We start from the raw sequence: 55,841 nt of genomic DNA on the forward strand, positions 1-55,841 counted from the left end.
CCCCTGATCATGACTGCCACGGGCGAGAAACGTGAGATAAAGCGGTATCTCCCTTTCTACGCCGAGGAGCGGGGCAAGGAGACCCTCAAGCGATGGTACCTCTGGCCCCTCTACCGGCACGACGAGATCACGTCGGATACCTATTGCCGCGAGCGGGACCGGGTTTTCTTCTTTCTTTACTCGGACATCCGCGAACGGTGGCCCATCGACGGTGCAGAGCGGCGACGGACGTCTCTTTGGCCCCTTTTCGTCTTCAACAGCGACGCGCGCGGGGTAAAACAGATCAGTTTTCCGGCCCCCGTGGAGCCCGTGTTTCCCCAGGAAGGTATTGAGCAAAGCTGGGCGCCGCTGTGGCGGATCTATATCCAGAGATGGAATGAGTCCGGCGATTCAACGGTTTCCTTTCTCTGGAACCTATACTGGCATGAGCGGAGGGGTGATGATCTTGCATACGAGCTTTATCCCCTCGTGTCATACCGCTCAGAGGGGAAGCAGGCCGACGTTTCCGTTCTGAAAGGACTTATCCGGCTGCTGAAAAAAGAAGGGGTGAACACCCTGAACTTTCTCTGGCTACCCTTCGGCGTGAGTTGGGAGGGGACGGGGGAGGTAGCGGCGGAACAGGAGAGCGACATGGTGAGCAGGGCGAGGTTTGAACCGTGAAGAGTGTGTTTGAGCGGGTAGGGAAACGGGTGCTTGCGTTTCACGGGACCGTGGGAGAGATGGTCATGCTCCTCGGCCAGACGCTTTGGTTCTTCCGGGAGGCGCCACGCAACATCCAGAGCATCTTCAGCCAGATGGCAATCATCGGCTACGAGACGCTTCCCATGGCCTCGGTCATGGCATTCTTCGTGGGGATGGTACTCGCCCTTCAGACAGGCGCCGAACTCCAGAAGTACGGCACCCAGAACATCATTGGCGGGATTGTGGGACTTTCCATGGTCCGGGAACTGGGGCCGGTCATGACGAGCTTTCTGGTGGCCGGGCGCGCCGGGTCCGCCATGGCGGCGGAGATCGGGGTAATGAAGGTTTATGAGGAAATCGACGCCCTCAAGACCCTCGACATCAACCCGGTCCGCTACCTTGCCATGCCTCGGCTTATCGCCTGCCTCATCTGTGTTCCGGCGCTGGTCATCTATGCGGATTTTATAGGGATACTCGGTGGGGCGCTCCTCAGTCACTTTCACCCGAAGATATTTATCTCCTATTCTACCTATTACGACAGCATGAAAACGGCGCTCAAGCTGAAGGAAATCGGCGCAGGGCTTCTCAAGGCTACAACGTTCGGTGGAATCATCGGCCTGGTCTCGTGCTACACTGGTTTCAAGACCACCGGTGGGGCCCGGGGGATCGCTGAGACCACCACCCGGGCCGTGGTGCTTTCGTTTATGCTGATTTTGGTGGCTGATTATTTTCTGACGAGGATACTGCTCTGAACTGAGGTGGCTCAACCAGAGCCATTGCGTGGTTCGCAGGAATCATACGCAAGGCGGCTGTTCCGGCCGGAGCGGAAGGGGCACGGGGTACTATGGCGATTACAACTGAAAAAAAGGTGGGGTTCTTCTTCATGGCGGGGCTTGTGCTCCTCGGGATTATGCTCGAGTTGGGCGAAAAGTGGAATCCCTTCGAGAAGGCCATTCCCTACAAGACCTATCTTTCCAGCACCACGGGACTCAAGTTGGGCGATCCGGTCCGGTTGGCAGGGGTCGAGGTCGGCAAAATCACGAAGATTGCCATTGCAGACAGCAGGGTTGAGGTGGATTTTGAGGTTAAACCCGGCACTTCCATCAAGGCTGATTCGGTGGCGACCATCCGGCTCACCAACCTCCTCGGCGGGCAGTTCCTCGGCCTCTCCTTCGGTTCTCCAAATGCCTCGGTTCTGCCGCCGGGAAGCGAAATCAAGAGTCGCGAGATCGCCAACATCGATATCATCGTCGACAACGTGAGTGACCTTACTAAAGACACGAAGGTCCTGATAAACGACCTGACCGACAACCAGCGGGAGGTGTTCCAGAAAATCGCCTCCATGCTTGATGAAAACCGGGGGAATCTGCGGGGAGCCATCGAGAACATGAACAGCATCACCACCAAGATGGACCGGGGGCAGGGGTCCCTGGCGATGCTTCTCAACGACGAGTCTCTCTACCACAATACCAATGAGCTGGCGACGAGCATGAAGAATGTCACCGCAAAGATCGAGAAGGGAGAGGGAAGCCTCGGCAAGCTCGTCAACGACGATGCCTTTTACCGGGATGCCAAGGGAGCTGTGGCGAGCCTCAACGACGGAGCCAAAGACATCAAGGAGATCGCCGCAAAGATCAACCGGGGTGAGGGGAGTGTCGGCAAGCTCGTGAACGACGAGAGCCTCTACAATGAACTCAAGGACGCCTCCAGAAACGTCAGCGAGGTGGCCAGGAAGATCAATGCGGGAGAGGGGACCCTTGGCAAGCTCGTGAATGACGACACCCTGTACCGTGACACCACGGCAGCCATGAAGAAGCTGGACAGGGCGACCGAGGGGCTGTCCGACTCCGGTCCCATTTCGGTTCTCGGGAGCATGGTGGGGACGCTGTTCTAGCGGGACCGTCCGGCAGGGTACAACGAGAGACTTTTGTCAGGGAGCGCGGGGTCGTGAAGGAGCGGCTTCCGCGCTTTGTTCGTCAGGAGGGATGAATGGAGGATATTCTCAGGATCGCTGTCGGAACCGTCACGATGCGCCCCTATGTCTTTGCGTTCTTTGCCGCCTACCTGGTGGCGGCCGTGCCCCATTTGGGGTGGCGCAAGACAGCCCTGTTCACGGTAGCGGGATATCTTGTCGCGTTTCTTTCGGAATTCAGCTCCATCAACACCGGCATCCCCTATGGATGGTACTACTATATCGACGTGACCCGCGACCGGGAGCTCTGGATTGCCGGGGTGCCGTTCTTCGATTCCCTCTCCTACGTCTTTCTCACCTACTGCAGTTATGCCACTGCCCTCTTCGTCGTTTCTCCCGTTAAGGCGTGGCGGTGGGATGTGGTGACTTTGGAAACCCGCACCATCCGCACCTCCTTCGCCGTCCTCTTCCTCGGGTCCCTCTTCCAGGTCTTTCTCGACATCATCATTGATCCGGTGGCCCTTCAGGGGAACCGCTGGTTCCTGGGGCAGATCTACGGCTATCGGGAGGTCGGGGTCCACTTTGGGGTGCCCCTCTCCAATTACCTGGGGTGGTGGCTCGTGAGCTTCATCCTCGTTTTCGTGCTGCAGCGGATCGATGCCCGGCTGGGCCGCGGCGGTAATAGGTCTGCAGGAGTTGCAAATCCTCCGTTTCGTTCCCTCTACGGGCCGATCCTCTATGTCTCGGTCCTTGTTTTTAACCTCAGTGTGACCCTTTGGATCGGCGAGCGCCTCATGGCTCTGACCGGCGTCCTCATCGTCATCCCCGCCCTGACGATATCTGCCGTTACCGTTATCCGCCGGACAAACCGCTACCGCAAGGAGGAGATGGCCGAGCACCTGCGGGACTTCCCTTGGTCGGCAGCGGCGACACGTAAGGGGTAGGTGGCGGACCGGCCCGCGCTTTTATCTGCGGGAGAGAAACTCGACAGTTGCCAGAACTCCTTGGGCAAGCCGTTTGCCGGCGAGGCGGGAGTTCCTGGCGAGCCTCACAAGCTGGGGGATGATCCACGGCTTGCGGACGATGGTCGCAAAAACCTTCAGGGGGCGAATGGTCATTTCCTGGTCGGTGAATTCGTCCAGGGAGAAGGCTAGCTCCTCGGCCGCATCGTCGCTTATTGCCCGGAGCGCCACGAGCGCTATCCCGTGCCGGTGTGCTACTTCAGCTACCGCCGCCGTTTCCATGTCGAGGACCGGCAAGGTCATCCCGGCCGGGAGTGAGTGGGCCAGGTTGCTCTTTCGGAGAATTTGGGATGAGGTGATGATCTCGCCGCCGGAGGCTCCGCCGACCGTGTCGTTAAGCTCCGCGGTTATCTTCCTGGCCAGTTCCTGATCGATTCCCAGGCGAGGGCTGAATCCTTCCGTGCCGGCGAACCAGCTCTTCGCTCCCACCACCAGGCCTCCAATGCTCAAGCCGGGCAACACGGCTCCGCCAAAGCCGAAGGAGAGGATCACCGTCGGCGTGGCTTCCGCCACGAGCGCATCGGCTGCCGCTGCCGCCCGGGCAATCCCCATCCCCGATTCCACGAGACAGACGTCTGTGTTGCCGATCCGCAATCGCCACAGGGGAAACGTTCCGCTTCGCTCCCGCGCCGCAGGCCCTGCCAGGCGAAGGAGTGGCCGTATCTCGTCGGGCATGGCTGCCATGAGTCCGATGGTCTGCATGGGCGGCACTGTACCAAAGGTAGCCCGTGTGTGGCAAAGCATTTCATCCCTTGACACGCCACAGCCTTTGCGGTAGCGTTATACGTCCCACCTGCCGAAGGGACACGCTTCTAGCAACAAACAATTCTCTAGCCCCCAATTAGGACAATCTCGTCGGTTACGTCAGTTCCAGCGCTCAGTGCCAGGCATCTATTTGATGCGTGGTGCTTACGCATGCCGTCGTGTCGTCGAGCGGGGGTCGAATCCGGGACCTTCGTATGAAAATAACCGCCATCATCCCTGCAAGATATGCCTCGACCCGCTTTCCCGGCAAGGCCCTTGCCGACATCATGGGCAAGCCCATGGTGCAGCACGTCTATGAGCGGACCGCGAGGGCCGGCCTGGTTTCCGAGGTTATAGTGGCCACCGACGACGAGCGGGTTGCCGAGGCTGTCCGTGGCTTCGGCGGTCGTGTGGAGATGACGTCCGCAGCCCACGAGACCGGCACTGACCGCCTTGCCGAGGTGGCAGCCCGGATCGATGCCGACATTGTGGTTAACGTTCAGGGAGACGAACCCCTCATCGAGCCGGCCATGATCGACGAGGCGATCGCCCCCCTCGCCGCCGACGCTTCTATCCGGATGGGGACGCTCAAGAGCCGGATCAAGTCCCTGCATGATTTTCTGAGCCCCAACGTGGTGAAGGTTGTTACCGATAGAGAGGGGTATGCCCTGTATTTCTCCCGCTCGCCGCTCCCCAACTTTCGCGACAAGTGGAACGACCTGAAGGACGAGGCGTTTGTCACGGGAAGGCTTCTGTGCCACAAGCACGTGGGGCTCTATGTCTACCGCCGGGACTTCCTTCTTGGGTTCGCTCGGATGACGCCGACCCCCCTTGAACTTGCGGAGAAGCTGGAGCAGTTGCGGGTCCTGGAAAACGGTTTCCGGATCAGGGTCGTGGAGACCTCCTTTGAGTCGATCGGTGTCGATACGCCGAACGATCTGGACAAAGTCATCGAAAAATTATCAAGCCACTAAGGCGCAGATTGCGGGCAAGAGGGTTTGGGGAATCACGTTTGTCCCACCCGGAGTTCCGCGCCGTCGCCTCTATTTTCAGGAGTTTCCATGAAAACCAAATTTATCTTCGTGACCGGCGGGGTCGTCTCCTCCATAGGCAAGGGGCTCGCTGCGGCGTCGCTCGGAGCGCTTCTGGAGGCCCGAGGCCTGAGGGTCTCCATGCAGAAGCTTGACCCTTATATCAACGTCGATCCGGGCACCATGTCCCCCTTTCAGCACGGTGAGGTTTTCGTCACCGATGACGGTGCAGAGACCGACCTGGATCTTGGCCACTACGAGCGCTACACGTCGGCGCGGCTCTCCAAGAGGAGCAACTTTACAACCGGTCAGGTCTATTTCTCGGTCATCGAGAAGGAGCGTCGCGGCGACTACTTGGGAGGAACAGTTCAGGTAATTCCCCACATCACCGACGAGATCAAGCACAAAATCCTGGAGAACGCCAAGGGTGCCGACGTGGCCATCGTCGAGGTGGGGGGCACCGTGGGCGATATCGAATCGCTGCCGTTCCTGGAGGCGATCCGCCAGTTCAAGGCCGATCGCGGGGCTGCCAACGTCCTCTACCTCCACGTGACGCTGGTTCCCTACATTAAGACCGCCGGCGAGCTGAAGACCAAACCGACCCAGCACTCTGTGAAGGAGCTGCGGGAGATCGGTATCCAGCCCGACATTCTCATTTGCCGCTGTGAGAAGGATCTGCCCCACGACATGAAGGCAAAGATCGCCCTCTTCTGTAACGTGGAGGAAAAGGGGGTCATCACCTCTGCCGACGCCGAGCACATCTACGCGGTGCCTCTCGCGCTCCACAAGCAGGGGCTCGACGAGCAAGTGGTGGACAAGCTCAACATCTGGACCAAGGCCCCGGACCTGGCCCCCTGGGAGAGCGTGGTGGAGAAGCTCCGCAACCCGCTCAAGGGGGAGGTTCACATTGCCATCGTCGGCAAGTACGTGAACCTTACCGAATCGTACAAGTCGCTGGCCGAAGCCCTCACCCACGGCGGGATCGCCAATGACTGCCGGGTTTTCCTCCGCTACCTGGATTCCGAGAAGCTTGAGAGCGAGGGACTCGGCGGGCTTTTGGACGACGTTGACGCGATCCTCGTGCCGGGTGGCTTTGGCGAACGGGGGACCGAAGGGAAGATCAAGGCCATCGAGTACGCCCGGACCCGAAAGGTGCCCTTCTTCGGCATCTGCCTCGGCATGCAGATGGCGGTTGTCGAGTATGCCCGCAACGTCTGCGGTCTTGATGATGCCTGTTCCAGCGAATTCCGGCCCGACTGCGCCAACCCGGTAATCCACCTCATGGAGGAGCAAAAGGGAGTGGAGCGCAAGGGGGGGACCATGAGGCTCGGGGCCTATCCCTGCTCCCTCTCCAAGGGAACCTTTGCCCATCGGGCCTACAGTTCCCTCGACGTCTCCGAGCGTCACCGTCACCGCTACGAGTTCAACAACGCCTTCCGGGAGCTTCTCATCTCCAAGGGGCTCGTCATCTCCGGTGTTTACAAGGAGGGGGACTTGGTGGAAATTGTCGAGGTTGCAGACCATCCCTGGTTCCTCGGCTGCCAGTTTCATCCCGAATTCAAATCGAAGCCCCTCAACCCCCATCCCCTTTTCAGGACGTTCATTGCTGCGGCCCTGGAGAACCGGGGCAAGAGGCAGTAGAACGGTAAGATTTACTCCGTCGTCCAGTGTCTGAGGTTCCTATGATCAGAGAAATTACCATCGGCAACGTGAAGATTGGGGGGACCCGTCCCCTGGTGCTCATCGCCGGCCCCTGCGTCATCGAAAACGAAACGGCGACACTGCGCTGCGCCGAGCGCCTCATGACCATCGTGAACGGGTTGTCGATCCCGCTGATCTTCAAGGCGTCCTACGACAAGGCGAACCGCACCTCGGTCACCTCCTTCCGGGGGCCGGGGCTGAAGGAGGGGTTGCGCATCCTCGCCAAGGTGAAAGAGTCCCTCGGTCTTCCGGTCATCTCCGATATCCACTCCATCGAGCAGGTGCAGCCTGCGGCTGAGGTCCTCGACATCCTTCAGATCCCGGCGTTTCTCTGCCGCCAGACCGATCTCCTGGTGGAGGCTGCCCGGACGGGGTGCGTGGTGAACGTCAAGAAGGGGCAGTTCCTGGCCCCGTGGGACATGGAGAACGTGGTCGGCAAGATCGTCGCCAGCGGCAACGAGCGGATCATCCTCACGGAGCGCGGCGCCTCCTTCGGCTACAACAACCTGGTGTCCGACATGCGGAGCCTGCCCATCATGCGGAGGTTCGGTTTTCCGGTGGTCTTCGACGCCACCCACAGCGTCCAGCTCCCCGGGGGGCATGGGGGCTCGTCCGGCGGGCAGCGGGAGTTCGTTGAGTACCTCTCCCGGGCAGCCGTGGCAACGGGTATCGACGGAATCTTTCTGGAGGTCCACGAGGAGCCGGACAAGGCCCTTTGCGACGGTCCCAACTCGGTGCCGCTCGACGACCTTCCCGGTCTGCTGAAAAAACTCAAGGCCATTGACGCCATCGTAAAATAGAAACCCAGGAACGGAGTTCAGGGGTCAGTAATACGGATTTACAGGTACCTATGTTCCCGGTCACGGATTTATTATGATTCTGGAAGAAGCACGCAAAGTCATCCGCATTGAAGCAGACGCCCTCATGGCCCTGGCAGATTCCATCAACGGCGAATTTGAAGGGGCGGTCCGCCTCATCCTCTCCACCAAGGGGAGGGTTGTGGTGACCGGCATGGGGAAATCGGGGCTCATCGGCCAGAAAATTGCGTCCACCATGGCCTCCACCGGGACTCCCGCCTTCTTCCTTCATCCCGCCGAGGGGATCCACGGCGACTTGGGGATGATCATGAAGGGTGATGTGGTGATCGCCATCTCCAACAGCGGCGAAACCGAAGAGGTGGTGCGGATCCTTCCGATCATCAAGCGGCTCGGCGCATCCCTCGTCTCCATGTCAGGGAATTCGAAATCAACCTTGGCGAAGGCTGGAGACGTCTTTCTCGATATTTCGGTCAAGGAGGAGGCCTGTCCCTTGGGGCTGGCACCCACCGCCTCTACCACCGCCACCCTCGCCATGGGTGACGCCCTTGCCGTGGCGTTGCTGCTGGAACGAGGATTCCGGCCCGAGGATTTCGCCCTGTTCCATCCTGGCGGCTCCCTCGGCAAAAAACTCCTTCTCACGGTGGGTGACCTCATGCATGTCGGCGATGCCATTCCAACGGTCACGACTGAAACCCCCATGCGCGACGCCCTGTTCGTCATCACCTCCAAGGGGCTTGGTATCACGGGGGTCGTTGATGGTGACGGTGCGCTTCTGGGGGTGATAACCGACGGGGACCTCCGCCGGGCACTGGGGCAGGGGGTGGACATTCTCGAGCTACCCGCTGGCGAACTCATGGGACGCAATCCGAAGCGGATAAAGAGGGGAGAGTTGGCCGCCAAGGCCCTCCAGCGGATGGAGGAATATTCCATTACGTCCCTCTTTGTTTTTGAGGGTGATGACGACAAGCAGCCGGTGGGGGTTATCCACCTGCACGATCTCCTTAAAGCGGGGCTGGCCTGATGGACGAGCGTCTCCGGAATATACGGCTCCTTATCCTGGACGTGGATGGTGTCATGACCGACGGTCGCATCATCTTCGATTCAAATGGCGTTGAGAGCAAATTCTTCAACGTGAAGGACGGCCACGGCATCAAAATGGTCCAGCGGGCAGGCATCGAGGTGGGCATTATCTCGGGCCGCGGGTCGTTGGTTGTGTCGAACCGGGCTGCCGAGCTGGGGATTTCCCTCGTCTACCAGAAGGCCCTGGATAAGCTTACTCCCTACCAGGAGATTCTGGAGAGGACCGAACTCACCGATGCCCAGGTCGCCTTCATGGGTGACGACGTGATCGATATCCCGGTGCTGCGTCGGGTCGGTTTCGCGGTGGCTCCGGCCGATGCCGTGGACGACGTCTTCCCCCATGTTCACTTCACTACCCGAAACCGTGGCGGTTGGGGTGCTGTCCGCGAGGTCTGCGATCTGCTGCTCAGGGGGCAGGGGAAGTGGGACGAGATAACCGCCCGTTACTTTCGCTGACCGATATCCTCTGCCGGCCTGCCAGTATTCACTCCTGCCGATTTCTCCTTTGAGTACCTGCCTCACGGTTTTCTTTCAAGTAATTCTCCCTTTCGCCGAAAAGAACCATAACCCTTTCTGTGTGCCGTTAGCCTGTGTACTGTTACGGCCCAAGGGAGGAATTGCCTTGCCGCCCCACTGTGCTCTTCTGCAGAGCTTGGTTTCCGGCATTATCAACTACAGATACGGGATGGGGACCCCCTTGCGAGGGCAGTCCCTTTGTCCGGCAACACTGGCAGCTGCGGCCAGGGAGGTGTCTTACGCATGACAAGGGAAATGGATGCTACCATAATTGTTGTGGATGATGATCCTTATGTCCTCGAGAGCCTGTCGTCGTTACTGGAAGCCTTTGGGTTGACGGTCTGCGCGTACTCCCGTGGGGGCAATGCCGTGGAACGGTGTGCCCAGGGCGGGATCGACATAGTACTTACCGACATCAATATGCCCGGCATGGGGGGGATTGAGGTGTTGGAGGCGATTCGCGGCCAGGACCAGGACGTGCCGGTTATCCTCATGACCGGCTATGCCGAGCTCTCCGTTGCCGTCGAAGCCATCAAGAAGGGGGCTTTTGACTTCATCATCAAGCCTCACGAGCCCCTTCAACTTCTCCATACCCTGGAAAAGGGGATCGATTACAAGAGGCTTGTGCAGATCGAGAAGAACTATAAAGTGGAACTGGAGAATACCGTTGCCCAGAGGACCCGTGAGCTGGCGGAGACGCTTCACATGCTCAAGAGTATGAGCAAGGAAGTCGTGGAACGGCTCACGGCGGCCGCTGAACTCAGGGACGAGGAGACCGGGACCCATAACTCCCGCATCGGCATGTATGCGGAGAGGCTATCACGGGTTATGGGGCTTGCGGATGATTTCGTCGAGACCATCACTGTGGCCAGCGCCATGCATGACATCGGCAAAATCGGCATACCTGACTCTATCCTCTTCAAGTCTGGCCCCCTCAGCAGGGACGAGTTCGAAACGATCAAAAGGCACACGGTCATCGGTGCCCGCATTCTCCGGGGTTCGTCCTATGCCATGCTTCAGATGGCTGCGTCGATTGCCCTCACCCACCACGAACGGTGGGATGGCACCGGCTATCCCCATGGGCTCGCGGGTCGGGAGATCCCTATCGAAGGGAGAATCGTCATGCTCGTCGACCAATACGACGCCTTGCGCAGTCGAAGGGCCTATAAACCTTCCCTGGACCACGAAACTGCCTGTAGTATCATTATCAAGGGCGATGGCAGGACGATGCCCGGTCATTTCGACCCGGAGGTCCTGGGGGCATTCCGGCAGACGGCGCATCACTTTGATGAGATATTCCGAAGTCAGTGGCTGGATTGCCTGGCAGTGTCCTGCCCGAAGCCGGATGTGTCCAGCTCCTGTGCGGCGGGACGGTGACATTACAATCTCCATGCCAAATTGCCCTGTTGGCCCTAAAAGCTTCTTTACAGTGCTTTGGCGAGATGGTATACTGCACCGGCATATATGATAAAGGCTAATAAAATCAGGCATATTCTGGCCTCGGTCATCATTCTTGCAACGCTCTATCTCGCCGTTTCCCTGGCCCTGAAGCTCGGTTCGGGTGGCAAGAAAGGGGAAGGGCTGCCAGCCCTTCCACGCAATGTCGAACTCTCCCTCAGTAAAATCCATTACACGGAAACCAAGGATGGCGTCAAGCAGTGGGACCTTTTCGCCGAAAAGGGTGAGTACGACAAGGCGCGTGACGTTACAAGGCTGACCGGCGTGCGTCTTGTGCTGCATGAAAGAGGCAGAAGCGGAGATATTACTCTCGTTTCGGACCAGGCCGATTACTACAATGCGTCAAAGGACGTGAGACTCTCCGGCAACGTAGTGGCAATAAGTGACTCGGGCATGGAGTTCACAACGGGACGGGCATCCTACGAGGCTGGTCGCTCCCTTGTGGTGACCGATGACAGGGTCAGGTTCACTGATAGCGGAATGAGCGTCACAGGGGTGGGAATGGAATTGTCAGTCAAAACCCGGCAGGTACGGATTCTTAGGGACGTGACTGCGATCGTCACGCCGGGGAAAAAGGGATAACATGAGACTAATGCTCACCGCAATGCTCTTCCTGCTGGCATCCTTGGGGACAGCGCACGCCGCGCCGCTTCCGAAGGGGGGACAAGAGGGGCAGCCGATTACTATTAAATCGAACGAGCTTTTCACTGACAGTAAGAGCAAGACGGCCACCTTTACCGGCAAAGTCATCGCCCGGCAGGGGGATCTGACGATCTACGCAGACAAGCTCGTTGTCTACTACAAGGAGGACGGAGGAGATCTCGACAGGGTTGAGGCCTCAGGTAACGTCCGGATCGTTCAGGGAGACCGCCTTGCAACGGCCCGCGAGGGGGTCTATCAGAGCGCCGAGCAGAAGATAATACTTACCGGTGATCCCAAGGTGATTCAGGGAGAGAACACAGTTTCCGGGAAGGTTATTACCTACTTCGTGAACGAAGAGAAGAGCGTCGTCACCGGTGGCCCAGACGCACGGGTTGAGGCGGTAATTACGCCAAAGGAAAAGGGGAAGGATGGCGGCAAGCAGCGCTGATACGATCCTGCGGGCCCAAGGGCTTCGTAAGGGTTTCGGCAAACGTGTCGTCGTGAATGGTGTCGACCTGCGGGTTTCCACCGGTGAGGTGGTGGGACTGCTGGGTCCCAACGGCGCTGGGAAGACCACCACGTTCTACATGGTCGTAGGGCTCTGTCGTCCGGACGGTGGCCAGGTATTTCTCGGTGATGACGAGATTACCGTGCTCCCCATGTACCAGCGTGCGCGGATGGGAATCAGCTATCTCCCCCAGGAACCGTCTGTATTCCGAAAGCTTACTGTTGAAGAAAACATTATGGCAGTCCTGGAGACCATGGACCTCTCTCCGGCGGAACGGCGCGAGCGTGTCAATGAACTTATCCGTGACTTCAAGATCGGCCATATCGCCAAGAGCAAGGGGTACGCCCTCTCCGGTGGCGAGCGCCGCCGGGTCGAGATTGCGCGGGCACTGGCAACGGAGCCCCTTTTTATTCTTCTTGACGAACCCTTTGCCGGCATTGATCCCATTGCGGTTATCGATATTCAGGGGATCATCACCGAGCTGAAGTCAAGGGGAATAGGCATTCTGATCTCCGACCACAACGTGAGGGAAACGCTCGGTGTGTGCGACAACGCCTATATCATGAATGCCGGTAAGGTGATCGAGTACGGCGATCCGGTCAAAATTGCTGCGAGCAAGCAGGCCCGGGAGATCTACCTGGGAGAGAAATTCAGACTTTAACGCTTTTGGTGTGACGCTTCCGTCACTATGGGCGGACATGTCTGGCGAATCGTGCTGCATGAAACCGCGTTTAGGATGTTCTAGTTATGGCCATTGAAATGCGTCAACAGATGAAGCTGACCCAGCAACTGGTGATGACTCCCCAGTTGCAGCAGGCCATCAAGCTTCTTCAGCTCTCGCGGCTTGAACTCCAGGATCTTGTCCGTCAGGAGATGGAGGAGAACCCGGTTCTTGAGGAAACCCTCGAGGTGGAGGAGCCCAAAGAGCAGGACCAGTTGGAACAGGCAGAGAAGGAGGAGACGCCCCCCGGCGAGGACAAGGAGTTCCAGGAGGTTAAGGCGGGGGAGGAGACCTTGCGGGACACCGACTGGGACAGCTATCTGGAGGGTTATAATTTCAGCGCCGGTGAGCAGTATTACGACGACGACGAGCGCCCCTCCTACGAAAATGTCCTCACTCGCAAGGGCACCCTGAGTGATCACCTCATGTGGCAGTTGAGCCTCACCCGGCTCAGCGACGTGGAAACGGCTGTTGGTGCCGAGCTCATCGGCAACATCGACGACGAAGGGTATCTCCGTGCCACCGTTGAGGAGCTCGCACGGTCACTGGGCGTGGATGAATCCGTTGTCGAGGCCTGTCTCAAGAAGATTCAGGAATTCGATCCGATGGGGGTTGGCGCCCGGGACCTTCGGGAGTGTCTTCTCATCCAGGTGGAGCAGCTTGGCATGGGGGGGAGCGTCGTGGAAGGAATTCTGCGCAATCACCTCCACGATCTCGAGACCCGCAAGTACAAGCAGATTGCCAAAGCCCTCGGGGTCGACATCAACGATATCCTCATGGGGGCACGGATCATTGCGGGTCTTGACCCCAAACCGGGACGGATTTATGGCTCCGAAGACGTTCACTACATCTCCGCCGACATCTTTGTCTACAAGATTGGGGAGGACTATGTGGTGGTGCTTAACGACGAGGGACTCCCCAATCTCCGGATCAGCCCCTATTACGCAGGGGAGGCCAAGGCGAGCGGTCACGTGGATGCCAAGGCTGAGGAATACATCAACGACAAGGTCCGTTCGGCCATGTGGCTGATCAAGAGTATCCACCAGAGGCAGCGGACCATCTACAAGGTGGCAAAGAGTATCGCCAAGTTCCAGCGAGACTTCCTCGACAAGGGAATCGAATACCTCCGTCCCCTTGTCCTGCGTGACGTGGCCGAGGATATCGGTATGCACGAATCGACCATCAGCCGCGTCACGACAAACAAGTACATGCAGACCCCCCAGGGACTCTTCGAAATGAAGTATTTCTTCAACAGTGGCATTTCCACCGGCGAGGGTGATTTCATTGCTTCCGAGAGCGTAAAAAACAGGATCAAGGAAATCGTTGAGGCCGAAGATCCCCGCAAACCATACAGTGACCAGCGTATCGCCGATCTCCTGTCGGCTCACAGCATCCACATCGCCCGTCGCACGGTCACCAAGTACCGTGAGATGCTGAGAATCGGCTCGTCTTCGGAGCGCAAGCGTCATTTTTGAGCCATCCCGGCTCATATTTTTTTTCTTTCGACGTTTCGGGTTGAATGATTGCATTTTCGTGATTTAACTGAAGTAGGAGCAGGTGACCCGAGACGCATTTACCGTAAGGAGGAAGTCATGCAAATTACGACAACGTTCAGACACATGGAGCAAAGCGAGGCCCTCAAGAGCTACGCCGCCGAGAAACTGGAAAGGGTTAAGAAATATATTGACGAACCCATCACTGCCCAGGTTTATCTCACCGTGGAGAAGATTCGCCACATGGCAGAGGTGACCCTTACCGCCAAGGGGATCACCATGAAGGCCGCTGAAGAGACCAATGATATGTATGCGGCCATCGATGCCGTGGTGGACAAGATCGAGCGTCAGCTCCGCCGGTACAAGGAGCGTCTCAAAGACCACAAGCCGGCTGCTGACAGCCGTGCCCTCGAAGTGCAGAAGACCATCCTTACCGCCGAGAGCATCGACCAGCAGCAAGAGCCGGTAATCGTCCGGAGCACGACCATCACCGTCAAGCCGATGTCCGTTGAGGAGGCAGTCATGCAGATGGATCTCCTTCACAAGGACTTCCTTGTCTTCACCGACTCCTCAACCGAAGTCATCAACGTGGTCTACCGTCGCAAGGACGGCAACTACGGCCTCATCGAGCCGTCGCGCAAATAAGAGGGTGCGCCGCGCCGCCCCCTTGCGTGCACGGCGCACTTCCCTTTAACCGGGGCAGAGGAGGGGAATCACCCGTTGAACACTGTCAGTCTCTCAATAGAAGATCTCCTCAATGACTCGGAGTACGGTCTTGATCTTTCTCTTCTTGCGGGAGGACGAGGGGTCAGTCATCGGGTATCCAGTTCCCGTATCCAGAAGCCGGGCCTTGCCCTCACCGGGTACACTGACCACCTCCATCCGGATCGGGTACAGGTCCTCGGGAATACCGAAATATCTTACTTGCGCCAGCTCCACGAGGAACTGGCGACGATTTTCGTCGACAAGTTCTGTGAGTACCCGATTTCCTGCATCATCGTCACCAAGGGGCTCGATCCACCCCAATTCCTCAAGGATGCGGCCGAACGCGAAGCAATTCCCCTGCTGGTGACACCGCTGCAGTCGTCAACATTTATCTCGCTAATCACGAAGTTCCTTGAGGAGCGGCTTCTCCCCACGACCCACATCCATGGTGTCCTCGTGGATGTCCTTGGCGTGGGGTTGCTTCTGCTGGGGAAGAGCGGCATCGGTAAGAGCGAGTGCGCCCTTGATCTTGTCATACGCGGTCATCGGCTTGTGGCCGACGACGTGGTGTCTGTGAAGAAGAAGATGCCGGCAGCCCTTGTGGGGCAGGCGGCCGAGGCGATCCAGTATCACATCGAGATCCGGGGGCTCGGGGTTCTTAACATCAAGAACCTTTTCGGCGTATCCTCCATCCGGGAAAAGAAAATTATCGATATGGTGATCGAGCTGGTGGAGTGGGACCCTCAGCACGAATACGACCGGCTTGGCCTCGACGACGAGGTCTACACGATCCTCGATATCGAGCTCCCCTACATCAAGATTCCCGTCCGACCCGGGCGCAACCTAACCTCCATCATCGAGGTGGCGGCCCGCAATCATCTCCTCAAGGGAATGGGGTACCACTCGGCACGGGAGTTTCAGGAGAAGCTCATGGCACGGATGGAAGTTCGCCCCCTCGGGGATGAGGTGGAGTAGCCGATGCGTATTCTGGTTATCTCCGGCCTCTCCGGCTCGGGCAAGTCGACGGCCGTTCGCGTTCTGGAGGACGAAGGGTTCTTTTGCATTGACAATCTTCCGGTCCAGCTCTTCCCGACCATTATCGATCTGGTCCAGAAGGCCCAGGAGTCGGTGCCGGGGGTGGCCCTCGTCATGGACATCCGGGGGAGGGACTTTCTCAAGGGTTTCGAGAAGGTCTTTCAGGAGATCGACGGTGCGGGTCATGCCGTTGAGATCATCTTCTTCGATGCAACTGACGAAGTCCTGATCCGGCGCTTTTCGGAAACCCGCCGGCGCCATCCGGCCCTGGAGAGTGGTTCCGTCCCCGAGGGGATCCGCCATGAGCGAGATCAACTGGCGGGGCTCAGGCATCTTGCCACCCTCGTTATCGATACATCGGAGCTGAACGTCCACCAGCTCAGGGAGATGGTGCTGACACGGGTAAAGGGAGAGGCCGGTGCCCGGAAGATGACGGTCCACCTCCAGTCGTTCGGTTACCGGTTTGGAATCCCACTGGAGTCCGATCTGGTCATGGATGTCCGCTTCCTCCCCAACCCCCACTTCGTGCCGGAGCTTAAGCCTTTTACGGGACTCGACCCCCGCGTCCGGAATTTTGTTCTCGAAAAGCCCGAAACGGGCCAGTTTCTTGCCAGGTTCGAGAACCTTCTCGAATACCTCCTCCCTGCCTACCAACGGGAGGGGAAATCGTACCTTACGATTTCTATCGGCTGCACCGGTGGCAGGCACCGGTCGGTTGCCCTTGTGGATGAGCTTCAGGGGTTTTTCGCCCGAATGGGCATAGTGGTGAAGGTGAGCCACAGGGATATGGAAAAGGGATGAACAGATGATAGGATTGGTGCTCGTTACCCATGCCGGCCTTGCCGAGGAACTCCTCAGGGGGGCCGAGATGATCGTGGGTCACATTGAATCTGCCGAAGCTGTCGGCATCCGTCCGGGTGACCCGGCCGATGCGGTCATGGATAGCATTGCCGGCGCCGTGAAGCGCGTTTCCGAAGGTGGGGCGCTCATTATGACCGACATGTTTGGCGGGACCCCCTCAAACATGAGCCTTTCCTTTCTGGAGGCAAACCGGATCGAGGTGTTGACCGGCGTCAATCTGCCGATGGTTATCAAGTTTGCCTGCGAGCGGGATCGGGCTTCTGTTGCCGAACTGGCCACGTCCCTCAAGGAGTGCGGCCGCGAGAGTATCGCCGTGGCCGGCGATTATCTGAAATAATCAGGATTTACAGGGATTATCTGCAATGCTCGATCAGGATTTTACCATCGTCAACAAGCTTGGCCTCCACGCCCGGGCCTCGGCACTCTTCGTCAAGACTGCAAGCCGCTTTCGCGCCGATATAAAGATCGAGCGAGAGGGGATCGAAGTGAACGGCAAGAGCATCATGGGGATCATGATGCTGGCTGCTGCCAAGGGAACGGTTATCAAGGTCAAAATTGAGGGGGAGGACGAGGCCGAAGCGATGGCCGCGCTCGGAGAGCTCATAACCAATGGATTCGGCGAGGAATGACACAAAGATTTTCCGCGGGATTGAAGCCTCCTCCGGAATAGCCATAGGCACGGCGCGCATGACCGACCGCAGCCGCGTGGCGGTCACCGAGGTTTCCATCGGCGACGACGAGGTGGCGCAGGAATGCGCTCGCTTCCAAGCGGCCCTCCAGGACGCCCGCAATGAACTTCTTTCTATCAAAGAGCACCTTGCAGCGCGCCGCGGACCTGAACACCTCTATGTGGTCGATACCCACCTTCTGATCCTCGAAGACAGCATGCTGACCCGCGGTACCCTCGACCTGATTGCCGGCGAGCGGATCAATGCCGAAGCGGCCCTCAACCGCAACCTCCTTAAATTCAAAGAATTCTTTGCTGCCATCGAAGACGATTACCTGCGCGAGCGGGTCGGTGACGTGGAAACCGTCGTCGAGCGCATCATGCGCGCCATGGTGGGCAAGCGTCAGGAATGCATCGGCTCCATTGACGGCGGCAAGATCATCATCGTTGCCCACGATCTCTCACCCACCGATATTCTCCAGATCGACAAAGACAAGGTAATCGGCTTCATCACCGACCTGGGAGGGCGGACATCCCACACCGCAATCCTGGCCAGGGCGCTGGAGATTCCCGCCGTGGTAGGACTTGAGACGATCACCGGTGAGGATATTGACGGACTGCCGATGATCATCGACGGCACCGACGGCACGGTGGTCGTCAATCCCGACCTGCAGACTTTCCGTGATTACCTGCGACGCAAGCAGCACTACGACTATCTGGAGCAGGAATTTCTCAAGCTTCGGGACCTCCCCTCCGAAACCGCCGATGGCCATCGGGTCTGCCTGATGGGGAACGTGGAGTTTAGTGAAGAGATTCCGACGCTCAAGGGGCATGGGGGGGAGGGGGTCGGACTCTACCGGACCGAAATGCTCTACATGAATCGTCAGGGGCTTCCGGATGAGGAGGAGCAGTACCTTGCCTACTCCGCCATTGTCGAGGGGATGGCACCCCTGCCGGTTACCATCCGGACCCTTGATGTTGGAGGTGACAAGCTTGCCACCGACCTCCACCTGGAGGACGAGATGAACCCCGCCCTGGGGCTTCGCGCCATTCGCCTCTCGCTCCGCAAGCCCGATGTTTTCAAGACCCAGTTGCGGGCTATTTTGCGTGCCAGTTCCCGGGGGAAGGTTCGGATATTCTTCCCGATGATTTCGGGGATTGAAGAGGTACGCGCCGCCAAGGCCCTTCTGGAGGAGGCGAAGGGCGAACTTCGTGCCGCCGGGGTTCCCTTTGACGACGGCATTGAAGTAGGCATCATGATCGAGATCCCCTCGGCGGTTGTCATTGCCGACATTCTTGCCCGGGAAGTGGATTTTTTCAGTGTTGGCACCAATGACCTCATCCAGTACTCGTTGGCCATCGACCGGACCAACGAACATCTGGCGCACCTCTATCAGCCGCTGCACCCGGCCGTTCTCCGCTCCCTCCGCATGGTGGTCGATGCGGCCCATACGGCCGGAATTCATGCCTGCATGTGCGGCGAGATGGCGGGCGAGGCCCGCTATCTTCCGATCCTCCTTGGTTTGGGGTTCGACGAGCTCTCTATGACCGGTGTCTCCATCCCGAGGGTCAAGAAGGTGCTGCGCAGGGCAACCAGGGCCGACGCCGAGCAGCTCGTTGCCCGTGCGCTCGCTTTTTCCACTGCAGCTGAGGTGGAAGCCTACCTGAGCGGCGAGATTTCCGCACGGTATTCCGAGAGTTTTGACTGATTGTTGTTCGGTTTCTCCCTTGACAGCGGCCGCTGTCACCTTATACAATTCCCACTTTTAGAGACTACAAAACAGCCCAAATTTTCCTGTGAGGAGGAACAATCAGCGATGGAGATGAAGGACTATATTTTTACCTCCGAATCGGTTTCCGAGGGGCATCCCGACAAAGTTGCGGACCAGGTGTCGGACGCCATTCTCGATGCGATTCTCACCCAGGACCCCAAGGCACGCGTTGCCTGTGAAACTCTCGTAACCACCGGCATGGCGGTCATTGCCGGCGAGATCACTACGAGCGCAGTGGTGGACTACCCGAAGGTGGTTCGCGAAACCATTCGCGAGATCGGCTACAATGACTCGGCCATGGGGTTCGACTGGGAAACGTGCGCAGTCCTCGTCTCCATCGATAAGCAATCCCCGGACATCGCCCAAGGGGTCACCGAGGGGGAGGGGATGTTCAAGGAGCAGGGAGCCGGCGATCAGGGGCTCATGTTCGGCTACGCCTGCACCGAAACACCCGAGCTCATGCCGATGACCATCATCTATGCCCACAAACTGACCCAGAAGCTTGCCGAAGTTCGCAAGACCGGGGTATTGGACTTTCTTCGTCCCGATTCCAAGTCCCAGGTTTCCATCGAGTATGTGAACGACAGGCCGGTGCGGGTCGACACGGTGGTCATCTCCTCCCAGCACACGCCGGAAGTTTCCTATGAGACCATCAAGGAAGGGATCATCGAGGAAGTCGTCAAGAAGATCATCCCGGCGAACCTCATGGATGAGAGGACCCGTCTGCTCATCAATCCCACCGGCCGCTTTGTCATCGGCGGTCCCATGGGGGACTGCGGCCTGACCGGGCGGAAGATCATCGTCGACAGCTACGGCGGGCATGGCGCCCACGGCGGAGGCGCCTTCTCCGGCAAGGACCCCTCGAAGGTGGACCGCTCCGCTGCCTACATGGGACGTTACGTAGCCAAGAACCTGGTGGCCGCGGGCCTCTGCGAGAAGTGCGAGGTGCAGGTTGCCTACGCCATCGGCGTGGCCGAGCCGGTTTCGGTCATGGTTGATGCCGCCGGCACCGGCAAAATCCCTTCCAAGCGGATTGCCGAGATCGTCTGCGAAGTCTTTGACCTGCGTCCCCGTGCCATCATCGAGCAGCTTGACCTCCTCCGTCCCATCTACCGGAAGACCGCCGCCTATGGCCACTTTGGCCGCGAGCTCCCCGAGTTTACATGGGAGCGGACCGACAAGGTGGATATCATCCGTCAGAAGGCGGGAATCTAGTGAGTTAGTAGCGGGTAGCAAGAAGTGAATTAGTAAAAGGCCGGATGACATTGTGTCACCCGGCCTTTTCTTCTTTTTGAATCCTACTCCCTCACTCCCTCGCCGCCTTTTCTGCTGAACCGATACCCCAACCCCCGCACGGTCTGGAAATAGATCGGCTTGGCGGGGTTCGGCTCGAAGTACTTGCGTAGCCGCACGATGAAGTTATCGAGGGTCCGGGTCTCGGTGTCGGAGGAGTATCCCCAGACGTTCTCCAGTATCTCCCGTCGGGCAATGGCCTCCCCTTCCCGCTGGAAGAAGAGGGAGAGCATTTTCACCTCCAGTTCCGTCAGGTCGATCTCCCCCTGGGCGGTCCGGGCGTGGTAGGAGAGGAGGAATACCTCGTTGTCGCCGAAACGGTACGCCTCCTCTATGGGCTCCGGACGATACCACGAGGAGCGACGCAGCATGCCGCCGACCCTCAGCAGAAACTCGTTCAGGTTGAAAGGCTTGGTGATGTAATCATCGGCGCCGCTCTTGAGTCCCGTGATCCGGGCACCCTCATCTGAGCGGGCCGTGAGGATCAGGACCGGCACCCGACTGTCCATGGCCCGGATCCGTTCGCAGACAGCAAAACCGTCCATTCCCGGCAGCATGACATCGAGAATGATGAGAGCGAAGCGGTCATAGGCAAGCCGTTCCAGGGCCTCTTCGCCGCTCTCCACGTGACTTACCCGGTATCCATCTATCTCGAGGTTGAAGCATATCCCCCGGGCCAGGTGCATCTCGTCTTCCACCAGGAGTATATGGGGTTTTTCTTCGGTCATGGGGTGCCCCCCTTGCGGCGGGGGAGGGGGAAGCTGATGGTGAAGGTGGTTCCCTTTCCGACTCCCTCGCTTGTGGCAGTTACGGTCCCGCCGTGTTCCTTTACCACGGATTTGACGATCCAAAGCCCGAGGCCGGTTCCCCGGATAGCCTCGCCTGTGCTGCGGATGCGATAGAATTTTCGGAAGACATTCTTGAGGTCCTTCCTGTCGATCCCTTTGCCATTGTCCTGGAAGGACAGGACGCAGCGGTTTCCCTCCCGTTTCAGCGCTACGCGGATCTCCGGAGCACCGAAACTGTAAAGGATTGCATTCTCGAATAGATTGCGCAGAACCGTTTCCATCCCCTCCACATCGATGGCGGCCGAAATTTCTTTCTCAATATCGAGGATCACGCTTCCCCCTTCGGGGAGGATGTGGCGCTGCTGATCCATGTAGTTGGTTACCAGGGCTGAAAAGTCCACCACCGGGTACCGGGAAGCACGCCGCCGCTGTTCGATCTTGGCAACCATCAGGATATTGCTGGTGAGGTTGTCAAGGCGGTCGATGTCCACGAGCATGGTGTCGAGGAACCGCTCCAGCTTGTCAGGGGGGGGCTTGCGCAGACGGATCGTCTCCAGGTGGAGCTTGATGGAGGCCAATGGCGACTTGAGCTCATGGGTCGCCTGCGAAATGAAGTCCTGCTGTTCCTGATTCAGGTTAGACTGGCGGCGCCAGTAAATGAAGATGACGTAGACTCCCACCAGGATGAAGACGAGGAGCACCAGCCCCTCCACCAGCACCACCCAGTCGAAGCCGCGGCCCAGGAGTTCGGGGCGATAGCGCTCGGCCAGCTCCCGGAACTCCTTGTGGCGACCCACGAACCAGGTGATCCAGAAAAAGACCAGAAGCCCCCAGACAACCTGGATGCCGATCAGCGCCATGAGGGGATTGACGAGTTTCTTCAGCCATTTCATGGCATTTTGTGTAACACCCCCCTGACCCGTTTGCAAGGGGGGATTTCGTATGAACCTCGTTTTACAAAACTATTACACATGCTTTGGTTACGGCTCTGGTATGGTTACGCAAGTAGACGACACCGGCAGGGGGAGAGGAAAATGATCGGACCGATCACAATAGGCAAGCATGAGGTGAAGTATCCGCTTATCCAGGGAGGTATGGGAGTTCGCATATCGGGATGGAGGCTTGCGGGGCACGTGGCCAAGTGCGGTGGTGTTGGACTCGTGGCGTCTGCGGGGGTTACGCTCAACAGCGGGCTCTATACCGGCGCCAACTACCTGCAAACGAATCCCGAGGCGCTCAAGCTCGAACTGCGCAAGGCCTATGAGGTTGCCCCCGACGGCGTCATCGGTGTGAACATCATGGTGGCTCTCTCTGATTACGAAGATCTCGTCCGGGCCGCCATTGAGGGCGGTGCCAAGGTGATCGTCTGCGGCGCAGGACTTCCCATGACGCTCCCCGAACTGACCGCCCATGCTCCCGACGTGGCGATCGTGCCAATCGTCTCGTCGCTTCGGGCTGCCCAACTCATCGCCAAGAAGTGGGACAAGGGTTATGGTCGTCTCCCCGATGCGGTGGTGGTGGAAGACCCCGATACCGCCGGCGGACACCTGGGTGAAAAGATCGAAAACATCGGCAGCGGTGATTACGACCACTACGGCACCATCCGCGCCATCAAGGAATTCTTCCGCGCCGAATATGGCAAGGCCGTGCCGGTCATCGCCGCCGGCGGAATCTGGGATCGTGCCGACCTCCTCCATGCCCTTGCCGAAGGGGCTGACGGAGTCCAGATGGCAAGCCGCTTCGTGCCAACTGTCGAGTGCGATGCCGACGACGCCTACAAGCAGATGTACCTCGACTGCCGTCAGGAAGACATCGGCCTCATTATGAGCCCGGCCGGGTTGCCGGGGCGGGCCATTCTCAGCAACCAGGAGGGGATAGCCCTGTATGATCAGGTACATTCCAGCGAGTGCACCAACGGTTGCCTCAAGAAGTGTTCCTACAAGGAGACCGGCGAGCGGTTCTGCATCGTGAGCGCCCTCGACCGGGCCCAGCAGGGTGATATGGAGTCAGGGCTCGTCTTCTGCGGCACCAACGCCTGGAAGGCCGACCGGATCACCACCGTTCAGGAAATCTTCGACGAGCTCTTCGCAGCGGAGGCGGGTCAGGCAGAGAAGGCCGCCTGACATAGATTTTTCAGTGACATAACGATGGAAGGGGCACCAATAGGTGCCCTTTTTTCATGAAAAAGGGAATTCGGCTTTGACCCCGCCGCGCCATAAATGCTATAAATCCCTTTTGCCGATACGATTTGGAACAACCATAATTAACGGAGGATACAATGTCGACAACCATCACACAGACCGCGACCACCGGCGCGTTCACGGACTATCACGTACAGGACCTCTCCCTTGCCGCCTGGGGGCGCAAGGAAATGATCATCGCCGAAACCGAGATGCCGGGCCTCATGGCCATCCGCGAGGAGTACGCCGCCAGTCAGCCCCTGAAGGGAGCCCGCATCGCCGGCTCGCTCCATATGACCATCCAGACCGCCATGCTGATCGAAACCCTCACGGCCCTTGGCGCCGAGGTGCGCTGGGCATCGTGCAACATCTTCTCTACCCAGGACCACGCCGCTGCCGCCATTGCCGCAGCCGGCATCCCGGTCTTCGCTTACAAGGGTGAAACCCTTGAGGAGTACTGGGATTTCACCCACCGGATCTTCGAGTGGCACGACGGCGGCACCCCCAACATGATCCTCGACGACGGCGGCGACGCCACCCTTCTCCTGCACCTGGGGAGCGACGCCGAAAAGGACCCCTCCGTCATCGCCAATCCCACCTGCGAGGAGGAGCAGTTCCTCTTTGCCGCCATCAAGAAGCGCCTGGCCGAGAAGCCGGGGTGGTACTCGAAGACTGCGGCCGCCATCAAGGGAGTCACGGAAGAGACTACCACCGGTGTGCACCGCCTCTACCAGATGCACGAAAAGGGTAAGCTCAAGTTTCCGGCCATCAACGTCAACGATTCGGTCACCAAATCAAAGTTCGACAACATCTACGGCTGCCGCGAGTCCCTGGTGGACGGCATCAAGCGGGCCACCGACGTGATGGTGGCCGGCAAGGTGGCCGTGATCTGCGGCTACGGCGAGGTGGGCAAGGGGTGCGCCCAGGCCATGCGCGGGCTCCAGGCCCAGGTGTGGGTCACCGAGATCGACCCCATCTGCGCCCTCCAGGCCGCCATGGAAGGGTACAAGGTGGTCACCATGGAGTGGGCCGCCGACAAGGCCGACATCTTTGTTACCACCACCGGCAACATCAACGTCATCACCCATGATCACATGAAGGCCATGAAGCACAACGCCATCGTCTGCAACATCGGCCACTTCGACAACGAGATCGAGGTTGCGGCCCTCAAGCAGTACCAGTGGGAGAACATCAAGCCCCAGGTGGACCACATCATCTTCCCCGACGGCAAGCGGATCATCCTCCTGGCCGAGGGGCGTCTGGTGAACCTGGGGTGCGCCACGGGGCATCCCTCCTACGTCATGTCCTCCTCCTTCGCCAACCAGACCCTGGCCCAGATGGAGCTTTTCTGCAACCCCGGCAAGTACCCGGTGGGTGTCTACATGCTTCCCAAGGAGCTGGACGAGAAGGTGGCCCGGCTGCAACTCAAGACCCTCGGCGCCATGCTGACGGAGCTCACCGACGAGCAGGCCGCCTACATCGGCGTGTCGAAAGAGGGACCCTACAAGACGGATCACTACCGGTACTGAGCGCGCGCTTGCACCAATGATAAAGGCCGTCGGGATCGAATCCCGGCGGCCTTTTGTTATTCGTACGCATGTTGTGCTATCGGTCTGCCACCAACCCCTTCAACTCCTCGATCAGCTCCGCCAGAAAGTCGTACCCCTTCTGCCAGAAGTGGGGATCGGCCAGATCGATTCCCGCCGGTTTCACCGTGTCTGCCGGTGAGAGGGAGCCGCCGCTCTCCAGGATGCTGACATAGGTAGGGATGAACGCATCGCCGTCCTCCAGGTACTTCCGGTAGAGGGAGAGGACCAGGAGCTCGGCGAAGGTGTAGGAATAGCAGTAGAAACGGGCGTGGATGAAGTGGGAGATGTAGCTCCACCCCCAGCGGTAGGGCTCGATCATCTCCACCGCGTCGCCGTAGAGCTTGCCGTTCTCCTCCCACCACAGGTCGCAGAGCCGCGTTGCGGTGAGGAGCCCCTCCTTCCGCTCCTTGTGCATCCGCTCCTCGAAGCGGGTGAGGACGTTCTGGCGGAAGGTGGTGGCGATGATGTCCTCGATCTTGGCGCAGAGGAGGGCGATCTTCACTTGTGGATCGCTCTCGCGGGCAAGGAGGGAGCGGGTCAGGAGCATCTCGCCGAAGACCGACGCCGTCTCCGCCAGTGGCAGCGGTGCGTGGTAGTTGAGCATGGTCTGCTTCTGTGCCAGGACGAAGTGAAGCCCGTGCCCCAGCTCGTGGGCAAGGGTCGCCACGTCCCGCAGGTTGCCGGTGAAGTTCAGGAGCACATAGGGGGAGAGGCTCGGAGTCATCCCCATGCAGAAGGCGCCGCCGCTCTTGCCGGGGCGCGGCAGCACGTCGATCCGGCGCTCGGCGAAAAAGGCGGCGCAGATGTCGCGGAACCGGGGCTGAAACGCGCCGTAGGCCTCCAGGACTATTTCCCGGGCCTCCTCGAAGGTGTAGCGGCGGTCCGTCTCGCCCACCGGGGCGTAGACATCGGTGTTTTTCAGCTTCGGCAGGCCCAGAAGCCGCGCCTTGAGGTGGAAGTAGTCCCGGGCAAGGCCGTAGTTGGCCTCGGAGACATCCATGAGCCGGTTCACCACCTCTTCGGGGATCTCGTTCCCCAGGTTCGTGGGCTCCATGGGATGGCGATAGCTGCGGAGCTCCAGCTCCTGGCCATGGTCCAAGGCCACGGTGTTGAAGATGGCGCCGAGGGCGATTCCTTCCTCCTCGTGGCGCTTGAGGAAGGTGGCGAAGGCCCGCTCACGCACCGCCGCGTCAGGATGGTGGAGGAGGCCCAGGAGCTCCTCGCCGGTGAATTCCTGCTCCTCCCCCTCCAGTTCCATCCGGTAGCGGAAGGACGCTGACAGTTCGTCGAAGAGCCGGGTGAAGGCATCGGCCCCCGTGAGGTTCTTGAGCCTCAGGAGCTGCTCCTCCCGCTCAGTGAGGGTGTGGGGCTTGAATTTACGCACGCTCTCCAGGTAGTGGCGGTAGCCGGCAAGGCTCTCGGCAGCGGTTATCTCCGCGAAGCTCCCGTCAGGGATGTCCATGATCTCCAGGTCGAAGAACAGGAGTTCGCGCCCCATGAGGTTGCCGAACTCGGCGGTACGCTGGGAAAGCTTCTTGTGCTCGTCGTTCTCGGCGTCGGCGGCGAAGAGGAGATGGGCGTAGAGTTGGGGCTTTACGAGGATCTCCGTGAGGGCCTCGTAGCGCCGAAGCGCCTCCCGAAGCCCCGCTGCATCGAGGGAGGCGACCTTCCCTAGATAGGCCCCCCGGAATCCCTTCGCCTCGGCAGCCCCCCGGTTCAGGTCGGATTCGAGTTCCGGAGCGTTCGGGGCGGAATAGAGGGGATCGGTGTTCCAGAGCATGGCGGTGATGTCGGAAGTCATAGCGGTCCTTTCACGAAAAATGGGAGCTCACGTTGCGCTCCCATTCTGGATTACCACAGGGGAGGGAGAAATCAATAGAGTTTTTCGGCTAATCGAGGAATACTCACGGTGAAGATTTCTCCCGGTAATGGTTTCCGAGGACACTGCACCCATGATCGAAGACATGCCCATCGAACTCCCCATCGACGGAACCCTCGATCTCCACACGTTCCGGCCCGGTGAGGTGAAGGAGCTCGTCCCCGATTATCTTGCCGAATGTCGCAAGCGTGGCATCTACTCCGTTCGGATCATCCACGGCAAGGGGACGGGTTCCCTGCGCCGGACCGTGCATGCCATGCTGGAGCGCCTTGAGGTTGTGGCGTCGTTCCGCCTTGCGGGAGAGGACGCCGGCGGGTGGGGGGCGACGCTGGTGGAGTTGCGGAGGGAAGGAGGGTAGGCGATAGGGGAGGGGTAGTCTTCCGCAGATCACCCAACCCGTGTTTCTGTGTGAATCTGGTAGGGACCCGTGGTGTAGGAGCGGTAACAAATTTCCCCTGAATATTTCAGCAGAGCCTCCAGGCGGTCCCGGTTCACTGGGTGGGAAACGAGGGCAAGCGCTTTTTCAGCCGAAAACCATCCCACCTCTGGACTTTCGTCGCTCGGGGTCGGCTCGCCGTTCCGGTGGCGGGCCAGGAAGGTGAACACCAATGCCGGCGGCGTAGAGAGCTTCGACCAGACAGTAGCCAGGTGCTCCAGTTCCACTTCGATGCCGGTCTCCTCAAGCACCTCTCGGTGAACCGCTTCGATGAGACCCTCCCCTTCTTCCACACGTCCTTGCGGGATCTCCCACCCCCGCTTCACATGGCGGATCAGGAGGACCTGACCGTTGGTGTTCCTTGCCAAACAACCGACGACAACGGTGTGTTTCGGATTGTCCATGCTTTCCCCCTCCAAAGGAAAAGGCCCGCCGGAAGCGGGCCTTTCGTTGTTCATCGGTTTGAGGCTAGGCGCACTCGGAATACCCGCAGACCCGGCAGACGGCGCAACCACCTTCGTGCTCGACGATGCCGCCGCACTCGGGGCAGGCGCCCCGCTCGGGGGCAGTGGTTTCCAGCCCTACGTCGTAGCCTGCCGCCTGCATGTGGGCCTGGATCGCCTTGGCAACTGCGTCGGCGCAGGAGAGGACCTTGTTGTCGCCGAAGCCGGCGGGGAGGTGGCAGGAGATGCCGAGGAGCTGCTTGATCACCTGCCTGGCCTGGACGCCGCTGCGCCAGGCCAGGGACACCATGCGGCCGATGGCCTCGCACTGGGAGGAGGCGCACCCGCCCGCCTTCCCCATGGTGGTGAAGAGCTCGAAGAGCCCGGCCTTGTCTTCGTTGACGGTGACGTAGAGGGGGCCGCAGCCGGTCTGCATCTGGTAGGTCCACCCCTTGAGGGCCTTGGGGCGATCCCGCTTCACGGCCCGCTTGTCCTCGGTGTGGGCCACCTTCTCCTTCTCTTCCTTGGCGCCCGTGGAGAGGACCTGCTCGTCCCGGGAGCCGTCGCGGTAGATGGTAACCCCCTTGCACTCCAGCTTGTAGGCCAGGCGGTAGACCTTCTCCACCTCATCGATGGTGGCGGTGTTGGGGAAGTTGACCGTCTTGGAGACGGCGTTATCGGTGTACTTCTGGAAAGCCGCCTGCATGTCGATGTGGTCTTCCGGGGTGATGTCGTGGGCGGTCACGAAGACCTTGCGGATATCCTCGGGAATCTCCGGCAAGTCGTGAACAGTGCCGTGCTGGGCGATCTTCTGCATCAGTTCTTCGGAGTAGAAGCCCCGCTCCCGGGCCATCTCTTCGAAGATGGGGTTCACCTCCACGAGGATGTTCTTGTCGAGGACCTGACGCACGTAGGAGACCGCGAAGAGAGGCTCCACGCCGCTGGAGGAGTTGGCGATGATGGAGATGGTGCCGGTGGGGGCGATGGTGGTCACCGTGGCGTTGCGGATGGGCCCTTCGCCCGGCCGGTCATAGGTGGAACCGACGAAGTTGGGGAACGAACCCCGCACGGCGGCCAGTTCCCGTGAGTAGGCATGCCCCTCGTCATTGATGAAGCGCATCACCTTCTCGCCCAGGCTGATGGCCTCCGGGGAGCTGTAGGGGATGCCCAAGAGGATCAGCATGTCGGCCCACCCCATGACGCCGAGGCCGATCTTGCGGTTGGCGCGGGTCATGTCGTTGATCTGGGGGAGGGGGTAGTTGTTCACCTCGATGACGTTGTCCAGGAAGTGGACCCCCAGGCGGATGACTTCCTTGAGGCGTTTCCAGTCAACGTCGCCGTTGTTCACCAACTTCCCCAGGTTGATGGAGCCCAGGTTGCACGACTCGTAGGGGAGGAGCGGCTGCTCGCCGCAGGGGTTGGTGGACTCGATCTCGCCGACCAGGGGAGTCGGGTTGTCCCTGTTGAGCCGGTCCAGGAAGATGATCCCCGGCTCGCCGTTTTTCCAGGCCTGTTTCACGATGCGGCTGAAGACCTTGCGGGCGTTGAGGGTCCCGCACGGCTTGCCGTCCCGGGGGTTGCGCAGGTCGTAGTCGGCGTCCCTCTCCACCGCCTCCATGAAGGCCTCGGTGAGCCCCACGGAGATGTTAAAGTTGTTCAGCTGCTTCTGGTCATCCTTGCACATGATGAAGTCCATGATGTCCGGATGATCCACGCGGAGAATCCCCATGTTGGCGCCGCGCCGGGTCCCTCCCTGCTTGATGGTCTCGGTGGCTGCGTCGAAGACCCGCATGAACGAGATTGGGCCGCTGGAGATGCCCGAGGTGGAGCGGACCACGTCGTTGGCTGGCCGCAGTCGCGAGAAGGAGAAGCCGGTACCGCCGCCAGACTTGTGGATGAGGGCCGTGTACTTGACCGCGTCGAAGATATCCTCCATGGAGTCGCCCACGGGGAGGACGAAGCAGGCGGAGAGCTGACCCAGTTCCCGCCCCGCGTTCATGAGAGTAGGAGAGTTGGGGAGGAACTCGAAGGAGGTCATCAGGTCGTAGAACTTCTGGGCAAGGGCCTTGGTGTCGGCCTTCTTGTCGAAGTTGCGGTCAGCAACGGCAATGGCCTCGGCCACGCGCCGGAACATGTCGGCGGGGGTTTCGAGAACCTTCCCCTCGGTGTCGCGCTTGAGGTAGCGTTTCTCAAGGACGGTGCGGGCGTTCTTTGAAAGCCCGGGGATATCGGTGGTCGTCTTCGTCTTCGTTTCTGCCATGGTTTTCTCCTCCTGCCGCACTAGTGGCTGATGTCGTATGAAAGGCTTGTTTGCCATATATGTTGTGGTGAGGCGAAAGAATAGCCACAATATGTATGGTCTGTCAAGGAGTAAAAAATACCGCTCTAACGGGTTGATTCAACAGTACATTAGCCTTATTGCCGGTTTTTCGGGCACGGGAAAGGGCCGCGGGTAATTTACAAGCTGCTGTATCTGTGATAAGTGTTTTTGATTTTTCTTAAGAACGGAATCGGCCCATGGATCGTTGCAAGGAATGCAGTACAGAGCTCCTCGAAGCGGAAGTTCACGCACTGAAAGACCTGATAGGGGTGGCGAGGACCGTGGTCTCAACCCTTGATCTCGACCAGGTCCTCCAGGAGATCCTGACCAGTGCAATGCGCTTCGCCGAAGCACCTGCTGGAAGCATCGCCCTCTACGACAGTGTGCAGAGCGATCTGACCCTCCACGCCCATAAGGGGCTTACCCCCGAATTCGTCACGACCGAGCGGTGGGAGCTTCACCCGGGCGGGCTAACCGAGCGGGTAGTCACCGGCGGGGAGATCCTGTTCGTCAACGACACCGAAAATACTCCGTTCTCCATCAACCCCATCACTCTCAAGGAGGGAATCAGATCCCTGGTCTGCATCCCCCTCAAGGTCCAGAGCCGGCTTGTCGGCATTCTCTACCTTGACGACTTCGTTCCACGGGAGTTCGACCGTGAGAAGTTGAAGCTCCTGGACGTTCTTGCCTCCTTTGCCGCCATGGCCATCGACAATGCCCAGCTCCATACCCGGACGCGGCTCATGGCCATAACCGATGCCCTGACGGGCCTCTACAACCATCGCTACTTCCAGCAGATGTTCGGCAGGGAGCTGAACCGGGCCAAACGCTACCATAAGCCCCTTTCCCTCATCATGATGGACGTGGACGACTTCAAGAAGTTCAATGATACCTACGGCCATCCCCATGGCGACAAGGTTCTGGGGGCCATGGGAGACATTCTTGCCGAGGCGTTGCGCAGCACCGATTTCGCCTTTCGCTACGGTGGCGAGGAGTTCATCGTGCTTCTGCCGGAAACGGATTTCCCGAGCGCACTCCAGGTGGCCGAGCGGCTCCGGGAACTCGTGGAGCACAAGAGCGCCGGCGAACTGCAGGGGATTGCCCCCCATGGCGTGACCGCAAGTGTCGGCGTGGCCTCTTTCCCCCGGGACGGTGAGACCCGCGACGAGCTCCTCAAGAGCGTGGATGGACTCCTCTATCGGGCCAAGGAGTGCGGGAAGAACAGGGTCCACTATCGCACCGAGGGAGAAAAACGATGAGACGTTCCACGATAGCGACGGTCAGGACCTCTGCCGGGCTCTTTGCATCCCTCTGTGCAGTGGCGCTCCTTGGAGGGTGCGGCACGGTTTCTAGTTTTTTCGGCAAGGGGGATGTTCGTGTTTCCCCTGGGGCTGTGCATGGGGCGGCTTCGACCGGAGTGCCCAAAACGGCTCCTGTCACGGTGGAATCTCAACGGGTTCCGGATTTGCCCGCGCTGCCTCCCGTGAACAGATCTGCCGCTGCCCGTACGCAGGAGATTCCGGCGCTTCCGGGGGTATCGCGCCTCGCGCCTCCCATGGCCACTTCAGCAGAGCGGTTTTACCGCGACGCCTTCCTCACCGAGGACACGGTCTGGAGTGGCGAGGTGGTTGTGGAAGGCTCCCTCACGGTGGCGCCCCAGACAACCCTCACCCTTGAGCCGGGGACCGTTGTCCGTTTTCGACGGACGGCGCCGGGGGAGGGTGCTGGCCCGCTCCTCCTTGTCCAGGGCCGGCTCGTGGCTCGGGGAAGCTCTGAGGCTCCGGTCCGGTTCACATCCATCTTTCCCGATCCCCAGGCCGGAGAGTGGCAGGGGATCATCTTCCTTGCCAGCGAGAAGAAGAACCTCCTGGAGCAGTGCCGTGTCGAGGGGGCGGTTGCCGGCATCGACGCCTCCTTTTCCACCGTCACCCTCAGGCAGGTCTCCTTTGCCGTCTGCGGAACCGGCGCGCGGTTCCAGGACTCCATCGTCACGGTCAGTGGCGGCGGAGCTTCGGGCTGCGCTGTCGGCATAGACCTCGTGGAGAGCGAATCGGATGTTCGGGACGTGGCTGTACGTGGTAACCGCCTTGGCATGGCGGTTCGCGGCGGCTCCCTTTTTCTGGAGGGGGCCCGGTTTGAGGGCAACACGGAGACGGCTCTAACCGCGGCTGCATCCCGGCTCAGCATCGCCGGCGCCCTTTTTCAGGCAAACGGCTCCGGCATCGTTCTCAGCGACTGCGAGGGAAAGGTGACGGCGGCACGGATCGTGGATAACCGCGACGTGGGCATTCATCTTGTCCGCTCCCGGGTTCGGGTGTTCGGAAACGAGATTGCGACGAACGGCGCCATCGGCCTTCGGGTCGAGGATGGCAGGGGGATTGCCTGGGGAAACGCCTTTTCCGGTAACGGCCGCTACGACATCGACAACGCTGGCGGGGAGGATTTCAGGGCCGTTGCCAACTGGTGGGGAGATGCCGAGCCATCGCTCGAAAAACGCCTGCTCCACCATGTGCAGGACCTCACTCGGGGAAGGGTTCTGGTGAACCCGGTGCTCAGGGTGCGGCCCCATCTGGCGACCCTGAATTCCGTTGCTAAATAGCCGATGCCATGGTAGGTTTTTCCCCATGTCGCTTTACCTTGACAATGCCGCCACGTCGTATCCCAAGCCCGAATCGGTCTATGAAGCGGTAAGCACTGCGCTCCGGGAAGTCGGTGTCAGCCCGGGAAGGGGAGGGTACCGTCGCGGCCTGGAGGCGACCCGCCTTCTCTTCGAAACCAGGGAGGCGGCGGCATCCCTTTTCGGCATCGGCGACTCGTCGCGGGTGGTCTTCACCCACAGCGCCACGGAGTCCCTTAATCTGGCGGTGCTCGGGCTGATCAGATCCGGCGACCATGTGATCACCACCTCTGCGGAACACAATTCGCTCGTCCGTCCCCTCCACCTGGCTGGGCAGCGCGGAGCCGAGATTACCTGGGTCGAGGCCGATCGCCGCGGCATTGTCACGCCGGACCAGATTGCCGCCGCCATGCGCCCCTCGACGCGGCTCGTGGCCCTGGCCCACTGCTCCAATGTGACCGGAGCCATCCAGCCGGTCGGAGACATTGCCGCTGTGGCCCGCCGCGCCGGAGCCCTTGTCCTTGTGGATGCGGCTCAGAGTGCGGGAATGATCCCCATCGACGCGCCGGCCATGGGGATCGACCTCCTGGCGGTTCCGGGACACAAGGGGCTCATGGGGCCCCAGGGAACCGGCGTTCTGTACGTGGCTGACGGTGTGGAGTTGGAGCCGCTTATTGTCGGGGGGACGGGGGGGTACTCGTCGGGGATGGAACAGCCGGATGCCATGCCCGAGCGGTTCGAGAGCGGAACCCACAACCTGCCGGGCATCGCCGGGCTTGGGGCGGGCATCGATTTCATCCGCACCGTAGGCCTGGAAGTAATCCGCCAGCGGGAAGAGAACCTTGTTGCCCGCCTCTTGGAGGGACTTGCTGCGATGCCGGGCGTAACCTGTCATGGGCCCCTTCCGGGCGAGCCGCGGGGCTCCCTCGTGAGCTTCACGGCGGACGGAACCGACCCGCAGGCCATCGGTTTTCGCCTCGACCAGGAGTTTGACATCTGCGTGAGGGTAGGACTCCACTGCGCCCCCGCCGCTCACCGGACCATCGGCACCTATCCCGGGGGGACGGTCAGGGTGAGCCCCGGCTATTTCACCAAAGATGAGGAGATCGACGCGTTTCTCATGGCGATGCGGACGATCCTTGGCGCCAAATGATTTCCGTGTACCCTTTCTGAAGGGTATGGGGGCAGCGTAACAACGATTGCTGGCTGGTCAAACGATCTTCAAGGGGTGTGAAATGAAAAAGCAGTTACTTGTCGTTATCTGTCTCATGATGATCTCTGTCGCCGGATGTTCGCTTCCCCCCGAGAAGCCGGTGACCAAGGATGAGCTCTACGCAACGGGCATTTACAACTTCTACACCATCAAGGAGTCGCCCGAGAGCGTCCTTGCGGCAGTCAACCGCGAGGGGGAGGTGATCCTCGACGCCAAATACCGCGATCGGCCGGTCTTTATCAAGATCCTCGCCCTGTCGACGGGCCTCCAGGTGCATGTCATCGAAAAATAGCAACCAACCCGCGGGCGGCCCTGCTGTCCGTCGGCATTCCACTTTATCCAGCGAAAGAAGAGCCATGATCAAAAACTTCGTCCTTGACACCAACGTCCTTCTGTACGATCCCCAGGCCATTTTCAAGTTTGTCGACAACAATATCATCATTCCGATCACGGTCATCGAAGAGGTGGACCGCTTCAAGAAGGACATGAACGAGACGGGCCGCAACGCCCGCCAGGTCTCCCGCTACCTTGACGACATGCGGAAGAGGGGATCCCTCTCCTCGGGCATAACCCTTGAAACGGGGGGGATGCTCCGAGTCGAGATGTACGAGGAGAAGATCATGAAGCGCCTCCCCCCCGAGCTGCGGGAGGAGCGGGGAGACAACCGGATCCTGGCGGTGGCCGTCAAGATCATGGAGGAGAACGGCGGCTCGCCCGTCGTCTTCGTAACCAAGGATACGAACCTGCGGATCAAGGCCGACGCCATCGGCCTCAAGGCCGAGGACTACGAATCGGACAAGGTCGATATCGAGGAACTCTATCCCGGCTTCACCGAGCTTGACGTGCCGGCCGAACTCGTCGACCGGTTCCATGGCCAGGGGTGGGTGGAACTGCCTGGGCAGACGTTCTATCCGAACGAGTGCGTCACTCTCCGGGACGAGTCGAACCCCTCCCACACGGCCCTCGGCAAGTACCGGGCTGCAGACGGGAAGATCGTTCCCCTCCTCAAGACCGGCAAGGAGGGGGTCTGGAGCATCTTCCCCCGCAACCGTGAGCAGGCCTTTGCCTTCGACCTCCTCCTCGACGACTCCATCAAGCTCGTGACCCTTGTGGGGAAGGCCGGTACCGGCAAGACGCTTCTGGCCATCGCCGGCGGCCTCCACAAGACCGCCGAGGAAAACATCTACAACCGGCTCCTCGTCTCCCGCCCCGTTTTCCCCATGGGTCGCGACCTGGGGTTTCTCCCCGGCGACATCGAGGAGAAGCTTGCCCCCTGGATGCAGCCCATCTTCGACAACGTGGAACTCCTCCTCTCAGGTCACGAGGCCGAAAAGCGCCACAGCAAGGGGTACAAGGAGCTCATGGCCATGGGGATCATGGACATCGAACCCCTCACCTACATCCGGGGACGCTCCATCCCGAACCAGTTCATGATCGTCGATGAGGCCCAAAACCTGACCCCCCACGAGATCAAGACCATCATCACCCGGGCGGGGGAGGGGACCAAGATCGTCCTCACCGGCGACCCCTACCAGATTGACAATCCCTATGTGGACGCCTCGTCCAACGGCCTCACTTACGTGGTGGAGCGCTTCAAGGAGCAGGCCATCGCCGGCCACGTCACCATGACCAAGGGTGAGCGCTCCGACTTGGCGGAGCTGGCGGCGAACCTGCTGTAATGCTTCTTCTCACCATCGAGACATCCTGCGACGAAACCGCTGCCGCGGTGGTCCGCGACGGGCGCACGGTGCTGTCGAGCATTGTTGCAACCCAGGTCAAGGACCATGCGATCTATGGCGGGGTTGTTCCCGAGATCGCTTCCCGCAAGCACCTGGAGACCATTTCGGTCGTCATCGACGAAGCCCTGCGGAAGGCCTCGGTCACCCTCGACGCCATCGAAGGGGTTGCCGTCACCCAGGGGCCGGGGCTGGCAGGGGCTCTTCTGGTGGGCACCGCGGTCGCCAAGGCCATCGCCTACGCCCGCCGGCTCCCCATCGTGGGGGTGAACCACATCGAGGGGCATCTCCTGGCCATCTTCCTGGAGCGGGAGGTGGCGTTTCCCTTTGTGGCACTCGCCGTGTCGGGGGGGCACACCCACCTCTACCGGGTCGACGGCATCGGCCGCTACACGACCCTCGGTCAGACCCTTGACGATGCGGCGGGCGAGGCCTTTGACAAGGTGGCGAAGCTCCTCGGACTCCCCTACCCCGGAGGGGTCGAGATAGACCGCCTTGCCGCGGAGGGGGATCCGACGCGGATTACCTTCCCCCGGCCGCTCCTCCACGACGGCAGTTTCAACTTCAGTTTCAGCGGCCTCAAGACAGCGGTCCTGAACCATGTCCGCAAGAATCCGGTACAGGATGATGGGCAGATGCTTCGCGACCTCTGCGCCTCGTTCCAGCGGGCGGCCTGCGATGTCCTCGTGGCCAAGACCCTTCTCGCCGCCGAAACCGAGGGTATCGGGCGGGTCGTGGTCGCCGGCGGGGTCGCCTGCAACAGCGCCCTGCGCCGCGATATGGCCCGGGAGGCCGCGGAGCGGGGGATCGAGCTCGCCATCCCCTCGCCTGCCCTCTGCAGCGATAATGCCGCCATGCTGGCTGTCCCCGGTGACTTCTACCTCTTGCGGGGAATCAGCGACGGTCTGGCGCTGGATGCCCTGGTGAACTGGCCCCTGGACACAATCCGGAAGAGGGTGGAAGCGTGAGGGGTGAAGGAATCCGCGCCCGCAAGGCGCTGGGACAAAACTTCCTGGTGGACCGCAACGTTCTCGCGCGGATAGCGGGCATCGTTGAAATCGGACCCGCCGACCGGATTCTAGAGGTTGGGCCGGGGAAGGGCGCCCTCACGGAGATTCTGGCCCAGGGGTGTGCGCGGCTCGTGGCCGTGGAGCTGGACACGCGGCTTGTGCCGGTGCTACGTCAGGCATTTCGTGACAATACACGGGTGGATATCGTCCACGGCGACATCCTGGAGATCGACCTGCGCGAGCTCCTCTCGCCCGAAGGGGGAGAGCGGTGGAAGGTAGCCGCCAACCTCCCCTACAACATCTCCACGCCGGTCCTCTTCGCGTTTCTCGACAACCGCGACCTTTTCTCCCGCCTGGTTCTCATGCTCCAGAAGGAGGTGGGAGACCGGCTTGCTGCCTCGCCGGGGACCAAGGACTACGGCATCCTGTCGGTCTTTTTCCAACTTCATTTCGATGTAGCGCGCGAAATGATCGTCAGGCCCGGCTCCTTCCATCCGGTGCCGAAGGTGGACTCCGCCGTCCTGAGCTTTGTTCCCCTCGAAACGCCGCGGGTGGATGTGGGAGACGAGCAGTATTTCCGTCGCCTCGTTAAGGGGGCATTTTCCATGCGGCGGAAAACCCTTTGGAATTGCCTGAAGGGGGCCAGTCTGGGGCTGTCCGGGGAGGAGTTGGCAGAGGCCCTGGACCGTTGCGGGATCGAACCGGGGAGGAGGGGCGAGACCCTTGAGCTCCATGAGTTCGCAGCCCTCTCCCGGGCCATGATCGCGTTGGGGGGGAAATAGCAAAGCCGCCTCTGAGAAGAGGCGGCTTTGTCGGAGAGAAGTGGAAAACGGTGGGCTATGCCTTCTTCTTCCTCGGTGCTCCCTTCGGCTTGGCGGGTTTCTCGGCTGCCGCCTTCTTCTCCTGGATATTGGCGGCTCTTACTGCGCGGGCCTTGGCCAGATTGTCGGCGAGGCCCCGGTCCTGGGCCATCTTCTTGCGGGCCTCGGAGAATTTCCTGGCGGTCAGGGCTTGGGAACTTGGAATGTTGAATTGCTTCCGGTACTCCCGCGGCTTCATGTCATGCACTTGGGCCAGGTGGCGGGTAAGGGTCTTCATCCCATCCTTGCCGCAGATCATGCAGACGACCTGGTCGGCCTGGAATGCCTTCTTGAGGCTGATGACGGGAGCTTTTGTTTCTTCGGCCGGTGCAGCCTCGGGGGCGCCCCCTTCCAGTTGCTGCAGGGTCGTGTACACTTTCTGGATTTCCTGTACCAGTTCTTCGGTTGATAGTTCTGACATAGCAGCGTGCGAAGAGACAATGCTTGCAGTCAATTCCAACAGTGTCGGAGCCATGTGGTTCCCTCCCTTTGTCAGTGCGTCATGTTAGTAGCTTCCCGTATATGTAACGTGAAGATAGATCGAAATCAAGCGGTAAATCAGATTTTTACCCAATAAAATGCAATTGACGTTGCTCGAAAAATTCTGCTAGGTTTGATCCGTTGCCTGTATACGGGTCGAGTATTGAGAAAGGAAGATGAATCATGGCGCACATTGAGATAGACGAATCGCGCTGCAAAGGGTGTGGGCTATGCACGCTCGCCTGTTCGAGAAAGCTCATCGTCATGAGTGATACCACCAATAAACAGGGGTATGTGACTGCCGTGGCTACACGCCAGGACCAATGCACCGGCTGTGCTCTCTGTGCGGAGATCTGCCCCGATGTTGCCATTAAGGTGTTCAAGTAGTACCGTTGCAGTTGGATGCGCACGCGTCTGCCACACCTGATCCATCCCGTTGAAGGCAGATTTTTGATAGACCGTTTTCCCTGATTCATTCACGGAGGTTGCTTTGACAAAGCGTCTGTTCATGAAGGGCAACGAAGCCCTTGCCATGGCTGCCATAGAGGCTGGGTGCCGTTATTACTTCGGCTACCCCATAACTCCCCAGAGCGATATCCCCGAATACATGTCGCGGGAACTGCCGAAGCTTGGGGGCGAATTCATCCAGGCCGAGAGCGAGGTTGCCTCCATCAACATGCTGCTCGGCGCTTCAGCCACCGGCGTGCGGGCCATGACCTCATCCTCCAGCCCGGGCATCTCCCTCAAGCAGGAGGGTATCTCCTACATGGCGGGCGCCGAACTGCCGGGGGTGATTGTCAATATCTGCCGCTCAGGCCCGGGACTCGGCGGCATCGACGCATCCCAGGCCGACTACTTCCAGGCGGTCAAGGGAGGTGGGCACGGCGGCTACCATATCATTGTGCTTGCACCCTCGTCGGTTCAGGAAATGTATGATCTGACCATGCTTGCCTTCGACCTCTCCGATCTCTACCGGATTCCGGCAATGATCTTCGGCGACTCCGTCATCGGTCAGATGAAGGAGTCGATAGTCCCCAACCGGCGACCCGAACGGGAGCTGCCACCCAAGGACTGGGTCGTGCGCGGCAAGGGGGACGACGAACAGCGTGTCGTGAAGTCCCTCTATCTGGGGGACGGCGAGCTTGAGGCCCACAACTGGAAACTTCATGGCCGGTACCGGGAGCTGAAGGAGAAGGAATCCCGCTGGGAAGGGTTTCTGCTCGATGACGCAGAACTCGTGGTCACCGCATTCGGTTCGGCAGCACGCATCGCCAAGAGCGCAGTCATAGCCGCCCGTGACAAGGGGCTCAGGGTTGGGCTTCTGCGCCCCATCACCCTCTATCCCTTCCCCGATCTGGCGTTCCGTGCCGCAACTGAGCGGTGTAAGAAGGTGCTCGACATCGAACTCAACGCCGGCCAGATGGTGGAAGATGTCCGCCTCTCCGTGGCCCGCGATGCAGACGTCTTCTTCTACGGCAGGCCGCCGGGCGCCGGTTCCTTGCCGACCCCCGAAGAGCTGCTTAAGCAGGTTGTGACGTACTATTAGCAACGTCGCAGCGCTCAGCAGTGAGGACTCTCAAGGTTCTTTCCGACGCTTTTACCTACAGAGGTTATTCCCATGCCCCAGGTCTTCAAGAAGCCAGTCAGTCTCAAAGACGTTCAGACCCACTTCTGTCCCGGGTGCCATCACGGCACCTTCCATCGTCTCGTGGCCGAGGCCATGGACGAATTCGGCGTTCAGGGGAGGACCATCGGCGTCGCCTCCGTCGGCTGCTCGGTCTTTCTCTACGGCTACTTCGACATCGACGTGGTCGAGTCTCCCCATGGGCGGGCCCCCGCGGTAGCCACCGGCGTCAAGCGCGCCCGGCCCGACACCTTTGTCTTTACCTATCAGGGAGACGGCGACCTGGCCGCCATCGGCACTTCCGAGATCATTCATGCCGCCAACCGGGGCGAGGACATCACGGTCATCTTCGTCAACAACACCACCTACGGCATGACCGGCGGCCAGATGGCCCCCACCACCCTCGTGGGCCAGAGGACTTCCACCTCTCCCTATGGAAGAAACCAGCGGAAGGATGGCGCTCCCATCAGGATGGCCGAACTCCTCGCCCAGCTCGAAGGGGTTGCCTTTTCTGCCCGGGTGGCGGTCAATAATCCCAAAAACCTCATGGACGCTAAACGGCAGATCAAAAAGGCGTTCCGGTACCAGGTGGAGGGGAAGGGGTTCTCCTTCATCGAGGCCCTCTCGTCATGCCCCACCAACTGGGGAATGGACCCGATCAGCGCCAACGAGCGCGTCGGCACCGAGATGTGCGCCTACTTTCCCCTGGGTGTATTCAAGAACACTGCGGAGCTCTAGCGGTCAGCCGGAGTCAATCGCTTTGCAAGGAGTTGTGTTTCATGCGCCATGACGTTTTTATCGCCGGATTCGGCGGCCAGGGTGTTCTTCTGGCCGGGAACCTCCTCGGGTACGCCGCCATAGGGGAAGGAAAGAACGTTTCTTTTTTCCCCTCCTACGGGGTTGAAAAGCGGGGCGGGGCCGCCATGTGCACCGTCGTCATTGCCGACGGTGAGGTGGGCTCGCCGGTCGTCGGCAACCCGTCGGTCTCGATCATCCTCAATCAGGCCTCCTTCGACAAGTTCGCCTCTCGGGTGAAGGCGGGCGGCATCTGCATCGTCAATACCTCGCTCGTAGAGGTGGGAGATTTCGCCCGGAGCGACATCGAACTGATCCGCATCCCCATGAACGAAATCGCCATCCAGTTGGGCGATGCCCGGATGGTAAACATGGTTGCCGTGGGTGCCTATGCCGGAAAGACCGGCGCCGTATCGCTTCACTCCCTCGAAGAGGCGCTGCGGGAGACGCTTCCCGAGCGGAATCACAAGTTCATTCCGGCAAACGTCAAGGCCATCGAAGCGGGGGCGCAAAATTGCGGAAACAGCCTCCGAAATTAACCTGAAAAAACCCTTGACAGGCTAAACGGCCTTTTGCTATAAACAGGGTCCTTGCTCTTGGGGTGTCGCCAAGCGGTAAGGCACCGGATTTTGATTCCGGCATTCCAAGGTTCGAATCCTTGCACCCCAGCCACAAACAGCACATGCAAGCGAGGGTGGAAGATAATCCGGCGCAGCAAGCAGAAATACAGTTTTGGTCCCATCGTCTAGTGGTTAGGACACCGGCCTTTCACGTCGGTAACAGGGGTTCAAGTCCCCTTGGGATCACCATACTAAAGCGGCAATCCTTCATGAAGGGTTGCCGCTTTTTTTGTCCTTAGAACACTGCTTGTTTGTATTATCCACTTTAATTTTTCGGCGGTCTTTGCTATTGTTACGTATTTGAAATTACAAGGCTCGGAGAGTTGCTTCCTTAAATCGTGGTTTCAGAAAATGGAACGTGCCGTGGCGGACTTTTTCAAAGCATCACATCGGAATTCTTTCCGAAGATTTCCAGCATAAGCTTGGTCTTGTTGTTGAGGGTCAGCAGATGGTTGCCGAGAAGGTTGACCGGTTGGAAACGCGGATGGAGCGGTTAGAAACTCGAATGGAGCGCTTGGAAGTCAAAGTCGATGCATTGGAGGTCAAGGTCGATGCCGTTGCTGCCGACCTTTCTGCCCACCGGGCCGACACCGAGGCCCATCACGGAGTGTATCGGTTGAAGGAAGATTGATGGGAGAGGGACTTCTGTTCTCGTCAGGCATCCAGGGAGGTCAAGCCTGACAACAGTGGGTTTTCGAAAAATGGGTGGCGCGGTGAAGCGAGGTTCAACTGCCAAGGGTCAGACATCGCGTTCAAGTGACATCGATATTGCGGTGCTGATGCGTAAAAGGGAAGGTAGATTCTATTCGTAAGTGCACCACATGAGCGACATACTCAACTCCTTCGCTCCCCTTGAACTGGCGATACTGATCGGCAGTCGGGCGACCGGCACTGCCCGCCCGGACAGTGACTGGGATATTGCGATCCAATGGAGTCGCGAAATGGATTTTATCCAGCAACTTGCCGTCACCGAACAACTTCGTAGGACACTGTCAGAAAAACTTGGTACATCTTCTGAACAGAGTATCGACCTGATTGATCTTCCTTCTGCGAGGCTTGCAATGCGTGCGGTTGTGGCAGAAGAAGGGATCCCGCTCAAGGGGGGCGGCAGTCTGATCTGGCACCGGTTTTTGCAGAGAACCTGGCGGGAGCTTGAAGAACAGTACTGGGAGAAGATCTATGCGGCTTGATCTGTATCAAGCGGAAACGGCACTCATAGCCCAGGAGCAGAGTGCTCTGCTCGACGAGGCCCGCACGACCATCCTCTCAGGGGATACATTGTCTCGTCTTGAGCAAAACGGCGTACTGCATGCAATCCAGGTACTGGTTGAAAATGCGATTGGCAAGGCAAAACAGCTTCTTAAGGCAGCAGGAAAGCAGGTGCCATTGTCAGCCTATGATAGTTTTCACGGATTGGCAGAACTCGGCATGGTGAAAATCAGTGACCTGACCGCCTGGAATGCGATTATTTGCCTGCGCAACCGGATTGTCCATGCCTACATGAATATTGACATGCCACGGGTGCTGGAACTGGTAAAAAACGAGCAGTACCGATTTGTCACCGACTTCCTGCTGGAGCCGATTGATGCCGGCTCCAGCAGGGGTGTGAAGGGATGATTTTTAACCCTAACAGGTGCCCGTCCCTGGGCATTCGCGAACTGGCTGAAACAGTACGTAAAGTTGTCGGGTTTCCCGGCGAGTTGGTATTCGATGCGTCAATATCCGATGGCACTCCCCGCAAGCTTTAGGACGTGTCCCGGATGCATGGCGACATAAGGTGGAGCTTGAAGAGGGGATACGAAAGACTTATCAGTGGTATATAGAGCAGTATGATAAGCCAACTCTGTTCCCTTAGTTTGAAAGAGAGGTTATTTGATTGGAACTAAAAGGCTCGAAAATTCTAATTACCGGCGCTGACGGTTTCATCGGCTCACATCTTACGGAAGAGTTGATGAGACGTGGTTATGATGTTAGAGCTTTTGTGTACTATAATTCCTTTAACTCTTGGGGATGGCTTGATCATTCTGCCCCGGAGATAAGGAAATCACTTGATGTATTTTCAGGTGATATCCGTGATCCTCACGGCGTGAGAACTGCAATGAAAGGGTGCGACATTGTTTTGCATCTGGCGGCTCTTATTGCCATTCCTTATTCTTACCACTCTCCCGATACTTATGTTGATACTAATGTCAAGGGAACGCTCAACATGGTTCAAGCGGCTCGTGATTTGGGGGTCGCAAAAGTAGTACATACCTCAACCAGTGAGGTTTATGGAACTGCTCGTTTTGTTCCTATTACCGAGGAACACCCTTTACAGGGACAGTCTCCATACTCGGCATCAAAGATTGGCGCTGACCAAATTGCCATGTCCTTCTACTCTTCATTTGACACACCCGTTTCGATTATTCGCCCTTTCAATACCTATGGTCCCCGACAGTCTGCCCGTGCAGTTATTCCCACGATAATAACACAGATAGCCAATGGCGCACGAAAGATCAAGCTGGGCTCATTGCATCCCACAAGAGATTTCAACTATGTGGCTGATACAGTGGCCGGTTTCATTGCTGTTTCTGAATCAGATCAGTCCGTAGGTGAAGTCATTAACATCGGAAGTAACTATGAGATTTCAATTGGCGAGACGGTCGCGATGATTGCAGAAATAATGAATGTTCAAATCGAGATTGAAGCCGATGATGTTCGCCTGAGGCCTGACAATAGTGAAGTAGAGCGGCTTTGGGCTGATAACCGAAAAGCTCTGGCACAAGCGGGTTGGCAGCCCAAATACGCAGGTAAGGATGGATTGCGACGGGGATTAGCTGAAACAATTGAATGGTTTGCTGACCCACTAAATCTGGCCTGCTACAAGGCTGATCGATACAATATATGAATAGTAGTTTAAGTATACAGGCTGTAGTTGAGACAATCAGATCAGTTCTGCCAGCTAACAGGCAGCATGTTGCGCTACATGAACCTGCTTTTAGTGGCAATGAATGGACCTATGTCAAAGAGTGTCTCGATACCGGATGGGTTTCTTCGGTTGGAAAATTCGTCGACAGGTTTGAAGAAGAGCTGGCGTCATATACTGGTGTAAAGCGAGCAATAGCTGTCGTGAACGGTACGGCCGCACTGCACGTATGCCTTTTGCTGGCAGATGTCAGAAGAGACGATGAAGTTCTTCTGCCTGCCCTGACTTTCGTTGCCACGGCCAACGCGGTTTCCTATTGCGGGGCAATTCCACATTTTGTTGACAGTGATGAACGGACTCTTGGTGTAAACCCCTATAAGCTTAAATGCTACCTTGAAGAAATTGCGGATCAGCGACCCGATGGATGTTACAATCGCCTGACTGGTCGCCGTATCAAAGCTGTAGTGCCAATGCATACCTTTGGCCATCCGGTAGACCTTGATTCACTTGCAGAAATCTGCCAGATATTCAATATCTCTTTGATTGAAGATGCGGCAGAATCGCTTGGCTCATTTTATAAGGGACAACACACAGGCCAACGGGGATTGTTATCTGCCCTCAGCTTTAATGGCAACAAGACCATCACCACCGGTGGCGGGGGGGCGATCCTTACAAACGATGAAGAACTTGGGATTCTTGCCAAGCACATAACAACCACAGCCAAGCTCCCCCACCGTTGGGAGTTTAATCACGACATGATCGGCTACAATTACCGTTTGCCGAATATCAATGCTGCCCTCGGTTGCGCCCAATTAGAAAAACTTCCCGAATTTCTTGTGGCCAAGCGTGCTCTGGCCGAGCGTTATTCTAATGCATTTACCAAACTCCCAGGTGTCCGTTTCTTTTCAGAACCGGCTAACTCCCAGAGCAACTACTGGCTCAATACCCTGTTGTTGGATGAGGGATGTGCCTGGCAACGGGATGCCTTGCTGGCCGCTACCAATGATACTGACATCATGACCCGGCCTGTCTGGACTCCAATGCACAAACTGCCTATGTTTACAGACTGTCCGAAAATGAATCTTTCTACTGCGGAAAGCCTCGAGCAACGGTTGATCAATATTCCCAGCAGTGCGATGTTAGCCTCAGGATTTACCAATGCGTAAGGTTTGCGTTGTCACCGGCACCAGGGCCGAATATGGGCTGCTCTATTGGCTCATGAAAGAGATTCAGGCTGACACTGACCTTCGACTACAGTTGATCGCCACGGGGATGCATCTCTCACCCGAATTTGGCCTTACTTACAGGACTATTGAGGACGACGGGTTTACTATCGATGCCAAGGTTGAGATGTTGCTTTCAAGCGACACCCCCGTTGGGATTGCCAAGTCAATCGGGCTTGGGGTGATCGGTTTTGCCGATGCACTGGAGCGTTTGAAGCCGGACACGATGGTTGTTCTGGGTGACCGTTACGAGATTCTGGCTGCCGCCCAGGCGGCGCTGGTGGCTCGGATTCCCGTGGCCCACATTCACGGCGGAGAGACAACGGAAGGTGCTATTGACGAAAGCATCCGCCATGCCGTCACAAAGATGTCGCAATTGCATTTTGTAGCTGCAGAACCGTATCGCAAAAGGGTAATCCAACTTGGTGAGCATCCTGATACGGTTTTTAATGTCGGGGCTGTTGGTGTTGAGAACATCAAACGTCTGCAGCTTCTGGATAAACCACAGCTAGAACAGAGCATAAGCTTTGAATTGGGTAATACCTATTTTCTGGTCACCTATCATCCTGCAACCCTTGGTACTATTGAGCCTAGTGCAGCTATGCAGGCACTCCTTGATGCGCTGGATCGTTTTCCTGACGCAAAGATCATTTTTACCAAGCCTAACTCCGACACCGATGGCAGGATGCTGGGACAGATGATCGATGAATACGCAGATTACCACAAAGGTCGTGTCGCCGTATTTACCTCTATGGGGCAGATACGTTACTTGAGTGCGTTGCAGCTTGCTGATGCTGTAATCGGTAACTCCTCCAGTGGTATCATTGAGGCACCTGCCTGTAAAACACCAACCGTGAACATCGGTGATCGTCAGTCTGGGCGTCTTAAGGCCGATTCGATTGTTGACTGTCTTGAGACAAAAGAATCAATAGTAGCAGCAATCAATAAAGTTCTTTCTCCATCGTTCAGGGAAGGGATCAAGCAGGGTGTTTCACTCTATGGCTATGGTGAGTCCGCCTCACACATTAAGGACCACCTGAAGCAAGCCAACCTTAGCAGTACAAAACATTTTTATGACCTTTGAGTGACACGATGCAAGCACACCACACCTATATAATCGCGGAGGCAGGGGTGAACCACAACGGTTCTCTCGATTTGGCAAAACAGTTGGTGGAGGTCGCCGCTGAAGCCGGTGCCGATGCCGTCAAGTTTCAGACCTTCAAAGCGGACAAGCTGGTGAGCTGCTCAGCTCCTAAAGCAGAGTATCAGACCAAGTCAACAGATGCCGATGAATCCCAGCACGAGATGATCCGCAAGCTGGAACTGGATGAACGTTCCCATGAATCCCTGATTGAGCATTGTCGTGCTTGCAGCATTCAGTTCCTTTCAACTCCATTTGATCTTGAAAGCGTGGACCTCCTAGCAGGGCGATTTGATCTGCCATGTATCAAGATTCCCTCTGGAGATATCACCAACGCTCCCTTACTTCTCAAGATCGCCCAGACCGGCAAACCAGTGATTCTCTCTACGGGTATGAGTACTTTGGGTGAGATTGAGGATGCTCTAGGTGTGTTGGCCTTTGGCTATCTAAGCGACAGCAAGCCATCAATAGAAGCCTTTCTTGCAGCATACTGCTCTTGTGAGGGGCAGGCAATTTTGCAGGATAAGGTGACACTTCTGCACTGCACTACCGAATATCCGGCCCCGATTGAAGACGTTAGTCTCAAGGTGATGGATACCCTGAGGAGCGCCTTCGGTTTGCCGGTTGGCTATTCAGATCATACGGAAGGTATTGCCGTACCGATCGCAGCTGTCGCCCGTGGCGCTGTAATCATCGAAAAACATTTCACTCTCGATCGTAATCTGCCAGGGCCTGACCACAAGGCGTCGCTTGAACCAACTGAACTGAAGCAGATGGTGGCTGCTATTCGCATTGTCGAGCGGGCGCTTGGTTCTGGTAGAAAACATCCAAGACCAAGTGAACTAAAAAACATTAATGTAGCCAGGAAAAGTCTGGTTGCGTCCCGCACGATAACTGCTGGTGAGTCATTCGCTGCTGAAAACCTTGCAGTTAAGAGGCCGGCTAATGGCTTGTCGCCTATGCAGTATTGGGATCTGCTCAATAGGAAGGCGCGGCGTGATTTTTCAGTTGATGAGGTGGTTGGTTTATGAGCTTACCTGTCATTATCCTGGGAGCCGGTGGTCATGCCAAGGTATTGATTGATACTCTGCTGGCATCGTCTACAGTTATTGCGGGCATTGTTGATCCTGCCCTTTCAATGCATGGGACTGAAATTCTTGGGGTTCCTGTACTTGGAGGAGACGACGTTGTCAATGAATTCCCTCCTTCGGAGGTTCAACTAGTAAATGGCCTTGGCTCAGTAGGTCTACCGGTCAAACGTCAACAGCTATTTGATAGATTCAAGGGCATGGGGTATAACTTTGCCACGGTTGTTCATCCGTCTGCGGTCCTTGCTTTGGATGTTGTGCTCGGTGAAGGAGCTCATGTTATGGCCGGTGCGGTCATTCAGCCTGGTTGTCGTATCGGTGGCAACAGCATTATCAATACCCATGCCTCTGTGGATCATGATTGCATAATCGGCGATAATGTCCATATAGCTCCCGGTGTGACCCTTTCTGGTGGAGTAACAGTCGGAGATGGGACGCACGTAGGTACTGGGGCCACGATGATCCATGGAGTCACGATTGGTGAGCAATGCCTTGTGGCGGCTGGTGCAGTTGTTGTATCAAATGTTGACAGGAAAACCACTGTTAAAGGTGTACCTGCCAAGGTGTTGCTGATATGAATCGCTGGAAGGAAGTCCTGATCAAACCGACAATTCCTGTACTCAAAGCAATCGAAATCATTGATGCAAGTTCTTTACAGATCGCATTGGTGGTTGACGAGCGAAACTTACTTTTGGGGACGTTGACGGATGGAGATGTACGCAGAGCGATTTTAAAAGGAGTCTCGCTTAACGAACCGGTTCAGTCAATTATGTTCCGGGAACCAACCATTGTCAGCCTTGCTGAAGGCCGCGAGAAAATATTGGCTTTGATGAAGGAAAAACAGCTACGTCAAATTCCCGTTCTTGATGAGAATGGATGCGTTATTGGTTTAGAGGTCTGGGATGAGTTGATCGATATCACCAGACGGGACAACTGGGTTGTACTGATGGCAGGTGGCCTCGGCACACGTTTGGGAGCCCTCACGAAGGATTGCCCGAAGCCGCTGCTGAAAATAGGAAATAAGCCGATACTGGAGACGATCCTAGAGAGCTGCAAGGAATTCGGATTCCACAAGTTTTTCATCGCTGTCAACTACAAGGCGGAAATGGTTCGTGAGTACTTTGGCGATGGTTCCCGTTTTGGAGTTGAGATCAGGTATCTGCACGAGGCTAAAAGGTTGGGTACTGCCGGGGCACTTGCTCTGCTTCCGGAAACCCCGCTTCAGCCCATTCTAGTATTGAACGGTGATGTGCTTACGAAAGTAAATTTCAAGCAGCTGTTCGATTTTCATACCGACTACAAAGCGGCAGCAACTATGTGCGTACGTGAATACGATTTTCAGGTGCCATACGGGGTGGTAAACATCGACAGGCATCGTCTGACAGGTATTGAAGAAAAGCCGATTCAGCGCTTCTTCGTAAATGCAGGACTGTATGTGCTGAATCCGGAGTGTCTGGAGCTCATTCCCCGGGAAGAGTACTTCGATATGCCGACGTTGTTTGAGAACCTCATCGCTCAAAATATAGAGACAGCGGCCTTCCCGGTTCGGGAATACTGGCTCGATATCGGCAGGGTAGACGATTACGAACGAGCAAATGGAGAGTTTCCTGAGGTGTTTGCATGATCAACGGTAAGACGGTGCTTGCAATAATACCCGCACGTGGCGGCTCCAAAGGAGTGCCGCGTAAGAACATACGCGAGGTTGCACAGAAACCGATGATTGCCTGGACTATAGAAGAGGCAAAAAACTCCCGGTATATCGATCGCCTAATTGTTTCCACCGATGACCAGGAAATTGCCGACGTTGCACTGAAGTGGAACTGTGAGGTCCCGTTTCTGCGCCCGAAAGAGCTGGGTCTTGATGACACGCCGGGTATAGTTCCGGTTCTTCATGCGCTCAACGCTCTGCCTGAGAGGTACGACCTGGTAGTTCTCCTGCAACCGACTTCGCCGTTGCGCAGCATCGAAGATATCGACAGTTGCATCCGGCTCATCACCGAAACTGAGGCCAAGTCCTGTGTCTCAGTGGTTGAACCCGACAAGAGTCCGTACTGGATGTACAAGATAGACGACACAGGGACCCTGGTTCCGTTGTTTTCTGGTGAATGGGGTCGGCGCCAGGACCTGCCACAGGTGTATGCCTTGAATGGCGCGGTCTATGTTGCAGAGACTGACTGGCTTTTATCAGGAAACGGTCTCGTCACTGATAAAACCGTTGCCTATCGGATGCCGAAGGAACGATCACTGGATATTGATACCGAGTCTGATCTGTCATACTTTGAGGTGGTAATTCTAAACAGAAGGAATAAAGGGAACCGATAAAATGAGAATTTTACTAGTGGTATATGACAATGATTCTTACATTCACTGGTTTCCGCAGGGTCTCGCATATATTGCCGCGGTACTTAGGCGTGAAGGGCATGATGTCCAGATTTACAATCAGGATGTGAATCATTATCCTGACAAGCACCTAACGCATTTTCTTGATAACAACGATTTCGATGTAGTCGGATTCAGCTTTATTGCCGGCTACTATCAGTACAGAAAAGCACTAAGAATATCAGATTCAGTGAACCGTGCAAAAAAACGTCCGTTCTATATCATAGGTGGCCATGGGCCAGCCCCGGAGCCCGAGTTTTTTCTTAACAAGACACACGCCGATGTAATCGTGATCGGTGAGGGGGAAATAACCATTCTGGAACTGCTGAATGCTGTTTCACAAAAGCGTTCATTTGATGGTATTAAGGGAATCGCCTACAAGGACGGTGACAGGGTCGTTGTTAATGAACGCAGGCCGCTGATCGAGGATATTGACTCGATCCCTTTTCCGGCCTTTGACTTGTTCTCTATGGAGTATTATCGGCTTCTTAGGATGCCACACGCCAGCAACTCGGACTTTGTCATGCCGGTGCTGTCCGGCCGTGGATGCACCTTCGAATGCACGTTCTGTTATCGCATGGACAAGGGATTCCGACCTCGGAGCAACGAGAGCATCATAGAAGAAATCAAACTGCTGAAACGGGACTTCGGGATTACTTATATTGCTTTTTCAGATGAACTTTTAATGTCATCCGAAGAGAGGGTCAAGAGCCTGTGCGAGGATTTTCTGCGGGAGAAACTCAATATTAAATGGGATTGCAACGGGCGTCTCAACTACGCAAAACCTGATACGTTACAGCTGATGAAACGTGCCGGTTGTGTCTTCATAAACTACGGTATCGAAGCCATGGATGACCAAGTACTAAGAAATATGCATAAGTCCTTGACGACGAAGCAGATCGTGAAAGGCATTGAAGCGACATTGGAAGCCGGAATAAGCCCAGGTTACAATATCATTTTTGGCAATATCGGAGACAGTCGCCAGACACTCGAAAAGGGAGTCGAGTTTCTCCTGAAGTACGACGATGGTGCCCAAATGCGTACAATCCGGCCTGTTACTCCCTACCCAGGTGCACCGCTATATTACCAGGCTATCGAAAAGGGACTGTTGAAGGGCTGCGAGGATTTCTACGAGAACAAGCATATCAATTCAGACCTCGTATCTATTAATTTCACCGCCATGACCGATGAGGAGTTTCATCAAAGCCTTAGTGATGCGAATACGAGGCTCCTGACCAACTACTTTAACAAGAAGTTGACCAGCATGGTTTCGCAAACAGAGAAATTGTACCTCGAAAAGGATGCCACTTTCCGAGGGTATCGTCACAATTGATATACCAACACAAGCAGAGGAGATTCATTCCATGAAGGCATATCCAATACCTGAACGCGGAGACCTAGAAAAATTTATCCAGTCAGCAGACCAGCTTGAGGCGCTTTACGGGTTGCCGCGCGAGGTCACCTTCTGCAAAAAATGCGTGATCTCGAATCAGAGACCGAATTCGGCGATTGAGTACAGCCACACGAAAAACAGCAAAAAACAGACAATCGGCTTTACTGATGGTGTGTGTGACGCATGTCGAGTCGCTGAACAGAAGAACAAAACCATAGACTGGCAGGAGCGCGAGCGTGAGCTCAGGGATCTGTGCGACCGCCATCGAAGCAAGGATGGCTCGTACGACTGCCTTGTTCCAGGCTCGGGCGGCAAGGACAGTTTCTATCAATCTCATGTACTGAAGTACAAGTATGGGATGCATCCCCTGACGGTGACGTGGGCACCGCATATATATACTGAATGGGGCTGGAGAAACTTTCAGGCATGGCTCCACGCCGGATTCGACAATTTTCTGTGTACTCCAAACGGCAGGGTCCACCGGCTCCTGACGCGGCTGGCGGTAGAGAATCTCTTCCACCCGTTTCAACCGTTCATTTTCGGGCAGAAATCACTTGCTCCGAAGATAGCGATCCTTCACAAGATTCCGCTCATATTCTATGGGGAGGATGAGGCAGAGTACGGCAACCCCATAGCAGATACGGCAACGGCAAAGCGAGACTGGTCATATTTCACTGCCGAAGACAAGAGCAGAGTGTACCTCGGCGGCACATCTGTAGCGGACCTCAAGAATTGCTTTGGCCTTGACGACAACGACCTGCAGCCGTATTACCCTGCCGATCCTGAAGAAATTGAGAAAACCAATACCGAGGTGCATTACCTTGGCTACTACCTCAAATGGCACCCCCAGGAGTGCTACTACTATGCGGTTGAAAACGGGGGGTTCGAGGCATCCCCGGAGAGGACTCCCGGCACTTACAGCAAGTACAACAGCATAGACGACCGAATCGATGACTTCCACTACTACACCACCTACATCAAGTTCGGTATAGGCCGTGCGACATACGATGCCGCTCAGGAGATTCGTAACGAAGAAATCACCCGGGAAGAGGGCGTGGCTTTGGTGAAGAAGTTTGATGGCGAGTTTCCCGAACGCTTTGCAGAAGATATCTTCAGGTATCTGAGCATCCCAGCGAAAGAGTTCCCGATAGCTTCCAAAATGTTCGGGCAACCTGTGATGGACCGGGATTATTTTCTGACGCTGGCCGACCAGTTTCGTTCACCGCATCTCTGGAAACTCGATAACGGTACATGGAAACTTCGGCATACTGTGTTTGGGGATCAGTCTCGTCATGGCCAGTAACATCAGAATCATATCGAGACTCGACATCAAAGGAACCAACCTGATTAAAGGGATTCATCTCGAGGGACTCCGAAAAATTGGTGACCCGAACGTCTTTGCGAAAGAGTACTATGAGCAGGGTATCGACGAGATCATTTACATTGATGTTGTAGCTAGCTTGTACGAACGAAGCAGCTTTCTGAACATTGTGCGGCGAACGACACAGGACGTGTTTATTCCAATAACCGTCGGTGGCGGTGTTCGTTCTGTGGATGATGCTCGAGAAATTTTACGGGCTGGAGCCGACAAGGTGGCGGTGAATACGGCTGCCGTAAAACGACCGGAATTGATCCATGAAATATCACAGAAGTTCGGTGCTCAGTGCATGGTTCTCTCGATCGAAGCAAAGCGCACTGCACCAGGGAAATGGGAAGTCTATTACGACAACGGCAGGGAAAAGACCGGATTCGACGTGTTAGAGTGGGCACAGAAGGGATGCGAACTCGGTGCCGGTGAGATCCTTTTGACATCTGTTGACATGGAAGGGACCGGCAGAGGCTTTGATTGCGAACTGACGTCTTCTGTTTCGCGGGTAGTCTCGATCCCCGTAATCGCCAGCGGTGGTCTGGGGACGGTAGACGATTTTGAGCAAGTGGTGAAGGCTGGTCAGGCTGATGCCGTTGCGATTGCAGGAGCGCTGCACTACAAGAAGCTTACGATACAGGATGTCCGTATTGAGGCGCTCCAAAGGGGCATACATGTCAGGAGAGGAGCTCCATGCAACGTGTAACAGTTATCGATTATGGCATCGGCAACCTCTTGAGTGTTGCCCGTGCTTTTGAGCATTGCGGCGCTTCTGTCCTATTGACAGATGATGTTAGAAAAATTGCAGATGCAGATTATCTCGTATTGCCTGGAGTTGGAGCATTTGCAGATGGAATGTTAGGTTTGACCGAACGAAGGCTGGTTGAGCCAATCAAGAAGTTTGCAGCTAAAGGGCGTCCTTTTCTTGGTATTTGTCTGGGGATGCAAATGATGCTGGATGAGAGTGAAGAATTCGGTGCAAATGCCGGTTTGGGTCTTATCTCCGGCAAAGTTGTTGCTATCCCTCGGGTGGGCAATGACGGCACGCCGCACAAAATTCCTCACATCGGTTGGAATAATATTTGTTTACCCGAAAGCGTCTCGTGGAAGGGAACCATTTTGGGGAATATACTACCAGAATCTTCATTCTATTTTGTTCATTCATTTTCTGCTGTACCTACACATCACGACCAAAGGCTTGCTGATTGTTATTACAATGGACAATTGATTGCGGCTGCAATTAGAAAAGGGAATGTATATGGCTGCCAATTCCATCCTGAGAAAAGCGGCAGAGATGGGTTAAACATATTGAAATGTTTTCTTGAAATTGCTTAAAAGCGGTGACCCACAACCTACAAATCTAATACTGTACGGCCTCGTTATCCGGCAACTGTTTGTTTGACTGCGATTACAATAGCCGCAGGTAGCAGCTCCCATCAGGAAAATAATATGTGTGGCCGCAGTTTCATCCCGAAATGAACGGCAAGACCGGGGTTACAAATGGTTTCTCGAACAATAAATGCTTAAAAAAATATTATCTTCTTCACTGCTTAGATCAGCGGGCATCTATACCATATCAAGGATCGTCAACGCTGCTATCCCGTTCCTTATGATGCCGGTTCTCACCCGATATCTGACGCCGACGGATTATGGAATCACCGCCATGTTCACGGTGCTGGTTGGGATCGTCACCCCGTTTGTGGGGCTCAGCCTTCACGGCGCTGTTAGCGTTAGGTATTTCGATAGGAACGAGATAGATCTACCAAGGTATATCGGGAATTGCTTCCTGATACTGCTGGTAAGCACCGCTGTGGTTTCAACTGTTATGTGGGTATTTGCTGGTCCCATCAGCCGGCTATCGGCATTTCCCCGCGAGTGGCTGTGGGCGGTTGTGCTTTTCGCGGTTACGCAGTTTATTGGGCTTATCGTCTTGACCATGTGGCAGGTTGAAAATAAGCCGGTCTTTTTTGGCCTTTTTCAGAACCTTCAAACTCTGGTGAATGTCGGTCTGACGGTCCTGCTTGTGGTGGGCTACGGAAAAAACTGGCAGGGGAGACTTGAGGCGCAACTGATGACGCTGAGCATTTTCGCCCTGGTGGCGGTTTTATTCCTCATCAAGAACCGCTGGCTCAAGTTCGGCTACGAGCGGGCGTCCGTCGACCATGCGCTTACGTTCGGGCTTCCCCTCATTCCCCATGCCCTCGGAGCGCTACTGATCATGCAGACTGACCGGGTCTTCCTAACCAATATGGTGGGAGTGGCGACGGCTGGCATATATTCGGTGGCCTACCAGTTCGGCAGCATCATTGATTTAGGCGCTTCCTCTTTTAATCAGGCGTATGCACCGTGGTTGTACCGCCAGTTGTCTGAAATCAATCATGAAGGTAAGCGACGACTAGTGAGGATGACGTACGCCTATTTCTTTTTGATATTTTTTATGGCAATTCTTATTTCGACGGTTGTGCCGTGGTTTCTTTCGTTTTATGTGGGCAAGAATTTTGTTGGAGCCCAGGCGTACATTTTTTGGGTTTGTCTAGGTTTTTCTTTTAGCGGGATGTATTACATGGTTGCTAACTACATCTTCTTTGCTGGTAAAACAAGAATTCTTGCATGGGTTACGTTTACTTCTGCAATCTTTAACATTGGATTTAACTATCTGTTTATCAAACTAAATGGTTCAGTCGGTGCTGCCCAGGCTTCAACTTTAACTTTCTTTATTTGCTTTGTTCTTACATGGTTATTAAGTGCTAAAGTTTATCCTATGCCTTGGAATTTATTTAAGAGAGCAACATGCTGACATCAGAAATAATGGACTTCATAAACGAGGCAGAAGAACTTTTCCCAGTTGATAAGTGGGAGGTTGATAGCCTAAAAATCTGGCCATTTATTCGTATTCACCTTAACTTTTCAATTTATGCCCATCACCATGTAAAGGTCGCAACACGGCCCGGACGTAACAAATATTTTGCGGCAGCCATCGACATACTCAGAGATCTGCACCAGTTTGCTTACGCTACATATAAGGACAAGAAAAAATGTGCCCGGCTCAAGCAAGCAGATGCCTTGTTTTACAGTGATGGGGTATCATTTGCCAGC

The 55,841-nt window shown here is 57.0% G+C and carries 59 protein-coding genes and 2 tRNA genes (2 of these 61 cut by a window edge); 54 read left to right on the forward strand and 7 right to left on the reverse strand.

Annotation, left to right across the window (positions count from 1 at the left end):
• The 4 genes from RCH91_RS10600 to RCH91_RS10615 form a co-directional block, all read left to right on the forward strand.
• A protein-coding gene (locus RCH91_RS10600) for a hypothetical protein (RefSeq protein WP_306534897.1) crosses the window boundary here: on the forward strand, window positions 1–660 show its end. Its footprint begins 819 nt before the window's first position; only the last 660 of its 1,479 coding nucleotides appear in the window; the start codon falls outside the window, past its left edge; it ends in the stop codon at window positions 658–660.
• On the forward strand, window positions 657–1,433 hold the full coding sequence (locus RCH91_RS10605; protein ID WP_306534899.1) for an ABC transporter permease: 777 nt from the start codon (window positions 657–659) through the stop codon (window positions 1,431–1,433). Before RCH91_RS10600 ends, RCH91_RS10605 begins: the two co-directional genes overlap by 4 nt.
• A 92-nt stretch (window positions 1,434–1,525) precedes the next feature.
• Complete coding sequence (locus RCH91_RS10610) at window positions 1,526–2,575, forward strand: MlaD family protein (protein WP_306534901.1); 1,050 nt, start codon at window positions 1,526–1,528, stop codon at window positions 2,573–2,575.
• 95 nt (window positions 2,576–2,670) lie between these two features.
• On the forward strand, window positions 2,671–3,537 hold the full coding sequence (locus RCH91_RS10615) for a carotenoid biosynthesis protein (protein WP_306534903.1): 867 nt from the start codon (window positions 2,671–2,673) through the stop codon (window positions 3,535–3,537).
• Window positions 3,538–3,558: 21 nt separating this feature from the next.
• Here RCH91_RS10615 and RCH91_RS10620 read toward each other — a convergent pair whose 3' ends face one another.
• A complete protein-coding gene (locus tag RCH91_RS10620; RefSeq protein WP_306534905.1) occupies window positions 3,559–4,317 on the reverse strand; it encodes a phosphorylase in 759 nt (252 codons plus the stop codon).
• A 257-nt stretch (window positions 4,318–4,574) separates the two neighbouring features.
• Between RCH91_RS10620 and kdsB the strand changes: the two genes are divergently transcribed.
• The 17 genes from kdsB (at window position 4,575) to metK (ending at window position 20,582) form a co-directional block, all read left to right on the forward strand.
• Window positions 4,575–5,333, forward strand: a complete 759-nt coding sequence (gene kdsB / locus RCH91_RS10625) for a 3-deoxy-manno-octulosonate cytidylyltransferase (protein WP_306534907.1) — start codon at window positions 4,575–4,577, stop codon at window positions 5,331–5,333.
• Between the two features lie 87 nt (window positions 5,334–5,420).
• Entirely contained in the window at window positions 5,421–7,031 is a 1,611-nt protein-coding gene (locus tag RCH91_RS10630) for a CTP synthase (protein ID WP_306534909.1), read from the forward strand.
• 41 nt (window positions 7,032–7,072) lie between these two features.
• A complete protein-coding gene (gene kdsA, locus RCH91_RS10635) occupies window positions 7,073–7,891 on the forward strand; it encodes a 3-deoxy-8-phosphooctulonate synthase (RefSeq protein WP_306534911.1) in 819 nt (272 codons plus the stop codon).
• A 73-nt stretch (window positions 7,892–7,964) separates the two neighbouring features.
• A complete protein-coding gene (locus tag RCH91_RS10640) occupies window positions 7,965–8,930 on the forward strand; it encodes an SIS domain-containing protein (RefSeq protein ID WP_306534913.1) in 966 nt (321 codons plus the stop codon).
• On the forward strand, window positions 8,930–9,445 hold the full coding sequence (locus RCH91_RS10645; RefSeq protein WP_306534915.1) for an HAD family hydrolase: 516 nt from the start codon (window positions 8,930–8,932) through the stop codon (window positions 9,443–9,445). Before RCH91_RS10640 ends, RCH91_RS10645 begins: the two co-directional genes overlap by 1 nt.
• A gap of 303 nt (window positions 9,446–9,748) precedes the next feature.
• On the forward strand, window positions 9,749–10,882 hold the full coding sequence (locus RCH91_RS10650) for an HD domain-containing phosphohydrolase (RefSeq protein ID WP_306534917.1): 1,134 nt from the start codon (window positions 9,749–9,751) through the stop codon (window positions 10,880–10,882).
• An 87-nt stretch (window positions 10,883–10,969) separates the two neighbouring features.
• Window positions 10,970–11,545, forward strand: a complete 576-nt coding sequence (gene lptC / locus RCH91_RS10655; RefSeq protein ID WP_306534919.1) for an LPS export ABC transporter periplasmic protein LptC — start codon at window positions 10,970–10,972, stop codon at window positions 11,543–11,545.
• A gap of 1 nt (window position 11,546) precedes the next feature.
• Entirely contained in the window at window positions 11,547–12,053 is a 507-nt protein-coding gene (gene lptA / locus RCH91_RS10660) for a lipopolysaccharide transport periplasmic protein LptA (protein WP_306534921.1), read from the forward strand.
• Window positions 12,034–12,774: an LPS export ABC transporter ATP-binding protein gene (lptB, locus tag RCH91_RS10665; protein WP_306534922.1), complete on the forward strand. Its 741-nt coding sequence runs from the start codon at window positions 12,034–12,036 to the stop codon at window positions 12,772–12,774. Before lptA ends, lptB begins: the two co-directional genes overlap by 20 nt.
• A gap of 86 nt (window positions 12,775–12,860) precedes the next feature.
• Complete coding sequence (rpoN, locus tag RCH91_RS10670; protein WP_306534924.1) at window positions 12,861–14,309, forward strand: RNA polymerase factor sigma-54; 1,449 nt, start codon at window positions 12,861–12,863, stop codon at window positions 14,307–14,309.
• A 117-nt stretch (window positions 14,310–14,426) separates the two neighbouring features.
• Entirely contained in the window at window positions 14,427–14,972 is a 546-nt protein-coding gene (hpf, locus tag RCH91_RS10675; protein WP_306534926.1) for a ribosome hibernation-promoting factor, HPF/YfiA family, read from the forward strand.
• 75 nt (window positions 14,973–15,047) lie between these two features.
• Entirely contained in the window at window positions 15,048–16,007 is a 960-nt protein-coding gene (hprK, locus tag RCH91_RS10680) for an HPr(Ser) kinase/phosphatase (RefSeq protein WP_306534927.1), read from the forward strand.
• A gap of 3 nt (window positions 16,008–16,010) precedes the next feature.
• Window positions 16,011–16,868: an RNase adapter RapZ gene (gene rapZ, locus RCH91_RS10685; protein WP_306534928.1), complete on the forward strand. Its 858-nt coding sequence runs from the start codon at window positions 16,011–16,013 to the stop codon at window positions 16,866–16,868.
• 4 nt (window positions 16,869–16,872) lie between these two features.
• Complete coding sequence (locus RCH91_RS10690; RefSeq protein WP_306534929.1) at window positions 16,873–17,265, forward strand: PTS sugar transporter subunit IIA; 393 nt, start codon at window positions 16,873–16,875, stop codon at window positions 17,263–17,265.
• A 25-nt stretch (window positions 17,266–17,290) separates the two neighbouring features.
• Window positions 17,291–17,557 carry an HPr family phosphocarrier protein gene (locus RCH91_RS10695; protein WP_306534930.1) on the forward strand — a complete coding sequence of 89 codons (267 nt, stop codon included), beginning with the start codon at window positions 17,291–17,293 and terminating at the stop codon, window positions 17,555–17,557.
• Complete coding sequence (ptsP, locus tag RCH91_RS10700) at window positions 17,538–19,304, forward strand: phosphoenolpyruvate--protein phosphotransferase (RefSeq protein WP_306534931.1); 1,767 nt, start codon at window positions 17,538–17,540, stop codon at window positions 19,302–19,304. Before RCH91_RS10695 ends, ptsP begins: the two co-directional genes overlap by 20 nt.
• A gap of 108 nt (window positions 19,305–19,412) precedes the next feature.
• Window positions 19,413–20,582, forward strand: coding sequence for a methionine adenosyltransferase (gene metK / locus RCH91_RS10705; RefSeq protein ID WP_306534932.1), 1,170 nt, complete (start codon window positions 19,413–19,415; stop codon window positions 20,580–20,582).
• An 83-nt stretch (window positions 20,583–20,665) separates the two neighbouring features.
• Here metK and RCH91_RS10710 read toward each other — a convergent pair whose 3' ends face one another.
• Together RCH91_RS10710 and RCH91_RS10715 are read right to left on the reverse strand one after the other, a co-directional pair.
• Complete coding sequence (locus RCH91_RS10710; protein ID WP_306534933.1) at window positions 20,666–21,388, reverse strand: response regulator transcription factor; 723 nt, start codon at window positions 21,386–21,388, stop codon at window positions 20,666–20,668.
• A complete protein-coding gene (locus RCH91_RS10715; RefSeq protein WP_306534934.1) occupies window positions 21,385–22,341 on the reverse strand; it encodes a sensor histidine kinase KdpD in 957 nt (318 codons plus the stop codon). The genes RCH91_RS10710 and RCH91_RS10715 overlap by 4 nt, the downstream gene beginning before the upstream one ends.
• 141 nt (window positions 22,342–22,482) lie before the next feature.
• On the opposite strand from RCH91_RS10715, the gene RCH91_RS10720 reads away from it, so the two are divergent.
• Window positions 22,483–23,571 (forward strand): nitronate monooxygenase family protein, encoded by a 1,089-nt coding sequence (locus tag RCH91_RS10720; protein WP_306534935.1) that lies wholly within the window; start codon window positions 22,483–22,485, stop codon window positions 23,569–23,571.
• A 155-nt stretch (window positions 23,572–23,726) separates the two neighbouring features.
• Entirely contained in the window at window positions 23,727–25,157 is a 1,431-nt protein-coding gene (gene ahcY / locus RCH91_RS10725; protein ID WP_306534936.1) for an adenosylhomocysteinase, read from the forward strand.
• Between the two features lie 76 nt (window positions 25,158–25,233).
• On the opposite strand, the gene RCH91_RS10730 is transcribed toward ahcY, so the two are convergent.
• On the reverse strand, window positions 25,234–27,018 hold the full coding sequence (locus tag RCH91_RS10730) for a M3 family oligoendopeptidase (protein ID WP_306534937.1): 1,785 nt from the start codon (window positions 27,016–27,018) through the stop codon (window positions 25,234–25,236).
• Window positions 27,019–27,169: 151 nt separating this feature from the next.
• Here RCH91_RS10730 and RCH91_RS10735 point away from each other — a divergent pair, with 151 nt between their 5' ends.
• Window positions 27,170–27,454, forward strand: coding sequence for a Smr/MutS family protein (locus tag RCH91_RS10735; protein ID WP_306534938.1), 285 nt, complete (start codon window positions 27,170–27,172; stop codon window positions 27,452–27,454).
• Window positions 27,455–27,483: 29 nt separating this feature from the next.
• Here RCH91_RS10735 and RCH91_RS10740 read toward each other — a convergent pair whose 3' ends face one another.
• Entirely contained in the window at window positions 27,484–27,936 is a 453-nt protein-coding gene (locus tag RCH91_RS10740) for an NUDIX hydrolase (RefSeq protein ID WP_306534939.1), read from the reverse strand.
• A gap of 64 nt (window positions 27,937–28,000) precedes the next feature.
• On the reverse strand, window positions 28,001–30,235 hold the full coding sequence (locus tag RCH91_RS10745; protein ID WP_306534940.1) for a vitamin B12-dependent ribonucleotide reductase: 2,235 nt from the start codon (window positions 30,233–30,235) through the stop codon (window positions 28,001–28,003).
• A 257-nt stretch (window positions 30,236–30,492) separates the two neighbouring features.
• On the opposite strand from RCH91_RS10745, the gene RCH91_RS10750 reads away from it, so the two are divergent.
• The 7 genes from RCH91_RS10750 to rsmA all read left to right on the forward strand — a co-directional run bounded on the left by RCH91_RS10750 (window position 30,493) and on the right by rsmA (window position 37,653).
• Window positions 30,493–31,554: a sensor domain-containing diguanylate cyclase gene (locus RCH91_RS10750; protein WP_306534941.1), complete on the forward strand. Its 1,062-nt coding sequence runs from the start codon at window positions 30,493–30,495 to the stop codon at window positions 31,552–31,554.
• A complete protein-coding gene (locus RCH91_RS10755; RefSeq protein ID WP_306534942.1) occupies window positions 31,551–32,894 on the forward strand; it encodes a right-handed parallel beta-helix repeat-containing protein in 1,344 nt (447 codons plus the stop codon). The genes RCH91_RS10750 and RCH91_RS10755 overlap by 4 nt, the downstream gene beginning before the upstream one ends.
• 25 nt (window positions 32,895–32,919) lie before the next feature.
• Window positions 32,920–34,065: an aminotransferase class V-fold PLP-dependent enzyme gene (locus RCH91_RS10760; RefSeq protein WP_306534943.1), complete on the forward strand. Its 1,146-nt coding sequence runs from the start codon at window positions 32,920–32,922 to the stop codon at window positions 34,063–34,065.
• Window positions 34,066–34,147: 82 nt separating this feature from the next.
• Complete coding sequence (locus RCH91_RS10765; RefSeq protein ID WP_306534944.1) at window positions 34,148–34,417, forward strand: hypothetical protein; 270 nt, start codon at window positions 34,148–34,150, stop codon at window positions 34,415–34,417.
• A gap of 64 nt (window positions 34,418–34,481) precedes the next feature.
• Window positions 34,482–35,804, forward strand: coding sequence for a PhoH family protein (locus tag RCH91_RS10770; RefSeq protein ID WP_306534945.1), 1,323 nt, complete (start codon window positions 34,482–34,484; stop codon window positions 35,802–35,804).
• Window positions 35,804–36,829 carry a tRNA (adenosine(37)-N6)-threonylcarbamoyltransferase complex transferase subunit TsaD gene (gene tsaD, locus RCH91_RS10775; RefSeq protein ID WP_306534946.1) on the forward strand — a complete coding sequence of 342 codons (1,026 nt, stop codon included), beginning with the start codon at window positions 35,804–35,806 and terminating at the stop codon, window positions 36,827–36,829. The genes RCH91_RS10770 and tsaD overlap by 1 nt, the downstream gene beginning before the upstream one ends.
• Window positions 36,826–37,653, forward strand: a complete 828-nt coding sequence (rsmA, locus tag RCH91_RS10780; protein ID WP_306534947.1) for a 16S rRNA (adenine(1518)-N(6)/adenine(1519)-N(6))-dimethyltransferase RsmA — start codon at window positions 36,826–36,828, stop codon at window positions 37,651–37,653. The genes tsaD and rsmA overlap by 4 nt, the downstream gene beginning before the upstream one ends.
• A gap of 55 nt (window positions 37,654–37,708) precedes the next feature.
• Here the strand turns inward: rsmA and RCH91_RS10785 are convergent, their stop codons facing one another.
• Window positions 37,709–38,206 carry a MucR family transcriptional regulator gene (locus RCH91_RS10785; RefSeq protein WP_306534948.1) on the reverse strand — a complete coding sequence of 166 codons (498 nt, stop codon included), beginning with the start codon at window positions 38,204–38,206 and terminating at the stop codon, window positions 37,709–37,711.
• Window positions 38,207–38,394: 188 nt separating this feature from the next.
• On the opposite strand from RCH91_RS10785, the gene RCH91_RS10790 reads away from it, so the two are divergent.
• From RCH91_RS10790 to RCH91_RS10895, 23 genes are all read left to right on the forward strand, one after another.
• Entirely contained in the window at window positions 38,395–38,598 is a 204-nt protein-coding gene (locus RCH91_RS10790) for a ferredoxin family protein (protein ID WP_306534949.1), read from the forward strand.
• A gap of 103 nt (window positions 38,599–38,701) precedes the next feature.
• The gene (locus RCH91_RS10795) at window positions 38,702–39,757 is read left to right on the forward strand and encodes a 3-methyl-2-oxobutanoate dehydrogenase subunit VorB (protein WP_306534950.1); all 1,056 of its coding nucleotides are present in this window, start codon (window positions 38,702–38,704) and stop codon (window positions 39,755–39,757) included.
• A gap of 72 nt (window positions 39,758–39,829) precedes the next feature.
• Window positions 39,830–40,573 (forward strand): thiamine pyrophosphate-dependent enzyme, encoded by a 744-nt coding sequence (locus tag RCH91_RS10800; protein WP_306534951.1) that lies wholly within the window; start codon window positions 39,830–39,832, stop codon window positions 40,571–40,573.
• 41 nt (window positions 40,574–40,614) lie between these two features.
• A complete protein-coding gene (locus RCH91_RS10805) occupies window positions 40,615–41,169 on the forward strand; it encodes a 2-oxoacid:acceptor oxidoreductase family protein (RefSeq protein WP_306534952.1) in 555 nt (184 codons plus the stop codon).
• Window positions 41,170–41,227: 58 nt separating this feature from the next.
• A tRNA-Gln gene (locus tag RCH91_RS10810) sits at window positions 41,228–41,302 on the forward strand.
• 62 nt (window positions 41,303–41,364) lie between these two features.
• A tRNA-Glu gene (locus RCH91_RS10815) sits at window positions 41,365–41,439 on the forward strand.
• Window positions 41,440–41,608: 169 nt separating this feature from the next.
• The gene (locus tag RCH91_RS10820) at window positions 41,609–41,881 is read left to right on the forward strand and encodes a hypothetical protein (protein ID WP_306534953.1); all 273 of its coding nucleotides are present in this window, start codon (window positions 41,609–41,611) and stop codon (window positions 41,879–41,881) included.
• Between the two features lie 70 nt (window positions 41,882–41,951).
• Window positions 41,952–42,062, forward strand: a complete 111-nt coding sequence (locus RCH91_RS21465; RefSeq protein WP_373694382.1) for a nucleotidyltransferase domain-containing protein — start codon at window positions 41,952–41,954, stop codon at window positions 42,060–42,062.
• Between the two features lie 9 nt (window positions 42,063–42,071).
• Window positions 42,072–42,440, forward strand: a complete 369-nt coding sequence (locus tag RCH91_RS10825) for a nucleotidyltransferase domain-containing protein (RefSeq protein ID WP_306534954.1) — start codon at window positions 42,072–42,074, stop codon at window positions 42,438–42,440.
• A complete protein-coding gene (locus tag RCH91_RS10830) occupies window positions 42,430–42,867 on the forward strand; it encodes a DUF86 domain-containing protein (protein WP_306534955.1) in 438 nt (145 codons plus the stop codon). The genes RCH91_RS10825 and RCH91_RS10830 overlap by 11 nt, the downstream gene beginning before the upstream one ends.
• Before the next feature lie 259 nt (window positions 42,868–43,126).
• Window positions 43,127–44,137 (forward strand): NAD-dependent 4,6-dehydratase LegB, encoded by a 1,011-nt coding sequence (locus RCH91_RS10835; RefSeq protein WP_306534956.1) that lies wholly within the window; start codon window positions 43,127–43,129, stop codon window positions 44,135–44,137.
• Window positions 44,134–45,321 (forward strand): LegC family aminotransferase, encoded by a 1,188-nt coding sequence (locus tag RCH91_RS10840; RefSeq protein ID WP_306534957.1) that lies wholly within the window; start codon window positions 44,134–44,136, stop codon window positions 45,319–45,321. The genes RCH91_RS10835 and RCH91_RS10840 overlap by 4 nt, the downstream gene beginning before the upstream one ends.
• Window positions 45,314–46,462 (forward strand): UDP-N-acetylglucosamine 2-epimerase, encoded by a 1,149-nt coding sequence (gene neuC, locus RCH91_RS10845; RefSeq protein ID WP_306534958.1) that lies wholly within the window; start codon window positions 45,314–45,316, stop codon window positions 46,460–46,462. The genes RCH91_RS10840 and neuC overlap by 8 nt, the downstream gene beginning before the upstream one ends.
• A gap of 8 nt (window positions 46,463–46,470) precedes the next feature.
• A complete protein-coding gene (gene neuB / locus RCH91_RS10850) occupies window positions 46,471–47,550 on the forward strand; it encodes an N-acetylneuraminate synthase (RefSeq protein WP_306534959.1) in 1,080 nt (359 codons plus the stop codon).
• Window positions 47,547–48,185, forward strand: a complete 639-nt coding sequence (locus RCH91_RS10855) for an acetyltransferase (protein ID WP_306534960.1) — start codon at window positions 47,547–47,549, stop codon at window positions 48,183–48,185. Before neuB ends, RCH91_RS10855 begins: the two co-directional genes overlap by 4 nt.
• Window positions 48,182–49,231, forward strand: a complete 1,050-nt coding sequence (locus tag RCH91_RS10860; protein ID WP_306534961.1) for a nucleotidyltransferase family protein — start codon at window positions 48,182–48,184, stop codon at window positions 49,229–49,231. The genes RCH91_RS10855 and RCH91_RS10860 overlap by 4 nt, the downstream gene beginning before the upstream one ends.
• A complete protein-coding gene (locus RCH91_RS10865) occupies window positions 49,228–49,929 on the forward strand; it encodes a cytidylyltransferase domain-containing protein (protein ID WP_306534962.1) in 702 nt (233 codons plus the stop codon). The genes RCH91_RS10860 and RCH91_RS10865 overlap by 4 nt, the downstream gene beginning before the upstream one ends.
• A 1-nt stretch (window position 49,930) precedes the next feature.
• A complete protein-coding gene (locus tag RCH91_RS10870; RefSeq protein ID WP_306534963.1) occupies window positions 49,931–51,319 on the forward strand; it encodes a B12-binding domain-containing radical SAM protein in 1,389 nt (462 codons plus the stop codon).
• A 31-nt stretch (window positions 51,320–51,350) separates the two neighbouring features.
• Window positions 51,351–52,682 carry an N-acetyl sugar amidotransferase gene (locus RCH91_RS10875; RefSeq protein ID WP_306534964.1) on the forward strand — a complete coding sequence of 444 codons (1,332 nt, stop codon included), beginning with the start codon at window positions 51,351–51,353 and terminating at the stop codon, window positions 52,680–52,682.
• Window positions 52,672–53,451: an imidazole glycerol phosphate synthase subunit HisF gene (gene hisF, locus RCH91_RS10880; RefSeq protein WP_306534965.1), complete on the forward strand. Its 780-nt coding sequence runs from the start codon at window positions 52,672–52,674 to the stop codon at window positions 53,449–53,451. Before RCH91_RS10875 ends, hisF begins: the two co-directional genes overlap by 11 nt.
• Window positions 53,439–54,080 (forward strand): imidazole glycerol phosphate synthase subunit HisH, encoded by a 642-nt coding sequence (hisH, locus tag RCH91_RS10885; RefSeq protein ID WP_306534966.1) that lies wholly within the window; start codon window positions 53,439–53,441, stop codon window positions 54,078–54,080. Before hisF ends, hisH begins: the two co-directional genes overlap by 13 nt.
• A 184-nt stretch (window positions 54,081–54,264) precedes the next feature.
• Window positions 54,265–55,542 carry a lipopolysaccharide biosynthesis protein gene (locus RCH91_RS10890; protein WP_306534967.1) on the forward strand — a complete coding sequence of 426 codons (1,278 nt, stop codon included), beginning with the start codon at window positions 54,265–54,267 and terminating at the stop codon, window positions 55,540–55,542.
• Window positions 55,536–55,841: the 5' portion of a hypothetical protein gene (locus tag RCH91_RS10895; protein WP_306534968.1), read on the forward strand. The gene runs 1,236 nt beyond the window's last position; only the first 306 of its 1,542 coding nucleotides appear in the window; the start codon lies at window positions 55,536–55,538; its stop codon lies off the right edge, out of view. The genes RCH91_RS10890 and RCH91_RS10895 overlap by 7 nt, the downstream gene beginning before the upstream one ends.

Origin of the sequence: Geobacter sp. (assembly GCF_030834625.1) — a bacterium.
Classification (GTDB): Bacteria; Desulfobacterota; Desulfuromonadia; order Geobacterales; family Geobacteraceae; genus Geobacter.

What these genes read in the sequence shown, in the direction of transcription:
- RCH91_RS10695 (WP_306534930.1), top strand. Translation starts at nt 17,291, where the DNA reads ATGCTCGATCAGGATTTTACCATCGTCAACAAGCTTGGCCTCCACGCC.
- ptsP (WP_306534931.1), top strand. Translation starts at nt 17,538, where the DNA reads ATGGATTCGGCGAGGAATGACACAAAGATTTTCCGCGGGATTGAAGCC.
- RCH91_RS10825 (WP_306534954.1), top strand. Translation starts at nt 42,072, where the DNA reads ATGAGCGACATACTCAACTCCTTCGCTCCCCTTGAACTGGCGATACTG.
- RCH91_RS10730 (WP_306534937.1), bottom strand. Translation starts at nt 27,018, where the DNA reads ATGACTTCCGACATCACCGCCATGCTCTGGAACACCGATCCCCTCTAT.
- RCH91_RS10805 (WP_306534952.1), top strand. Translation starts at nt 40,615, where the DNA reads ATGCGCCATGACGTTTTTATCGCCGGATTCGGCGGCCAGGGTGTTCTT.
- hpf (WP_306534926.1), top strand. Translation starts at nt 14,427, where the DNA reads ATGCAAATTACGACAACGTTCAGACACATGGAGCAAAGCGAGGCCCTC.
- RCH91_RS10690 (WP_306534929.1), top strand. Translation starts at nt 16,873, where the DNA reads ATGATAGGATTGGTGCTCGTTACCCATGCCGGCCTTGCCGAGGAACTC.
- RCH91_RS10765 (WP_306534944.1), top strand. Translation starts at nt 34,148, where the DNA reads ATGAAAAAGCAGTTACTTGTCGTTATCTGTCTCATGATGATCTCTGTC.
- lptB (WP_306534922.1), top strand. Translation starts at nt 12,034, where the DNA reads ATGGCGGCAAGCAGCGCTGATACGATCCTGCGGGCCCAAGGGCTTCGT.
- RCH91_RS10620 (WP_306534905.1), bottom strand. Translation starts at nt 4,317, where the DNA reads ATGCAGACCATCGGACTCATGGCAGCCATGCCCGACGAGATACGGCCA.
- lptA (WP_306534921.1), top strand. Translation starts at nt 11,547, where the DNA reads ATGAGACTAATGCTCACCGCAATGCTCTTCCTGCTGGCATCCTTGGGG.
- RCH91_RS10720 (WP_306534935.1), top strand. Translation starts at nt 22,483, where the DNA reads ATGATCGGACCGATCACAATAGGCAAGCATGAGGTGAAGTATCCGCTT.
- RCH91_RS10610 (WP_306534901.1), top strand. Translation starts at nt 1,526, where the DNA reads ATGGCGATTACAACTGAAAAAAAGGTGGGGTTCTTCTTCATGGCGGGG.
- RCH91_RS10830 (WP_306534955.1), top strand. Translation starts at nt 42,430, where the DNA reads ATGCGGCTTGATCTGTATCAAGCGGAAACGGCACTCATAGCCCAGGAG.
- RCH91_RS10790 (WP_306534949.1), top strand. Translation starts at nt 38,395, where the DNA reads ATGGCGCACATTGAGATAGACGAATCGCGCTGCAAAGGGTGTGGGCTA.
- RCH91_RS10645 (WP_306534915.1), top strand. Translation starts at nt 8,930, where the DNA reads ATGGACGAGCGTCTCCGGAATATACGGCTCCTTATCCTGGACGTGGAT.
- RCH91_RS10800 (WP_306534951.1), top strand. Translation starts at nt 39,830, where the DNA reads ATGCCCCAGGTCTTCAAGAAGCCAGTCAGTCTCAAAGACGTTCAGACC.
- metK (WP_306534932.1), top strand. Translation starts at nt 19,413, where the DNA reads ATGGAGATGAAGGACTATATTTTTACCTCCGAATCGGTTTCCGAGGGG.
- RCH91_RS10740 (WP_306534939.1), bottom strand. Translation starts at nt 27,936, where the DNA reads ATGGACAATCCGAAACACACCGTTGTCGTCGGTTGTTTGGCAAGGAAC.
- lptC (WP_306534919.1), top strand. Translation starts at nt 10,970, where the DNA reads ATGATAAAGGCTAATAAAATCAGGCATATTCTGGCCTCGGTCATCATT.
- RCH91_RS10760 (WP_306534943.1), top strand. Translation starts at nt 32,920, where the DNA reads ATGTCGCTTTACCTTGACAATGCCGCCACGTCGTATCCCAAGCCCGAA.
- RCH91_RS10890 (WP_306534967.1), top strand. Translation starts at nt 54,265, where the DNA reads ATGCTTAAAAAAATATTATCTTCTTCACTGCTTAGATCAGCGGGCATC.
- RCH91_RS10640 (WP_306534913.1), top strand. Translation starts at nt 7,965, where the DNA reads ATGATTCTGGAAGAAGCACGCAAAGTCATCCGCATTGAAGCAGACGCC.
- RCH91_RS10755 (WP_306534942.1), top strand. Translation starts at nt 31,551, where the DNA reads ATGAGACGTTCCACGATAGCGACGGTCAGGACCTCTGCCGGGCTCTTT.
- rpoN (WP_306534924.1), top strand. Translation starts at nt 12,861, where the DNA reads ATGGCCATTGAAATGCGTCAACAGATGAAGCTGACCCAGCAACTGGTG.
- RCH91_RS10750 (WP_306534941.1), top strand. Translation starts at nt 30,493, where the DNA reads ATGGATCGTTGCAAGGAATGCAGTACAGAGCTCCTCGAAGCGGAAGTT.
- RCH91_RS10840 (WP_306534957.1), top strand. Translation starts at nt 44,134, where the DNA reads ATGAATAGTAGTTTAAGTATACAGGCTGTAGTTGAGACAATCAGATCA.
- RCH91_RS10735 (WP_306534938.1), top strand. Translation starts at nt 27,170, where the DNA reads ATGATCGAAGACATGCCCATCGAACTCCCCATCGACGGAACCCTCGAT.
- RCH91_RS10630 (WP_306534909.1), top strand. Translation starts at nt 5,421, where the DNA reads ATGAAAACCAAATTTATCTTCGTGACCGGCGGGGTCGTCTCCTCCATA.
- RCH91_RS10860 (WP_306534961.1), top strand. Translation starts at nt 48,182, where the DNA reads ATGAATCGCTGGAAGGAAGTCCTGATCAAACCGACAATTCCTGTACTC.
- RCH91_RS10650 (WP_306534917.1), top strand. Translation starts at nt 9,749, where the DNA reads ATGACAAGGGAAATGGATGCTACCATAATTGTTGTGGATGATGATCCT.
- RCH91_RS10870 (WP_306534963.1), top strand. Translation starts at nt 49,931, where the DNA reads ATGAGAATTTTACTAGTGGTATATGACAATGATTCTTACATTCACTGG.
- RCH91_RS10875 (WP_306534964.1), top strand. Translation starts at nt 51,351, where the DNA reads ATGAAGGCATATCCAATACCTGAACGCGGAGACCTAGAAAAATTTATC.
- ahcY (WP_306534936.1), top strand. Translation starts at nt 23,727, where the DNA reads ATGTCGACAACCATCACACAGACCGCGACCACCGGCGCGTTCACGGAC.
- RCH91_RS21465 (WP_373694382.1), top strand. Translation starts at nt 41,952, where the DNA reads ATGGGTGGCGCGGTGAAGCGAGGTTCAACTGCCAAGGGTCAGACATCG.
- neuB (WP_306534959.1), top strand. Translation starts at nt 46,471, where the DNA reads ATGCAAGCACACCACACCTATATAATCGCGGAGGCAGGGGTGAACCAC.
- RCH91_RS10745 (WP_306534940.1), bottom strand. Translation starts at nt 30,235, where the DNA reads ATGGCAGAAACGAAGACGAAGACGACCACCGATATCCCCGGGCTTTCA.
- hisH (WP_306534966.1), top strand. Translation starts at nt 53,439, where the DNA reads ATGCAACGTGTAACAGTTATCGATTATGGCATCGGCAACCTCTTGAGT.
- hisF (WP_306534965.1), top strand. Translation starts at nt 52,672, where the DNA reads ATGGCCAGTAACATCAGAATCATATCGAGACTCGACATCAAAGGAACC.
- RCH91_RS10855 (WP_306534960.1), top strand. Translation starts at nt 47,547, where the DNA reads ATGAGCTTACCTGTCATTATCCTGGGAGCCGGTGGTCATGCCAAGGTA.
- RCH91_RS10785 (WP_306534948.1), bottom strand. Translation starts at nt 38,206, where the DNA reads ATGGCTCCGACACTGTTGGAATTGACTGCAAGCATTGTCTCTTCGCAC.
- RCH91_RS10615 (WP_306534903.1), top strand. Translation starts at nt 2,671, where the DNA reads ATGGAGGATATTCTCAGGATCGCTGTCGGAACCGTCACGATGCGCCCC.
- RCH91_RS10770 (WP_306534945.1), top strand. Translation starts at nt 34,482, where the DNA reads ATGATCAAAAACTTCGTCCTTGACACCAACGTCCTTCTGTACGATCCC.
- tsaD (WP_306534946.1), top strand. Translation starts at nt 35,804, where the DNA reads ATGCTTCTTCTCACCATCGAGACATCCTGCGACGAAACCGCTGCCGCG.
- kdsA (WP_306534911.1), top strand. Translation starts at nt 7,073, where the DNA reads ATGATCAGAGAAATTACCATCGGCAACGTGAAGATTGGGGGGACCCGT.
- kdsB (WP_306534907.1), top strand. Translation starts at nt 4,575, where the DNA reads ATGAAAATAACCGCCATCATCCCTGCAAGATATGCCTCGACCCGCTTT.
- RCH91_RS10865 (WP_306534962.1), top strand. Translation starts at nt 49,228, where the DNA reads ATGATCAACGGTAAGACGGTGCTTGCAATAATACCCGCACGTGGCGGC.
- RCH91_RS10710 (WP_306534933.1), bottom strand. Translation starts at nt 21,388, where the DNA reads ATGACCGAAGAAAAACCCCATATACTCCTGGTGGAAGACGAGATGCAC.
- RCH91_RS10715 (WP_306534934.1), bottom strand. Translation starts at nt 22,341, where the DNA reads ATGAAATGGCTGAAGAAACTCGTCAATCCCCTCATGGCGCTGATCGGC.
- rapZ (WP_306534928.1), top strand. Translation starts at nt 16,011, where the DNA reads ATGCGTATTCTGGTTATCTCCGGCCTCTCCGGCTCGGGCAAGTCGACG.
- neuC (WP_306534958.1), top strand. Translation starts at nt 45,314, where the DNA reads ATGCGTAAGGTTTGCGTTGTCACCGGCACCAGGGCCGAATATGGGCTG.